At 70.8% G+C, this 48,021-nt stretch carries 49 protein-coding genes and 1 tRNA gene; 32 read left to right on the top strand and 18 right to left on the bottom strand.

Translation table 11 applies throughout. The annotated features are described in order from the left end of the window. Both ACTHNQ_RS14480 and ACTHNQ_RS14475 read right to left on the bottom strand, forming a co-directional pair. A partial coding sequence (locus ACTHNQ_RS14480) for a permease prefix domain 1-containing protein (protein ID WP_440334449.1) occupies nt 1-976 on the bottom strand: 976 nt, incomplete at its 3' end. Then, nucleotides 973-1,332: a PadR family transcriptional regulator gene (locus ACTHNQ_RS14475; RefSeq protein ID WP_440334447.1), complete on the bottom strand. Its 360-nt coding sequence runs from the start codon at nt 1,330-1,332 to the stop codon at nt 973-975. The genes ACTHNQ_RS14480 and ACTHNQ_RS14475, both read right to left, overlap by 4 nt. Nucleotides 1,333-1,474: 142 nt before the next feature. Between ACTHNQ_RS14475 and ACTHNQ_RS14470 the strand changes: the two genes are divergently transcribed. Together ACTHNQ_RS14470 and ACTHNQ_RS14465 are read left to right on the top strand one after the other, a co-directional pair. After that, entirely contained in the window at nt 1,475-2,254 is a 780-nt protein-coding gene (locus ACTHNQ_RS14470; protein ID WP_440334445.1) for a DUF1684 domain-containing protein, read from the top strand. An 84-nt stretch (nt 2,255-2,338) separates the two neighbouring features. After that, nucleotides 2,339-3,298 (top strand): ion transporter, encoded by a 960-nt coding sequence (locus ACTHNQ_RS14465; RefSeq protein WP_440334443.1) that lies wholly within the window; start codon nt 2,339-2,341, stop codon nt 3,296-3,298. Between the two features lie 223 nt (nt 3,299-3,521). Here ACTHNQ_RS14465 and ACTHNQ_RS14460 read toward each other — a convergent pair whose 3' ends face one another. Together ACTHNQ_RS14460 and ACTHNQ_RS14455 are read right to left on the bottom strand one after the other, a co-directional pair. Further along, the gene (locus ACTHNQ_RS14460; protein WP_440334441.1) at nt 3,522-4,796 is read right to left on the bottom strand and encodes an MFS transporter; all 1,275 of its coding nucleotides are present in this window, start codon (nt 4,794-4,796) and stop codon (nt 3,522-3,524) included. 178 nt (nt 4,797-4,974) lie between these two features. Next, nucleotides 4,975-5,964: a DUF5937 family protein gene (locus tag ACTHNQ_RS14455; protein ID WP_440334439.1), complete on the bottom strand. Its 990-nt coding sequence runs from the start codon at nt 5,962-5,964 to the stop codon at nt 4,975-4,977. Nucleotides 5,965-6,009: 45 nt separating this feature from the next. On the opposite strand from ACTHNQ_RS14455, the gene ACTHNQ_RS14450 reads away from it, so the two are divergent. Next, nucleotides 6,010-6,435 (top strand): cupin domain-containing protein, encoded by a 426-nt coding sequence (locus tag ACTHNQ_RS14450; RefSeq protein WP_440334437.1) that lies wholly within the window; start codon nt 6,010-6,012, stop codon nt 6,433-6,435. 19 nt (nt 6,436-6,454) lie between these two features. Beyond that, nucleotides 6,455-6,745, top strand: coding sequence for a DUF4287 domain-containing protein (locus ACTHNQ_RS14445; protein ID WP_440334436.1), 291 nt, complete (start codon nt 6,455-6,457; stop codon nt 6,743-6,745). A 19-nt stretch (nt 6,746-6,764) separates the two neighbouring features. Here the strand turns inward: ACTHNQ_RS14445 and ACTHNQ_RS14440 are convergent, their stop codons facing one another. Both ACTHNQ_RS14440 and ACTHNQ_RS14435 read right to left on the bottom strand, forming a co-directional pair. Further along, nucleotides 6,765-7,346: a DUF1992 domain-containing protein gene (locus ACTHNQ_RS14440; RefSeq protein ID WP_440334434.1), complete on the bottom strand. Its 582-nt coding sequence runs from the start codon at nt 7,344-7,346 to the stop codon at nt 6,765-6,767. Further along, nucleotides 7,343-8,197, bottom strand: a complete 855-nt coding sequence (locus ACTHNQ_RS14435; protein WP_440334432.1) for an NAD-dependent epimerase/dehydratase family protein — start codon at nt 8,195-8,197, stop codon at nt 7,343-7,345. The genes ACTHNQ_RS14440 and ACTHNQ_RS14435 overlap by 4 nt, the downstream gene beginning before the upstream one ends. 194 nt (nt 8,198-8,391) lie before the next feature. Here ACTHNQ_RS14435 and ACTHNQ_RS14430 point away from each other — a divergent pair, with 194 nt between their 5' ends. The 5 genes from ACTHNQ_RS14430 (at nt 8,392) to ACTHNQ_RS14410 (ending at nt 14,715) form a co-directional block, all read left to right on the top strand. Then, nucleotides 8,392-9,408, top strand: a complete 1,017-nt coding sequence (locus ACTHNQ_RS14430; RefSeq protein WP_440334430.1) for a LacI family DNA-binding transcriptional regulator — start codon at nt 8,392-8,394, stop codon at nt 9,406-9,408. A 353-nt stretch (nt 9,409-9,761) separates the two neighbouring features. Then, on the top strand, nt 9,762-10,475 hold the full coding sequence (locus ACTHNQ_RS14425) for an L-ribulose-5-phosphate 4-epimerase (RefSeq protein WP_018173044.1): 714 nt from the start codon (nt 9,762-9,764) through the stop codon (nt 10,473-10,475). Next, the gene (locus tag ACTHNQ_RS14420; protein WP_440334428.1) at nt 10,472-12,148 is read left to right on the top strand and encodes a xylulokinase; all 1,677 of its coding nucleotides are present in this window, start codon (nt 10,472-10,474) and stop codon (nt 12,146-12,148) included. Before ACTHNQ_RS14425 ends, ACTHNQ_RS14420 begins: the two co-directional genes overlap by 4 nt. Next, nucleotides 12,145-13,656, top strand: a complete 1,512-nt coding sequence (araA, locus tag ACTHNQ_RS14415; protein ID WP_440334427.1) for an L-arabinose isomerase — start codon at nt 12,145-12,147, stop codon at nt 13,654-13,656. The genes ACTHNQ_RS14420 and araA overlap by 4 nt, the downstream gene beginning before the upstream one ends. Nucleotides 13,657-13,770: 114 nt before the next feature. Next, complete coding sequence (locus ACTHNQ_RS14410) at nt 13,771-14,715, top strand: aldose 1-epimerase family protein (RefSeq protein WP_440334425.1); 945 nt, start codon at nt 13,771-13,773, stop codon at nt 14,713-14,715. A 78-nt stretch (nt 14,716-14,793) separates the two neighbouring features. Here ACTHNQ_RS14410 and ACTHNQ_RS14405 read toward each other — a convergent pair whose 3' ends face one another. Then, the gene (locus ACTHNQ_RS14405) at nt 14,794-14,994 is read right to left on the bottom strand and encodes a hypothetical protein (protein ID WP_440334423.1); all 201 of its coding nucleotides are present in this window, start codon (nt 14,992-14,994) and stop codon (nt 14,794-14,796) included. Between the two features lie 86 nt (nt 14,995-15,080). After that, nucleotides 15,081-15,929, bottom strand: coding sequence for an SDR family NAD(P)-dependent oxidoreductase (locus ACTHNQ_RS14400; protein ID WP_440334422.1), 849 nt, complete (start codon nt 15,927-15,929; stop codon nt 15,081-15,083). A 101-nt stretch (nt 15,930-16,030) separates the two neighbouring features. On the opposite strand from ACTHNQ_RS14400, the gene ACTHNQ_RS14395 reads away from it, so the two are divergent. Next, nucleotides 16,031-16,654, top strand: coding sequence for an asparagine synthase (locus ACTHNQ_RS14395; protein ID WP_440334420.1), 624 nt, complete (start codon nt 16,031-16,033; stop codon nt 16,652-16,654). Nucleotides 16,655-16,750: 96 nt separating this feature from the next. Continuing rightward, nucleotides 16,751-16,823: transfer RNA gene (locus ACTHNQ_RS14390), tRNA-Arg, on the top strand. 109 nt (nt 16,824-16,932) lie between these two features. On the opposite strand, the gene ACTHNQ_RS14385 is transcribed toward ACTHNQ_RS14390, so the two are convergent. Further along, nucleotides 16,933-17,907, bottom strand: coding sequence for a LysR family transcriptional regulator (locus ACTHNQ_RS14385; RefSeq protein WP_440334418.1), 975 nt, complete (start codon nt 17,905-17,907; stop codon nt 16,933-16,935). A 121-nt stretch (nt 17,908-18,028) separates the two neighbouring features. Between ACTHNQ_RS14385 and ACTHNQ_RS14380 the strand changes: the two genes are divergently transcribed. Genes ACTHNQ_RS14380 through lysA form a run of 4 tightly spaced genes read left to right on the top strand, consistent with a single transcriptional unit; the run spans nt 18,029 to nt 23,267 of the window. Beyond that, nucleotides 18,029-19,573, top strand: coding sequence for an aminotransferase class I/II-fold pyridoxal phosphate-dependent enzyme (locus ACTHNQ_RS14380; RefSeq protein WP_440334416.1), 1,545 nt, complete (start codon nt 18,029-18,031; stop codon nt 19,571-19,573). Between the two features lie 33 nt (nt 19,574-19,606). Further along, nucleotides 19,607-21,103 carry an amino acid permease gene (locus ACTHNQ_RS14375; RefSeq protein ID WP_440334414.1) on the top strand — a complete coding sequence of 499 codons (1,497 nt, stop codon included), beginning with the start codon at nt 19,607-19,609 and terminating at the stop codon, nt 21,101-21,103. Then, the gene (locus ACTHNQ_RS14370) at nt 21,100-22,005 is read left to right on the top strand and encodes a universal stress protein (protein ID WP_440334412.1); all 906 of its coding nucleotides are present in this window, start codon (nt 21,100-21,102) and stop codon (nt 22,003-22,005) included. The genes ACTHNQ_RS14375 and ACTHNQ_RS14370 overlap by 4 nt, the downstream gene beginning before the upstream one ends. Before the next feature lie 2 nt (nt 22,006-22,007). After that, complete coding sequence (gene lysA / locus ACTHNQ_RS14365; RefSeq protein WP_440334410.1) at nt 22,008-23,267, top strand: diaminopimelate decarboxylase; 1,260 nt, start codon at nt 22,008-22,010, stop codon at nt 23,265-23,267. 16 nt (nt 23,268-23,283) lie between these two features. Here lysA and ACTHNQ_RS14360 read toward each other — a convergent pair whose 3' ends face one another. After that, nucleotides 23,284-24,294, bottom strand: coding sequence for a LacI family DNA-binding transcriptional regulator (locus ACTHNQ_RS14360; protein WP_440334408.1), 1,011 nt, complete (start codon nt 24,292-24,294; stop codon nt 23,284-23,286). Between the two features lie 99 nt (nt 24,295-24,393). Here ACTHNQ_RS14360 and ACTHNQ_RS14355 point away from each other — a divergent pair, with 99 nt between their 5' ends. The 7 genes from ACTHNQ_RS14355 to ACTHNQ_RS14325 all read left to right on the top strand — a co-directional run bounded on the left by ACTHNQ_RS14355 (nt 24,394) and on the right by ACTHNQ_RS14325 (nt 31,803). After that, nucleotides 24,394-25,527: a Gfo/Idh/MocA family protein gene (locus ACTHNQ_RS14355; RefSeq protein WP_440334406.1), complete on the top strand. Its 1,134-nt coding sequence runs from the start codon at nt 24,394-24,396 to the stop codon at nt 25,525-25,527. Then, nucleotides 25,524-26,252, top strand: a complete 729-nt coding sequence (locus ACTHNQ_RS14350) for a cupin domain-containing protein (protein WP_440334404.1) — start codon at nt 25,524-25,526, stop codon at nt 26,250-26,252. Before ACTHNQ_RS14355 ends, ACTHNQ_RS14350 begins: the two co-directional genes overlap by 4 nt. Next, nucleotides 26,249-27,310, top strand: coding sequence for a Gfo/Idh/MocA family protein (locus ACTHNQ_RS14345; protein WP_440334402.1), 1,062 nt, complete (start codon nt 26,249-26,251; stop codon nt 27,308-27,310). Before ACTHNQ_RS14350 ends, ACTHNQ_RS14345 begins: the two co-directional genes overlap by 4 nt. A 36-nt stretch (nt 27,311-27,346) precedes the next feature. Then, nucleotides 27,347-28,375: an ABC transporter permease gene (locus ACTHNQ_RS14340; protein WP_440334400.1), complete on the top strand. Its 1,029-nt coding sequence runs from the start codon at nt 27,347-27,349 to the stop codon at nt 28,373-28,375. Then, nucleotides 28,369-29,298 carry a carbohydrate ABC transporter permease gene (locus ACTHNQ_RS14335; RefSeq protein ID WP_440334398.1) on the top strand — a complete coding sequence of 310 codons (930 nt, stop codon included), beginning with the start codon at nt 28,369-28,371 and terminating at the stop codon, nt 29,296-29,298. Before ACTHNQ_RS14340 ends, ACTHNQ_RS14335 begins: the two co-directional genes overlap by 7 nt. 58 nt (nt 29,299-29,356) lie before the next feature. Next, a complete protein-coding gene (locus ACTHNQ_RS14330; protein ID WP_440334396.1) occupies nt 29,357-31,033 on the top strand; it encodes an ABC transporter substrate-binding protein in 1,677 nt (558 codons plus the stop codon). Between the two features lie 62 nt (nt 31,034-31,095). Further along, the gene (locus tag ACTHNQ_RS14325) at nt 31,096-31,803 is read left to right on the top strand and encodes a hypothetical protein (protein WP_440334394.1); all 708 of its coding nucleotides are present in this window, start codon (nt 31,096-31,098) and stop codon (nt 31,801-31,803) included. A gap of 18 nt (nt 31,804-31,821) precedes the next feature. Here the strand turns inward: ACTHNQ_RS14325 and ACTHNQ_RS14320 are convergent, their stop codons facing one another. From ACTHNQ_RS14320 to dinB, 3 genes are all read right to left on the bottom strand, one after another. Beyond that, nucleotides 31,822-32,493 (bottom strand): VOC family protein, encoded by a 672-nt coding sequence (locus tag ACTHNQ_RS14320; RefSeq protein WP_440334393.1) that lies wholly within the window; start codon nt 32,491-32,493, stop codon nt 31,822-31,824. A gap of 106 nt (nt 32,494-32,599) precedes the next feature. Further along, on the bottom strand, nt 32,600-33,487 hold the full coding sequence (locus tag ACTHNQ_RS14315; RefSeq protein ID WP_440334391.1) for a zinc-ribbon domain-containing protein: 888 nt from the start codon (nt 33,485-33,487) through the stop codon (nt 32,600-32,602). 42 nt (nt 33,488-33,529) lie between these two features. Further along, on the bottom strand, nt 33,530-34,726 hold the full coding sequence (gene dinB, locus ACTHNQ_RS14310; protein ID WP_440334451.1) for a DNA polymerase IV: 1,197 nt from the start codon (nt 34,724-34,726) through the stop codon (nt 33,530-33,532). Nucleotides 34,727-34,888: 162 nt separating this feature from the next. Between dinB and ACTHNQ_RS14305 the strand changes: the two genes are divergently transcribed. Then, nucleotides 34,889-35,293 carry an ester cyclase gene (locus ACTHNQ_RS14305; RefSeq protein ID WP_440334389.1) on the top strand — a complete coding sequence of 135 codons (405 nt, stop codon included), beginning with the start codon at nt 34,889-34,891 and terminating at the stop codon, nt 35,291-35,293. Between the two features lie 24 nt (nt 35,294-35,317). Here the strand turns inward: ACTHNQ_RS14305 and ACTHNQ_RS14300 are convergent, their stop codons facing one another. Then, entirely contained in the window at nt 35,318-35,728 is a 411-nt protein-coding gene (locus tag ACTHNQ_RS14300) for a GreA/GreB family elongation factor (protein WP_440334387.1), read from the bottom strand. A gap of 71 nt (nt 35,729-35,799) precedes the next feature. Further along, nucleotides 35,800-35,964: a hypothetical protein gene (locus ACTHNQ_RS14295; RefSeq protein ID WP_018173019.1), complete on the bottom strand. Its 165-nt coding sequence runs from the start codon at nt 35,962-35,964 to the stop codon at nt 35,800-35,802. Between the two features lie 89 nt (nt 35,965-36,053). On the opposite strand from ACTHNQ_RS14295, the gene ACTHNQ_RS14290 reads away from it, so the two are divergent. Together ACTHNQ_RS14290 and ACTHNQ_RS14285 are read left to right on the top strand one after the other, a co-directional pair. After that, nucleotides 36,054-36,422, top strand: a complete 369-nt coding sequence (locus ACTHNQ_RS14290) for a VOC family protein (protein ID WP_440334385.1) — start codon at nt 36,054-36,056, stop codon at nt 36,420-36,422. A gap of 113 nt (nt 36,423-36,535) precedes the next feature. Beyond that, nucleotides 36,536-38,122, top strand: a complete 1,587-nt coding sequence (locus ACTHNQ_RS14285) for an L-serine ammonia-lyase, iron-sulfur-dependent, subunit alpha (protein WP_440334384.1) — start codon at nt 36,536-36,538, stop codon at nt 38,120-38,122. On the opposite strand, the gene ACTHNQ_RS14280 is transcribed toward ACTHNQ_RS14285, so the two are convergent. After that, a complete protein-coding gene (locus ACTHNQ_RS14280; protein ID WP_440334382.1) occupies nt 38,109-38,699 on the bottom strand; it encodes a thymidine kinase in 591 nt (196 codons plus the stop codon). The two genes, ACTHNQ_RS14285 and ACTHNQ_RS14280, sit on opposite strands and share 14 nt — an antisense overlap. Nucleotides 38,700-38,777: 78 nt before the next feature. On the opposite strand from ACTHNQ_RS14280, the gene ACTHNQ_RS14275 reads away from it, so the two are divergent. Genes ACTHNQ_RS14275 through ACTHNQ_RS14255 form a run of 5 tightly spaced genes read left to right on the top strand, consistent with a single transcriptional unit; the run spans nt 38,778 to nt 44,524 of the window. Beyond that, nucleotides 38,778-40,145 carry an MFS transporter gene (locus ACTHNQ_RS14275; protein WP_440334380.1) on the top strand — a complete coding sequence of 456 codons (1,368 nt, stop codon included), beginning with the start codon at nt 38,778-38,780 and terminating at the stop codon, nt 40,143-40,145. Then, nucleotides 40,142-41,965, top strand: a complete 1,824-nt coding sequence (locus ACTHNQ_RS14270; protein WP_440334378.1) for a glycoside hydrolase family 2 protein — start codon at nt 40,142-40,144, stop codon at nt 41,963-41,965. The genes ACTHNQ_RS14275 and ACTHNQ_RS14270 overlap by 4 nt, the downstream gene beginning before the upstream one ends. After that, complete coding sequence (locus tag ACTHNQ_RS14265) at nt 41,962-42,957, top strand: DUF2804 domain-containing protein (protein ID WP_440334377.1); 996 nt, start codon at nt 41,962-41,964, stop codon at nt 42,955-42,957. The genes ACTHNQ_RS14270 and ACTHNQ_RS14265 overlap by 4 nt, the downstream gene beginning before the upstream one ends. 20 nt (nt 42,958-42,977) lie before the next feature. Further along, nucleotides 42,978-43,793, top strand: a complete 816-nt coding sequence (locus tag ACTHNQ_RS14260; RefSeq protein WP_440334375.1) for an ABC transporter ATP-binding protein — start codon at nt 42,978-42,980, stop codon at nt 43,791-43,793. Next, nucleotides 43,790-44,524: an ABC transporter permease gene (locus ACTHNQ_RS14255; protein WP_440334373.1), complete on the top strand. Its 735-nt coding sequence runs from the start codon at nt 43,790-43,792 to the stop codon at nt 44,522-44,524. Before ACTHNQ_RS14260 ends, ACTHNQ_RS14255 begins: the two co-directional genes overlap by 4 nt. A 6-nt stretch (nt 44,525-44,530) precedes the next feature. Here ACTHNQ_RS14255 and ACTHNQ_RS14250 read toward each other — a convergent pair whose 3' ends face one another. Further along, nucleotides 44,531-44,971: a MarR family transcriptional regulator gene (locus ACTHNQ_RS14250; protein WP_018173010.1), complete on the bottom strand. Its 441-nt coding sequence runs from the start codon at nt 44,969-44,971 to the stop codon at nt 44,531-44,533. A gap of 42 nt (nt 44,972-45,013) precedes the next feature. Between ACTHNQ_RS14250 and ACTHNQ_RS14245 the strand changes: the two genes are divergently transcribed. Together ACTHNQ_RS14245 and ACTHNQ_RS14240 are read left to right on the top strand one after the other, a co-directional pair. Next, complete coding sequence (locus ACTHNQ_RS14245; protein ID WP_440334370.1) at nt 45,014-46,813, top strand: DUF2207 domain-containing protein; 1,800 nt, start codon at nt 45,014-45,016, stop codon at nt 46,811-46,813. Nucleotides 46,814-46,816: 3 nt separating this feature from the next. After that, nucleotides 46,817-47,206 carry a VOC family protein gene (locus ACTHNQ_RS14240; RefSeq protein ID WP_440334369.1) on the top strand — a complete coding sequence of 130 codons (390 nt, stop codon included), beginning with the start codon at nt 46,817-46,819 and terminating at the stop codon, nt 47,204-47,206. Between the two features lie 36 nt (nt 47,207-47,242). Here the strand turns inward: ACTHNQ_RS14240 and ACTHNQ_RS14235 are convergent, their stop codons facing one another. Beyond that, complete coding sequence (locus ACTHNQ_RS14235) at nt 47,243-47,878, bottom strand: GyrI-like domain-containing protein (protein WP_440334367.1); 636 nt, start codon at nt 47,876-47,878, stop codon at nt 47,243-47,245. Nucleotides 47,879-48,021 lie beyond the last annotated feature (143 nt).

Below are 48,021 nucleotides of genomic sequence, written 5' to 3'. Positions count from 1 at the left end.
GGTCGACGGCCGTGAGCGGGCCGCCCGCCAGGAGCGCGACGAACGCCGCGACCAGGAGCACCAGGGTCAGGGGCGTGAACACCCGCGTGAGCACGGGGGCCATGTTCTCGACGACGCTCTTCTTCGCCTCGACCAGCCACGCCGCCACGAGGAACGCGCCGGGCACCGCGAACGGCATCAGCCAGTCCTGCACGAACGGCTCGATCTCGATGTCGACGACGCCGAAGACTCCGAACAGCAGTCCCATCAGCAGCCCGCCGCCGAGCGCGATGAGGGCGAAGTAGATGACCAGCTCACCGGTGAACCGCACGAAGTCCATGCGACGGGCGTGGTCACGCCACGCTCCCCCGGTGTACGCGACGCCGAGCAGCAGCCACAGGAGCACCGGCAGGTGGGTGGCGGTGAGCGCGTACGTCATGCCGGGACTGCCGTCGGTGACGACGAACGGGTACAGGTTCACGGCGACCGCCACGGCCGCGGTCATGCCGACCAACGTGGCTCCGACGCGGCCCGGGAGGCGACGCGACCACGCGAAGTACGCGGCGAGGAACGGCAGGACGGCGAACGCCACGTTGAGCCCGAAGGCCTCGTCGTCGCCGAGTGCGAGCAGCGACTTCACCGCGATCCCGGCGCCGACGGCGAGCCCGATCAGCACGCCGAGGTCGCGCCACCGGCGGTCTGCCTCCGCAGGCGCCTCGGGGACGAGCACGAGCTGCTTCCAGAGCCGCTCGGAGTGCTCGCGGGCGAACTCGCGCGACACGTCGTCGAGGTTGCCCATGCGCCTGACCGCGACGAGGAACGCCTCGTCGTCGTCCAGGCCCCCGGCCCGCAGGTCGGCGACCTGGCCGCGCAGGTTGTCCTCAAGCTCCGCGGCGTCGTCGGGGGTGATCGCCCGGCGCCGCAGCACCCATGCGCGCCACTGGTCGATCTGGTTCTCGAGCCCGGCGCGCTCGTCGACGGAGAACTGCTCGCTCATGCCCACGCCCCCGCCGCCTCGGGCCCACGCAGTGTGTTCCACACCTGACGCAGCGCATCCCCGACGACGTCCCACTGCGCCTGCCGCTCCACGAGCGCTTCCCGGCCGGACCTCGTCAGCGCGTAGTGCTTGCGCTTGCGGCCCGCCTCGGACACGCCCCACTCGGCGGAGACGAGGCCGTTGCGCTCGAGGCGGTGCAGCAGCGGGTAGAGCATTCCGTCGCTCCACTCGAGCTCACCGCCCGAGAGCTCCCCGACGCGCTGCAGGATCGCGTAGCCGTACGACTCGCCCTCGGCGAGGATGCCGAGCACCATGGGCGTCGCCGCGGCGGCGACCAGGTCCTTGCCGATCTTCATCGCGTCCTCCTCGTTCACACCTAGAACAGCTAGGTACATAGAAGTACAAGTTACCTAGAAGTGCAAGGTAAGTGGATGACGTCGCATGACGGCACGGGCCGGACGCGGGAATTCCGACCTCGTCGACGTGTTGGGATGGAGTATGACTTCGCCCGTGAGCATCCCCGACACCGCTGCCGCGGTCGACGCCCCCTCCGCCGCAGACGAGCCCTCCGCCGCAGACGAACGCTGGGCGGCCGTCTCGGCTCCCCACGGCACCGCGGCCCTGCGCCACACCCACTGGCTCGACGCCGAGCCGCGCGCCTACGAGGGCGCGCCCGGGCTGTGGCACGGTGAGGGCGGCCGCGTCGTCGGCACCGGACTCCCGGGAGCGGTGCCCGACGTGACGCTCTCGGCCGGCGAGCACCTCGACGTGGGCGCGCTGCGGCTCAAGGCCATCAACCGCGGCGGCGCCCCCGCGCTGCGCGTGTTCGACCCCGAGACGCCCGGCCGCACCTCGCTGCGCGGCATCCTCTCGTTCCCCCACGACGACGCCTGGGCCGTCGACGGCGTCTTCCACCCGGCGGCCGAGGGACAGTCGATCGTCATCGAGAGCGTCGACGGCTACGAGCGCGAAGAGCCGGCGGTCGGCACCATCGCCCTGAACATCGCCGGTGAGGCCGTCGAGCTCACGGTCTGGGGCGATCTCGACGACGAGCTCGAGGCGGTGATCGCGGACGGCACCAGCAACGTCGACGCCTACCGCTTCCGGTTCCTGCCGATCGCGGTCCCCGCGGCCGATGGCAGCGTCACCGTCGACTTCAACCGCGCCTACCTGCCGCCGTGCGCGTTCAGCGACCACTACGTGTGCCCGCTGCCGCCGCTCAACAACCGCCTCGCCGTGCGCGTCGAGGCGGGGGAGCGCATCGCCGACCGCGCCTGACGTGGTGCCGCCCCGCGATGCGCCACAATGGTGCCGCGCGGGCGGTGCTGCGGCTCGTGATCCAGTGGCGGAGGAGCGGGCACGATGGCACGGAGCGCGAAGCCGAAGAAGGTCCGCTCAGAACTGAAGAACACCGCGTACGAGATCTTCATCGGGATCCTGTCGATCCTCTCGATCCTGAATCTCGTGCTGGTGTACGTGTTCCGCAACGATCCGTCGCTGCAGACGGTGCTGAGCGTCATGAACGGCCTGTTCAGCGTCATCTTCCTGATCGACTTCCTCTACCGGATCTTCACGGCGCCGTCGGCGTCCAGGTACTTCTTCCGCGACTTCGGCTGGGCCGACCTGCTGGCGAGCCTGCCGTTCGCCGAGTTCAAGATCCTGCGCATCTTCCGCCTGGTGCGGGTGTACCGGCTGCTGCGCACGCTCGGCGTGCGCAGCCTCGTGCGCACGCTCGTCAAGGACCGCGCCAACAGCGCCCTGATGACCTTGCTGCTCATGGGCATCCTGGTGCTGCAGTTCGGCAGCATCACGATGCTGGCGATCGAGGAGCACGCCGACGGCGCCAACATCACCACGGCCTCCGACGCGCTCTGGTACACGATCGTGACGATCTCGACCGTCGGCTACGGCGACACCTTCCCGGTGACGAACCTCGGCCGGCTGCTCGGCGCGATGATCATCATCGTCGGCGTCGGCATCTTCGGCACGTTCACCGGCTACCTCGCGAACCTGTTCCTCGGGCCCTCGAAGCCAGCTGAGCCCGCCGAGAGCGAAGCGGATGCCGCGACCGCCGTGGTCGACGACACCGCCGCCGCCACGGCCGGGGAAGCTGCTGCGCCCGGTGCCGCGCTCGCCGACGCCGCGTCACGCGGTGTCGCCGCCGGCGCCGTCGCGGGTGCCGTCAGCAAGGGGGCAGACGTGGCCGCCGACGGCACGGACACGGTGCCCGGAGTCGACGCGGCGCGTCTGCAGGCGCTGCTCGACCAGTCCGAGGCGATGAACGCCGAGATCCGCCGGCTCCTCGCCCAGCCGGGCGCCTGAGCCGCCGTCCTGCCAGCGCCGCGTCGGACCCCGCCGGCCCCCGCGGTTCGTCCGCCCTGTCGCGTGCGCGGAAGTGGCGCGTCCGGTCGCAACCGCCGGCGGGACGCAGCCACTGAGGTCACTTCGGCTCGGGGCACCGCGGCGAAGGTGGCACCGGTGGTCGCCTGCACGCTGTGCTGACTGCCAGAGGCGCCACTTTCTGCGGTGCCACTCGCTGGCGGGGTCAGCGGTGCGCGCGGGTGCGGCGCCGCGTCGCGAGCAGGTTCCACACACCAGCGGCCAGCACGACGCCGGCGGCAGCGACGGGCGCGACCAGAGCGGTACCGGCGCCGGCCCCGTCGGCGATGAGCCCGACGACGGCGGATGCCGCCGACTGGCCCACGACGACGCCCGAGCCGAGCATCGTCATGACGGTCGTCGACCGCCCCTGCGGGCTGTACGCGGCGGCGAGGCTGTACTGCGTGACGAGCGTCGGGCCGATGCCGACGCCGATGACGAGGAGGGCGACCGCGATCGCGCCGACGCTGTCGACGAACGGCAGCGCGACGGTGCCGGCGACGAGGATCGCGGCGAACGTCAGCCAGCGGGCGGGCAGCGTGAACCGGGCGGGGAAGAGCGCGACGCCGAGTGCGAGCGCGGCCGAGCCGATGCCCATCGCGCCGTAGACGAGCCCGGCCTGCTCGGGAACGCCGCGCTCGGCCATGAACGCCGTCAGCGACGTGAGCATCGAGCCGAAGAACAGGCCCATGCCCAGTGCGCCGACGGCCGGCGCGAGCACGCGGGCGCGGAACAGCTCGCGGACAGGAGCCTGGGCCGGGCGCACGTCGCCGTGCGCGGCGACCGTGCGCGCGGTGGGATGCAGCGCGAACGCGCTCACGAACACCAGCGCCAGCACCGCGGCGCCGATGACGGGCGCGGCGGGGTTCATCGTCGTCGCGAGCAGCCCCACGATCACCGGGCCGAACACGAAGACGATCTCGTCGGCCGCGGACTCGTACGCCATGGCGCCGTTCACGACCTTCGTGCGCCGGCCGGCCGGGTAGGCGCGGCCGATGATGCCGACGAGGCGGCTCCGTGACAGCGGCGACACCTGGGGCATCGTCGCGCCGATGAGGAAGGCGGCGCCGAGCAGGGCGGCATCCGCCACCGGGGCGAACGCGAGCCACGCCATGGCCACGAGCAGCAGGCTGTTCGCCGAGCCCGCGATGAGCAGTACGCGGCGCTGACCGAACCTGTCGGCGGCGGCGCCGAGCAGCGGCCCGACGAGGGCGGTGCCGAGGCCGGTCATGGCGCTCGTCGCGCCGCCGAGGGCCAGCGAGCCGCGTGCCGACACGACGAGGGTGAGGATGCCGACGACCATCATCGCGAACGGCAGCCGTGCGATGAGCGCGATCGGGAAGTACGCGTAGCCCGCCTCGCGGATGAGGCTCGGTCCGCGCGGGGGACTCGTCTGCGCGCGGGGCGCGCGGGTGTCGACGGGGGACGTGACGGTGTGCATCTTCTCCTGGCTCTCTGGCCGCCGAAGGCGGCTGATCGTGCCGCCTTGCCCCGCGCAGGACCGCGCGGGCAGGTAGATGCACATCATGGATGGCACGCCCATTCTACCGGGGCAGCCTGGGCAGGCGCCGGGTGTCTGCACGTGCGCCGAGCGAGGAACGAGACGAAGCGTCCCTCGGCTACAGGACCGCGCCGACCATCGCCTCGCCGAGCGGGCTGCGGCGGTGGAGCACGCGCGCCCCGTCGCGCGTGCTCGCGACGAGACCCGCATCGCGCAGCACGGTGAGGTGGTGGGACGCGGTCGAGATCGCCAGGCCCGTTTCGCGGGCCACCTGCGAGGTGGTGCGGGGCTCGTGCGCCTCGAGCAGGATGCGGGCACGCGCGGGGCCGAGCAGCGCCCCGAGCGCCGAGGCGACGTCGGCCGAGTCGCGTGCCCAGGTCGCGGTGACCCCCTGCGCGGGGTAGAAGAGCGTGGGCTGGGCCGGAGGCTCGGTGAGGACGAAGCAGCCGGTCGTGCCCATCACCGACGGCACCAGGACCAGCCCGCTGCCGTGGCAGTCCACCACTTCGCTCCAGATCCGCATCGTGACGCGCACGGCGCCGTCGGCCCACGTCACGCGGTCGTGCAGGGTCTGCACCATGTCACCGATGCCGCTCTCGGCGATGCGGCGCGAGCGCACCGCGATGTCGGCGCGCAGCAGGCGCTCCAGGGGGATCCACACCGGCGCGATCGCGGTGTTCCACACCGACAGCCACGCGTGGGCGATCATCGCGCGGGCGCGGTCGGGCTGGTCGAGCATGTGCTGCACCGCGGTGCGGCGTGCGCCCTCGGACCGCACCAGCACCTTCGTCATGTCGACGGCGAACCGGTCGTCGTCGATGTCGCGCAGCCGCTCGGCCTCCGCCTCGGGGGTGAGCTCCCAGGTCGGGGTGGTCGTCAGGAAGTCGGGGAAGTACCCCTCTTCGCGGATCAGCAGCGCGAGCACCTCGAAGTCCTCGCGCGGGATCGCGCCCCGGCTCGACCGCATCCATCCCCACTGCAGCGGGTACTCGTCGGGCCGCAGGATCGCGCGCACCGCGTGGCACAGCTCGTGCCCGGGGGAGATGCCGAACCGGATCCCCGTGAGGTCGTCCGGTGCGAGGAGGAAATCGACGTACTTTCGATCCACATCGAAACTATAGGGCGATGGATGCCGCCCGACGAGGCTGAGGGCATGAACAGTGCAACCCCCGCCATCGTCCCGGCCGCCGAGCTCCGCGTCGGCACCGGCCGCACCCGCCGCTTCATCGGGGCCGAGCACGCCGCCGCCGTGTCGTACTTCCTCGTCGACAACGAGCCCGGCCAGGGGCCCGACCTGCACCGCCACCCGTACGCCGAGACCTGGGTCGTCCTCGACGGCGAGGCGCGCATCACGATCGGCGACGACGTGCTGCACGCCGTCGCGGGCGACACCGTCACCGGTCCGGCGAACGTCTGGCACGGCTTCAAGAACAGCGGCGCCGGGCGCCTGCGGGTGCTCTGCATCCACGCCTCCGACCGCATCGTCCAGGAGTGGCAGGATGCTCCTGGAGTGCTCGACATCCCGGGCGATCCGTCCGCCGTGGAACCTTCCACCGACGACCCTTCCACCGACGACTGACACCCACCAGGAGAGAAACATGTCGTTTCAGGCATACCTCGACAACATCGAGACCAAGACCGGCCGGACGCCCCGCCAGCTCCTCGACGAGGCCCACGAGAAGGGGTTCGACGAGAAGACCAAGGCGACGCCCATCATCGAATGGCTTGCCGCGGACTACGGTCTCGGGCGCGGTCACGCGATGGCCATCGTCCACGTCATCACCAAGGGCCCGCAGATCAGCGAGAAGCACGTGGGCACCGATGGCACGCACTCCGACGCCACCGACGTCCTGTGGCTCGACGGCAAGGCGACCAACCCGAACCCCTGACCGATGCGGGATGCCGCCCCTACGCGTCGGGCCGGCGCCACCACCTGCGCCGGCGCTGCGCCGCGGCGTCCACAGCCTTCGCGGTCGCCTCGGCGGCGGCACGGCTCTCGCGGCGCTGCGCCCATGCCGCCACCTCGACCTCGATATCGCGGGTCGCTGTGACGACCGGCGGGCCGCCGAGCAGCTGACGGCGGGCTTCGACGACCCGGCGGTTGAAGTCCTCCAGTGCGTCCCGCACTTCGGACTCCCGTGTCAGCTGGTCGAGGCTCGCCTCCAGCGCGTCGCTCTCGACGCGGAGCATCAGCGCCGGCGGTCCGAGCCCGGTCAACTGCTCCGTCTCGATCTTGCGGCGGATCCACCAGTCGGGGTCGTGATGGTCGCCGAGATCGGGCAGGGGCTTGCCGGCACCCGGCAGATCGTCGAACTCTCCCCGGCGGATCGCCTGCTGGATCGCGGTCTCGACGACGGCCGCGCGGTCCGCGGCCGAGTACGCCTTCGCGGTCCGCGAGCCCGGGTCGGCGGCATCCGCCTCGCCGTCCGCATCCTCGCCGCCGTGGGCGGCGCGGTATCGGGCGGCGGCGAGGCGGGGGTCTTCGCTCATGACACCGAGACGTGGTCCCGCCACGAGTGCTGCGGGTCGTAGCCGAGCAGGCGACGCGCCTTGCCGATCGCGAGGAGCGTCTCGTGCTCGCCGAACTCACGGGCCAGCGGCACGTCGGGGAACACCTCCGCCACGAGTTCGGCGTTCGGGCGAGACATGACCGTGTCGGCGGCGGCGATGATGTACGTCTCGAACCCGGACGGGGCGACCTGCAGCGCCCGCTCCACGGCCTGGGCGCCGTCCCGCGCGTCGATGTAGCCCCACAGGTTCCACTTGCGTTTGGTCGCATCGTCGTCGTACGACGGGAACGCCGCGTAGTCCTCGGGCACCATCACGTTCGAGAAGCGCAGGCCGGTGATCGACAGGTCGGGGTGCCAGCGGACGAGCTCGACCGCCATGCGCTCCTCGAGCGTCTTGACGAGCGAGTACACCGACTCGGGGCGCGGTGCGTACTCCTCGTCGACCGGGATGTAGGGCGGCGGCACGTCGAACGGCAGACCGAGCACCGTCTCGCTCGACGCGTACACGATCCTGCGGATGCCGAGCCGCACGGCCGCCCAGAACACGTTGAAGGTGGCGGTCATGTTGTTGTGGAACGTCGCGACGTCGGAGCGGATGCCGGGGGCGGGGATCGCGCCGAGGTGCACGACCGCGTCGAACCCGTCGTGGCGGTCGTTGACGGCGGTCAGCGCGTCGACCACCTGCCCGTAGTCGGTGAGGTCGACCTGGACGAAGCCGGGGCCGCGCGCGCCCACCACGTCGAGGCCGATGACGTCATGACCGGCGGCGCGGAGTTCGCGCGCGACGACGGTGCCGAGCTTTCCGGACGAGCCGGTGAGAGCGATGCGCATGACACCAGCCTGCCACGACCGACCGGGCGAGGGGATGACGGCCCTTTCGAGGCGGCGGGCCACGCCTGCGGGGATCCGCCGCAGGGCAAGGTCTGCGCCTACGCTGGGTCCAGCGGCATAAGCGATCCCGCGTGGGCGCAGCCGTCGGCGTAGGAGCCGGCCGCGTGTCGCAGGATCGAGCGAGGTGGCGGAGCATGACCGAAGCGACCCGAGGCTGGCAACGGCCCAGCATCTACGACGTCGCGAAGCATGCCGGGGTCTCGCACATGACCGTCTCGCGTGTGTTGAACGATCACCCCAACATCCGCGAGTCCACGCGTGAGCGCGTGCTCAAGGCGATCGACGAGATGAACTACACGCGCAGCTCGATCGCCCGCGCGCTGGCCACACGCCGGGCCATGCGCATCGGCGTCCTCGTCGACAGTCCCGTGCAGTACGGTCCGAACAGCACCGTGCGCGCGCTGGAGAGCGCTGCGCGCCATGTGGGGTACGCGATCAGCGGGTTCTCGATCTCTGAGGATGACGACCTCCAGATCGACTCGGGGGTCGTCGAACTCGTCACTCAAGGCGTCGACGCTCTTTGCGTGATCGCGCCGCGCGCGTCGTCGCTCGATCTGCTGCGGCAGAAGAGCACGGGGCTGCCGACGATCGTGATCCGGGCGGAGCCGGATGCGGCATGGCACACCGCGGCAGTGGATCAGCGGCTGGGCGCGAAGCTCGCCGTGCAGCACCTCATCGGCCTCGGACACCGTTCCATCGCCCACCTCGCCGGTCCGCGGGACTGGTACGACGCGCGCGAGCGCGAGCAAGGCTGGGCCGACGCCCTCACCGCGGCGGGGCTTCCGGTGCTTCCCGCGATCAACGGCGACTGGACGTCCGATTACGGCTATGAGTTCGGACTCAGCTACGACTTCGACACGATCACGGCGGTGTTCGCCTCCAACGACCAGATGGCGCTGGGTCTCGTGCACGGCTTGACCGAGCGCGGGATCCGCGTGCCCGACGACGTCAGCGTGGTCGGGTTCGACGACCTGCCGGACTCTCGTCACTTCCTTCCGCCGCTCACGACGGTCAGGCAGGACTTCGCCGCGCTCGGCGCCCTCGCCCTCCGGCTCATCATCGACGCCATCGAGGGCGACGGCGGCGCGCAGCACGACATGATCGAGCCGACGCTGGTCGTCCGCTCGTCCACGAGCGCGCCCCGGGCCTGACTTCTCGCCGCTGCGATCCCGCGCGACGGTCCGGCCGCGCGTCGCTCCGGGCGACCCCGGACGCACCCGTCGCACCTGTAGGGCGCCGAGAAGGAGCCCCATGACGCAGGCGGATTGCTCGCGGCAATCGAAAAGTGGGCAAAGTCCTCTCTCCGAGTTGCGACGAGGCGATGTTAGCGCGCACAATGGGTGCACACCCGAGAATGCCCCGCTGTGGGCAAACGGACGCTTCTTCGAACGAAGCACGTCAGGGAGTCTCAAGGAGGAGGTCGCATGGCTGACAAGAAGCGCATGCTGAGCGTGCTCGTCTTCGTGCTCCTGCAGCGCGTGCTGGCCGGACGAGGGATGAGCTCATGACCGATGCGGAGCTGGATGCCGCCATCGCGGCGGTCCGGCAGGACGTGGCGAAGCTGCACGGCGAGCTGGTGCGGTACGGACTGGTGGTGTGGACCGGCGGCAACGTCTCGGGACGCGTACCGGGCGCCGACCTGTTCGTCATCAAGCCGTCGGGCGTGAGCTATGACGAGCTCGCCCCCGAGAACATGATCCTGTGCGACCTCGACGGCAACGTCGTCCCGGGCACGCCGGGCAGCGACCGCAGCCCGTCGAGCGACACCGCAGCGCACGCCTACGTGTACCGGAACATGCCCGAGGTCGGGGGAGTGGTCCACACCCATTCGACCTACGCCGTCGCGTGGGCAGCACGCGGCGAAGAGATCCCCTGCGTGATCACGGCGATGGCCGACGAGTTCGGCGGGCCGATCCCGGTCGGTCCGTTCGCGATCATCGGCGACGACTCGATCGGCCGCGGCATCGTGCAGACCCTGACGGGCCACCGCAGCCGGGCCGTGCTGATGCAGAACCATGGGCCGTTCACGATCGGCGTCTCGGCGAAGGACGCCGTCAAGGCCGCCGTGATGGTCGAGGACGTCGCCCGCACCGTGCATCACGCCCGTGAGGCGGGGCCGCTCATCCCGATCCCGCAGGAGGCGATCGACAGCCTCTACAACCGGTACCAGAACGTGTACGGGCAGTCGTCCGACGAGCGTCGCGAGGACGAGAGATGAGCCCCGACGCTTCGTCTCGTACCCCGCTCAGCGCGGACGCCGCCGCCCAGGCGATCCTCGACGGCCGCACCGCGCTCGGCGTCGAGTTCGGCTCCACGCGCATCAAGGCGTGCCTGATCGACCTCGACGACCCGTCGACGGTGCTCGCGGTCGGCGCGCACGAGTGGGAGAACCAGTACCGCGACAAGCTCTGGACCTACCCGCTCGACGACGTCTGGACGGGGCTGCAGGCCGCGGTCGCCGACCTCGTGGCCGACGCCGAGCGCCGCCACGGCGTGCGTCCCACGACGTTCGGGGCGATCGGCGTCTCCGCGATGATGCACGGCTATCTCGCGTTCGACGAGGCCGATGAGCTGCTCGTGCCCTTCCGCACCTGGCGCAACACGAACACCGGCCCCGCCGCGGCGGAGCTCACCGAGCTGTTCGGGGTCAACATCCCGCTGCGGTGGTCGATCGCCCACCTGCACCAGGCCGTCATCGACGCCGAGCCGCACGTGCCGCAGGTGCGCTTCGCCACGACGCTCGCCGGGTATGTGCACTGGCGGCTCACGGGCGAGAAGGTGCTTGGCGTCGGCGACGCGTCCGGCATGTTCCCCATCGACTCCGAGACCCGCGACTACGACGCCGAACTGATCTCGCGTTACGACGAGCACGCCGCGGGACGCGTCCCCGCGCTCACCGATCTGCTGCCGCGCGTGCTCCTGGCAGGCGAGACCGCAGGATCGCTGACGGCCGAGGGCGCCGCACTGCTCGACCCGACGGGGACCGTGGCCGCCGGCATCCCGTTCTGTCCGCCCGAAGGCGACGCCGGAACCGGCATGGTCGCCACGAACGCGGTCGCGCCGCGCACCGGCAACGTCAGCGCCGGCACGAGCATCTTCGCGATGGTCGTGCTCGAACGCGCCCTGTCGTCCGTGCACCACGAGCTCGACCTCGTCACGACGCCGTCCGGCGACGCGGTGGCGATGGTGCACTGCAACAACGGCGCGAGCGAGCTCGGCGCGTGGGCCGGGCTCTTCGGCCGGTTCGCCGCAGCCGCGGGGACCCCGGTCGACAACGACGCGGTGTTCGATGCGCTGTTCCGTGAGGCGCTCGACGGCGACGCCGACGCCGGCGGGCTGCTCGCCTACAACCACCTCGCCGGTGAGCCGATCGCGGGCCTGGACGAAGGGCGCCCGCTGTTCGTCCGCACGCCCGACAGCGCCTTCACGCTCGGCAACTTCGCACGCGCCCAGCTGTACGGCGTGTTCGGCACCCTGGCGCTGGGAATGCGCGTGCTCGACGCCGAGGGGGTGAACCTCGACCGTATGTTCGCGCACGGCGGCCTCTTCCGCACCGCGGGGGTGGCCCAGCGCTTCCTCGCGGCGGCCCTCGACGCTCCCGTCGCCGTCGGCGACACCGCGAGCGAAGGCGGCGCGTGGGGGATCGCGGTGCTGGCCGCGTACACGGGGGCGGTGCGGGATGCCTCGCTCAGCACGAGTGCCGGGGCCCCGGCATCCGATCTCCCCGCGTATCTCGATCAGACCGTCTTCGCCGATGCCGCCATCGACGTCGCCGACCCCGAGCCGGCGGACGTCGCCGGCTTCGCCGCCTACCTCGACCGCTACCGCGCAGGCCTCGCTGTCGAAGCGGCCGCCGTCACGTCACTCTGCCCTGAAGGAATACCCGCATGACCCGCACTTCCCTCTCCACCTCGCTCGACGCGTACGAGATCTGGTTCGTCACGGGCAGCCAGACCCTCTACGGCGACGAGACCCTGCGCCAGGTCGCCGAGCAGTCTCAGGCGGTCGCGGCCGGCCTGGACGGGCTGCCGGTGAAGGTGGTGTGGAAGCCGGTGCTCAAGGACTCGGATGCGATCCGCCGCCTCGCGCTCGACGTCAACGCGCGCGACGAGGTCATCGGCGTGATCGCGTGGATGCACACGTTCAGCCCCGCCAAGATGTGGATCGCCGGGCTCGACGCGCTGCGCAAGCCCCTGCTGCACCTGCACACGCAGGCCAACGTCGAGCTGCCGTGGGCCGACATCGACTTCGACTTCATGAACCTCAACCAGGCCGCGCACGGCGACCGCGAGTTCGGGTACATCCAGACCCGGCTCGGCGTGGCCCGCAAGACGGTCGTCGGTCACGTGTCGAACCCGGCGGTGCGGCAGCAGGTCGAGGACTGGCAGCGTGCGGCGGCCGGGTGGGCGGCATCCCGTTCCCTCAAGCTCGCCCGCTTCGGCGACACCATGCGCTACGTCGCGGTCACCGAGGGCGATAAGACCGAGGCCGAGCTGCGGTTCGGCGTGCAGGTGAACACGTGGGGGGTCAACGAGCTCGTCGAAGCGGTGGATGCCGCGACCGACGCCGACGTCGACGCCCTGGTCGAGGTGTACCTGGCCTCTTACGACGTGGCCGACGAACTCCTGCCCGGCGGTGAACGGCACCAGTCGCTGCGCGACGGCGCGGCCATCGAACTCGGTCTGCGCTCGTTCCTGGAGGAGGGCGGGTTCGGCGCCTTCACGACCTCGTTCGAGGACCTCGGTACGCTGAAGCAGCTGCCGGGGCTCGCCGTCCAGCGGCTCATGGCCGAGGGGTACGGCTTCGGCGCCGAGGGCGACTGGAAGACGGCGATCCTCGTGCGCATCGCGAACGTGATGGGCGAGGGCCTGCCTGGCGGCGCGAGCCTCATGGAGGACTACACGTACGACCTCGTCGCGGGCGACGAGAAGATCCTCGGCGCGCACATGCTCGAGGTCTCGCCCTCGCTGACCACGGCCAAGCCGCGCCTCGAGGTGCACGAACTGGGCATCGGCGGCAAAGACGACCCGGTGCGCCTCGTCTTCACCGCTGACCCGGGCCCGGCCCTCGTGGTCGCGATGAGCGACATGCGCGACCGGTTCCGCCTGGTCGCCAACGTCGTCGAGAACGTCGACGCCCCCGACCTGCCGAACCTGCCGGTGGGCCGCGCGGTGTGGAAGCCCGCACCCGACTTCGCGACCAGCGCCGCCTGCTGGCTCGCCGCCGGCGCCGCGCACCACACCGTCATGACGACGGCCGTGGGCATCGAGGTGTTCCGCGACTTCGCCGAGATCGCCGCCACCGAGCTCGTCGTGATCGACGAAGACACCACGGTGCGCGGGTTCCAGCGCGAGCTGCGCTGGAACCAGGCCTACTACCGCCTCGCACAGGGGCTCTGAAGACCAGCCGCGGGGCGACCGGGCGCTCCGCGGCGACCACGGCCGCACGTCGACGTCGTCCGCCGTCGCGCTACTGTGAAATGTTGACCCACGACCGACAAGGGATCAGATTCCATGGCACGTCCCCCCGCATCCGGAACCCAGCACGCGCTCCGCGCGGGCGACTACGAAGCAGTCGTGGCGAGCGTCGGCGCGACGCTCCGCTCGCTCACGTACCGCGGTCGCGATCTCGTGGTGCCGTTCGAGGCCGATGAGGTGCGTCCGGCGCACCGCGGCGCGACGCTTGCGCCGTGGCCGAACCGCGTCGTCGACGGGCGGTACTCGTTCGGCGGGCAGGACTTCCAGCTGCCGCTCACCGAACCGGCACGCTCTCACGCTCTCCACGGCCTCGCGACCTGGCTCGACTTCGATGCGATCGACAAGGGGCCCGACCACGTGACGCTGGCCGCGGTCATCCAGCCGGCGACGTTCTACCCGTGGCGCGTCGTCGTCACCACGACGTTCTCGCTCGGCCCCGACGGCCTCACGCAGTCGGTGACCGCCGTCAACGAGAGCGACGCCCCCGCGCCGTGGGGCGCCGGCCCGCACCCCTACCTGGTGGCGGGCGAGGGCCGCGTCGACGGCTGGACCCTCGAGCTCCCGGCGGCAGAGGTGCTCTCGGTCACCCCCGACCGGCTGAACCCCGTCGCCCTCGTCCCCGTGGACGCCGACGACCCGCAGCGCTTCGATTTCCGTGCCGCACGCCCGATCGGCTCGGCCGAGATCGATCACGCCTACACCGGCCTGCTCCGCGACGCCCACGGCTTCGCCACGGTGCGGCTCACGGATGCCGCCGGCGCCGGCGTCGAGATGACGTGGGATGCCGCGTGCCCGTGGGTCCAGGTCCACACCGCCGACAAGCCCGAGCCCGACCAGAGCCGGCTCGGCCTCGCCGTCGAGCCGATGACGTGCGCACCCGATGCGTACAACACCGGCTCGTACGACTACGACGCCGGTCTGATCGTGCTCGAGCCCGAGGCATCCGCCACCGCCTCGTGGCGCATCGCCGCGATCGGCTGATCGCGCCGCGCCCGCACAGACCCGCATGACGAAGGCGGGGCCGGCCCCCCGGTCGGCCCCGCCTCCGTCGTCAGCGGATCAGTGGTCTTCGCGCAACTGCTCCTTGATGTCGTTGCGGGCCCTGACCGAGTCCCGTTCGGCCTCCGCCTTCTTCACCGCCGCATCCGCCTTCATCTCATCGACCTTGTCGTCGATGCGAGCGGCGGTGTCCTCCCACGCGTCCTTCAGCTTCTCGCCGACGGCGTCCGCGGTCTCTTTCGCGTCGTCCATGATTCCCATCGGTCGCTCCTCTCGCGGGGTTGTGTGAACGACCCTACGTACCGGGCGCCGAACGTGCGGGGGGTTGCGCCGGGGGCGCGGTGTTGCTAGCGCACGGGCGTGCGGGTGTCGATCGCGTCGCGCAGCGGACGCCGCATCGGCACCCAGTAGTGCGTCGGCGTGACGCGCGTGAGCACGTCGACGAGCCGCGCCTCACGGCCGACCATGATGCGGGGGCGACGCCGGATCGTCGCGTCCACGATCCGTGCCGCGGCGTCCGCAGGCTCGGTGTGGTACATCGCCGCCTGCGCTTCGGCCGCCCGCTGCGCGACCTCGGGGTCGATCGCGGCGGCGTAGCGGCCGCGCAGGATGATGCCCGTCTTGACGCCCGCCGGGTACACGGCGCCGACGCTCACCGTCGTGCGCTCCAGCTCGTGGCGCAGGGACTCGGTGAAGCCGCGCACCGCGAACTTGCTCATGGCGTACGGGATGCGTCCGGCGGGGGCGGCGAGCCCGTAGATCGACACGAGGTGCGTGATGTGCGCCGCCGGCCCGCGGCGCAGCGCGGGCAGCAGCGCCTGGGTGATGTTCACCGTGCCCCAGAGGTTCACATCCATGAGCCAGCGCATCTCGGCCATCGTGAGCTGGCCGATGTCGCCGAGCATGGACGAGCCGGCACACGTGATCAGCGCCTGGACGTGGGGATGGGATGCCGCCACCTCGGCCGCGGCATCCTCCACCGCCCTGTCGTCGGTGAGATCGACCGCGTGCGTCGTATGGCCTTCGCCCTGCAGGGTCGCGGCGACGGCCGCAAGGCCCTCCGCATTCCGGTCGACGAGCGCGACGCGGGCGCCCTTCGCGGCGAGCTGCCGGGCGACGTCGGCGCCCATGCCCGCCGCGGCTCCGGTGATGACGGTCGCGCGTCCGCGAACATCCAGGGGTCGCCGTCTCGCCATCTGCAGCCTCTCGCTCCGGATCGTCGTCGTCGACGGTCGCTCCTCGATTCTCGCTGACTCGCGAGCGCTCCGCGGACGCTAGCCTCTTCATGGGAGGTGCGATGGGCAAGACCGCAGAGGCGATCGCCGAAGGGGTGTCCATCGCGTCCGCCGCCGCGCGGCTCTCGATCCGCAACCGCATCCTCGTCGACACGATCGCGAACGACGAGCCGTTCGAGGTGACGCGCTTCGCGCCGTTCGCGCACGAGACGCTCATCGCGCTCGCGGACGAGCAGGATGCCGCCGCCCAGCTCGTCAAACGTCAGCGCAAGAAGGCGTGGGGCAAGTTCACCGACCCCGACGGCACGCACGACTACCGCGACCGCGACACCCGCAACCTGCGCAAGCGCGGCCGGCAGTATGCGGGCGTCGCCCAGGCGCTGCGCCGCATGGCCGACGACCCGCACGTCGTCCGCACGCTCATCGAGCAGTCGCGCGACGCCGCATGGGGAGACGTCGAGGCCAACCTGCAGCGACGTCTGAAGGTAGAGGGGATGCGGCCGGAGCTCGACCCGGACTACGAGCGCATGCGCGCGGCACGCATGCAGTCGATCCGGCTGGTGGACCTGCCGCGGCTGGCGGCCCACAAGCGGCACGCGGGGGAGCCCCAGACCGACGCGCCCGAGCCCGACATCACGCCGTCGCCGCGCGTATCGGGCATCGACGTCAGCGAGATCGAAGCCTGATGGACACGCCCGGGATGCCGGCATCCGCCCTCGATTCGCGCCGAGCCGGGGCGTGAGGTATTCTTGACGACGTTGTGCCGCGAGAGCGAACAACATGCGCCCGTAGCTCAATGGATAGAGCATCTGACTACGGATCAGAAGGTTAGGGGTTCGAGTCCCTTCGGGCGCGCACTGTGTTGAGACAGTGATCGAGAACCCGCGGATCCCCGCGGGTTTTCGTGTTTCCCGCTGTTCGCGCCCCGAGGGCCGGAGTGCGCGTTGCGACCAGCACTCACGCGCTACTCCTTCAGGCTTCGGTAGCTGGGCGAACGGTCGTGGATGTCCGCGCCCATCCGCACGGCGGCGAATCCGTCCCGGACCGCGGTGACCAGATGCCGGATGGCGGCCGACGGGCGGCGGCTCCCATCCTCGGGGGACGGCGTCACCACGAGGATCGAGCGCACGAACGACGGGTCGTCGATCGGTCGCAGCACGATGCCGGGATGCTCGGCCGTTGTCGCGAGACGCGGGATGACCCCGATCGCCATGCGGGCGGCCGTCATACCGAGGAGCACCTGGAAATCGTCGGTCCTGATCGCGATGTCGAGCACCTTCCCGTCCGCCGCGAACGCGTCGGCGAGAACCCGGTCGATCGCGTCGTCGGCGGACGTGGCGAACACCCAGCGCTCCCCGGGCAGCGAAAGCAGGGTGGCGAGATCGATCGCCGGGCGCGCAGCGAGCGGATGGCCGGCGGGCAGCGCCAGCATCAGCGGATCGCGGTACACCTCCATCGCCTCCACGCCGGGGCGGATCGGCAGCTCGTATCCGGGCACCGTGTAGACGAGCGCGGCGTCGAGTGCGCCGCGATTGATCCGGTCGACGAGCGCGGGGACTTCCTCGACCGACGCGTCGATCTCCATCCCGAGGTCGTCCGCAGAGGCCGCGACGAACGGCAGGATGCTCGCCGCCGCCGTCGCGAACGTGCCCAACCGCAGCCGCACCCGCCCGAGCTCGCCGAACTCGCGGGCGTCCGCGATCGCCCGTTCGCTGAGGGTGAGGATCCGGTGCGCGCGCTCGAGCAGGAGCATGCCGACAGGTGTGAGCCGGCTGCCGCGCGGCGAGCGCAGGAGCACGGGCGAGCCGACCAGCCGCTCGAGGTTCTTCAGGTGGTAATCGACGGTCGGCTGGCCCCATCCCAGTCGCCGGGCGGCCGCGGTCACTGATCCTTCGGCGTGCACCGCCTTGAGCGCTTCGAACTGCCGCAGATCCGCCATCAGCTGTCTCTTCCTGCTGGTGGCTCCCCGGCCGGATCGGGTAGCCAGTCACATACACTCTATGTGGGCCGGACAGACATTGGGGGTTCTCGTCCGCGCGGGGAGCCCTGAACATTGAGGAATGTCCCTCACGCATCCGTCGGCACCTGACCGGTCCCTCTCGCTCACCGAGGCCGATCTGCGGCACTGGGAGACGCCATACGCGGATGCGCTGGAGCGGCACGCGGGACGCTCTCCGCTCTCACTGATGGTGCCCGGGCACGGGATGGACGACCTCGGCCTCAGCGCGCGCCTCGCCGCCTTCCTCGGCCCGCGGCCGCTGAAGCTCGACGCTCCCATGCTGATCGACGACATCGACCTGGGCGACGACTCGCCGCTGAGCCGGGCGCTCGAGCTCGCGGCGGACGCGTGGGGCGCGCGCCGCACCTGGTTCCTGACCGCCGGCGCCTCGCAGGCCAACCGGATCGCCGCGCTGGCCGTGCGCGGGCTCGGGGTGGACATCCTTTCGCAGCGCAGCGCGCACTCGAGCTTCAGCGACGGCGTCCTCTCCGCCGGTCTGATCCCCTCGTTCGTCATGCCGTCCGTCGACACCATCCACGGCGTCGCGCACGGCGTCTCACCGGCAGCGCTCGATGAAGCGCTGACCGCGGCGGCCAGCGCCGGCCACGCCGCCGATGCGGTGTACATCGTCTCGCCGAGCTACTTCGGCGCGGTGGCCGACGTCGCCGGCCTGGCCCGCGTGGCGCACGCGCACGGGGCGCCGCTGGTCGTGGACGGCGCGTGGGGTCCGCACTTCGGCTTCCACCCCGAGCTCCCCGAGTCGCCTACGCGGCTGGGCGCGGACCTGGTCGTGTCGAGCACCCACAAGCTGGGCGGCTCGCTCACCCAGTCGGCCATGCTCCACCTGGGCCACGGTCCGTTCGCGGATGCGCTCGAACCCCTGGTCGAGCGAGCCGTCGCGATCACGGCCTCCACCTCCAACTCTGCGCTGCTTCAGGCATCCCTCGATATCGCGCGGCACTCCCTCGCCACCGGTGCGGAGCTGATCGGCCGGTCGACTGCGGCGGCCGAGGCGTTCCGCGACGCCCTGCGAGCCGATCCGCGATTCGCTGTTCTGAGCGACGGGTTCGGGGCGTTCGACGACATCGTCGCCGTGGACCCGCTGCGCGTGCCGATCGACGTGTCGCGCACGGGCGTCAGCGGCCATTGGCTGCGGCAGCGCCTCATCGAGGCGGACGGCATCTTCTTCGAGATGTCGACCGCGACCACCCTGGTCGCCTTGATCGGCCCCGGGAAGACGCCCGATCTCGCCCGCGCGCACCGCGCGCTCGTCGCCGCGGTCGACTCGGCGGACGCGTCCGCGGAGCGATCGGGCGGCGGCGCGAACGACTTCCCCGCCCTGCCCGAGTCCGGGCCCCTGCGCATCCTGCCGCGGGACGCGTTCTTCGCCGACACCGAGCTCGTGCCCGCGGCCGACGCGGTCGGGCGCATCTCGGCCGACACCCTCGCCGCCTACCCGCCGGGGATCCCCAACCTCATCCCCGGCGAGGAGATCACGGCAGAGACCGTGGCCTTCCTCCAGGCGGTGGCCGCCTCCCCGTCCGGTCATGTGCGCGGCGCCGTCGACCCCACAGTCCAGCGGCTCCGGGTGACCCGATCCCGCTGAGCCTCAGACCCCCACCAATCAAAGGAGACTGGTATGCCCACCATCGCCCAGCAGCTGCTGCGCAGAAAACCGACGACCCCGCCCGCGGCAGGTGAGGCCCAGCTGAAGCGCAGCATCGGCCTCTTCTCGCTGACCATGATCGGCGTCGGCGGGACGCTCGGCACCGGAATCTTCTTCATCCTGTCCCAGGCGGTCCCCGTCGCCGGCCCCGCGGTGATCTGGTCGTTCGTCATCGGCGGCGTCGTCGCCGGCCTCACCGCGCTGTGCTACGCGGAGATGGCGGGCGCCGTCCCGGTCTCGGGTTCCACCTACTCCTATGCGTACGCGACGCTCGGCGAGGGCACGGCCATGGCGGTCGGTGCCTGTCTGCTGCTGGAGTACGGCGTCTCGACCGCTGCCGTCGCCGTCGGCTGGTCCCAGTACGTGAACCAGCTGCTCCAGAACCTGTTCGGCTGGCAGCTGCCCGTGCAGCTCTCGCAGGCGCCGGAACAAGGCGGCATCATCAACGTCCCCGCGGTGGTCGTCATCGTGCTCTGCTCGCTCCTGCTGCTGCGCGGAGCGCGCGAGTCGACGACCGTCAACAGCATCATGGTGGTCATCAAGATCGCCGTGATCGTGTTCTTCTGCGCCGTCGCGTTCACCGGCTGGAACACCGACCATTTCCACAATTTCGCGCCCGCCGGATTCGCGGGCATCGTCGGCGGCGCCGGGATCATTTTCTTCTCGTTCGTCGGCCTCGACGCGGTGTCGACGGCCGGTGAGGAGGCGAAGAACCCCAAGCGCAACCTCCCGCTCGCGATCATCTTCGCGCTGGTGATCATCATCCTGCTGTACGTCGCCACCAGCCTCGCCGCCCTGGGTGCGCAGGCTCCGGAGAAGTTCGAGAACCAGGATGCGGGTCTCGCAGCGATCCTTCAGGACATCATCGGCTCCAGCTGGCCGGGGACCATCGTCGCCATCGGCGCGATCATCTCCATCTTCTCGGTGACGCTGGTCGTGCTGTACGGGCAGACGCGCATCCTCTTCGCGATGTCGCGCGATGGGATGATCCCGCCCGTCTTCGCGAAGGTGAACCCGCGGACGATGACCCCGGTCCGCAACACCGTCATCGTCATGGTCGCCACGAGCGTCCTCGCAGCCGTCATCCCGATCGACTTCCTCGCCGAGATGACGAGCATCGGCACGCTCGTCGCCTTCCTCGTCGTGTCGCTGGGCGTCATCATCCTGCGTGTGCGCGAGCCGGAGCTGGAGCGGGGCTTCCGCCTCCCGCTCGGCTGGACGATCCCCATCCTCTCGATCGTCGGCTGCATCGCGATCATCACGCAGCTGCGTGTGATCACGATCGTCGTCTTCGTGATCTGGACCGCTGTGTTCCTGGTCTTCTACTGGTTCTACGGCCGCAAGCACTCGGCGCTGCAGGCGGGGCGCCCTGTCGCGGCTGCGGAGCCCGCCTACACGAGCAACGTCGCTCAGCCCAGCAGGAGCGAGATCCGCGAGGCGGCCGCACGGCGGAAGGCGGACCGGAGATGAGCATGGTCGTCGGGGTGGACCCGGCGCACCGCTCCGCGTCCGCACTGCACCTTGCCGCGCTGCTCGCGCGTTCCTCCGGCACCAGCCTGATCGTTGCGGCTGTCGTCCCACCCGCGTGGCCTTCGACGGCGGGCAGAGCCGACGCCGAGTGGCGTGGCTACACGCGGGAGAACGCCGACGGCGCCCTCGACCACGCGGCCGCCGTGCTCGGCGGCTCGACCACGGCCGAGTACCTGCTGCACGAGGCCCCGTCGGCCCGGCGCGGCCTGACTGAACTCGCCGAGCAGCGCGGGGCATCCCTGATCGTCGTCGGGTCCGGCGCGGGCGCCGAGCCGGGGCGCATCGCGCTCGGTGCCGAGAGCGACACCCTCCTGCACGCGTCGCCGGTTCCGGTCGCGATCGCACCACGCGGATATCGCGCGGAGAAGGATGCACGCGTCACGCGGGTGACCGCCGCCTACCGCGGCACGGACGCATCGGCCGGCCTGGTGCTCGGCGCCGCGGGCGTGGCTGCCGCAGTCGGCGCGGAACTGCGAGTCGCCTCCTTCGCCGTCGTTCCTCGTGATTCGGGGACGTCCGGCGCAGGACTCGACGCCGAGCTGCCGATCGCGAGCGCCTGGGCGGCGGACATCGAGCGTCACGCAGCGACACTCGTGCGCCAGGTGGGCGAGTTGGACGAGGTTCCCACCATCGCCGGCGTCGACATCGGCGTCGGCGAGACGTGGGAGTCGGCGATCGCCGACATCGGCTGGAAGCCCGGGGAGGTGCTCGTGGTCGGCTCGAGCACGCTCGGCCCGATCGCCCGCGTCTTCCTCGGGTCCCACGCCACCAAGATCGTCCGACACTCGCCCGTGCCGGTCGTCGTCGTGCCTCACAGCGTGGCACCCCAGGGAAGGACATGACCATGCCGCATCCCCTCCTCGACCTCTTCCCGGCGGGTGCACGCGTCGATTCTGACGGCACGCTCGTCATTGGGGGATGCCGCGTCGACGACCTCGCCACGGAGTTCGGCACTCCTGCGATCGTCGTCGACGAGGAGAGCCTGCGCGCCCGAGCGCGCGAGTACCGCACGGCGCTCACGTCGCGCTGGCCGAATGCGCGCGTCGTCTTCGCGTCGAAGGCCTTCCCGGCGACCGCCGTGCAGCGGGTCATGGTGGAGGAAGGGCTCGGGCTGGATGTCGCGGGCGGCGGCGAGATCCTCAGCGCGCTGCGGGCGGGCGTCGACCCCGCGCTCATCGTCGTGCACGGCAACGCCAAGACCACGGAGGAGCTGAAGATCGCGGTCGACGCCGGAGCCGGGCTCGTCGTCGTGGACAACGAGGACGACGTTGATCGGCTCGAGCAGCTCGTCACGCCGGGGCGCTCGCAGGGCGTGCTCGTGCGGGTCATCCCCGGCGTCGTCTCGTCTACGCACCCGCACGTGCAGACGGGCCAGGTGGGCACCAAGTTCGGCCTCACCCCTCCGGCCGCGCGCCGACTCATCGCCCGAATCGAGGCCAGTCCGCTGCTCGACCTGCGAGGTGTGCACGCGCACGTCGGTTCGCAGATCATGGACCCGGCGGAACTCGCCGCTGCCGTCGCCCCCCTCGCCGCGCTGGGCACCTTCCCGGTCTACGACCTCGGCGGCGGCCTCGGCGCCCGCTACACGACCGAGGACCGGCCGGCCCCCGTCGACGAATACGTCGACGCGCTCTTGGCGGCGGCACGCGCGCACCTGCCGGCCGAGGCGGAGATCATCATCGAACCCGGCCGCAGCATGGTGAACGGGTCGGCCTTCACCCTCTACACGGTTACCACTGTGAAGCGCGACGCCCGCACCTTCGTCGCCGTCGACGGGGGGATGGGCGACAACATGGAGGCCGCCCTCTTCGGCCAGCGCTATGAAGCAGTCCTGGCCTGTCGCATGCACGACGAGGATGCGGAAGAGGTCGCGGTGGTCGGCCGGCATTGCGAGTCCGGGGACGTGCTCATCGACCCGCTCCGCCTTCCCGCCGCCCGGGTCGGGGACCTGCTCGCCGTTCCTGCCACGGGCGCGTACACCCACACCATGGCGAACAATTACAACGGGTACCGTCGACCACCCGTGGTCTTCGCGCGGGAGGGCGAGGCCCGTGCAGTCATCCGGCGCGAGACATGGGCCGACCTCTTCGATCGCGACGTGTGAGAGGCCGCCGACCCTCTCATCGCGAGCGGGGCGGCGCCACGGACTCGCGCCAGACGACCTTCTGCAGCGGTTCCTCCTGCGCGGGCGGCTCGGTTCCACGGATGGCGGCGAGCAGTCGCTGCATCGAGGACGCTCCGAGGCGCTGGCGGTCCTGGAACACGGTGGTGAGGGACGGGATGAAATGGGCGCTCATGGTGAGGTCGTCCCACCCCGTCACGCTCACGTCGTCGGGCACCTTCCACCCGCGTGAGACGGCGCCGCGGATGGCGCCGGCCGCGAGGACGTCATTGGCGGCGATGATCGCCAGAGGAGGGGTGTCGTCGGGCAGATCCTGCACGCTCCGGTTGGCGGTGAGGGGGTTCCAGTCGCCTCCCACCACGCCGAGCGATTCGAGACCCAGCCGGTCGATCGTCGCAAGGTAGGCATCCCGACGGGCGACCGCCGCCGGATAGTCGGGTGGCCCGGCGATGTGCAGGAAGGTCCGGTGGCCCATCTCGGCCAGCCGTTCGATCATCTCTGCCACGGGGCGGGCGTCGCTGAAGGCGCCCGTCGCGTGCATGTTCTCGTCGAACTCCGAGAGCGACAGCAGCACCGGGCCGGAGTCCACCGACGTCGGCTGCGGCCCGCGGACGGGGGAGAACGACAGGATGCCCTCGTAGTCGCCGGATTCGACGACGGCGGCGAGGCCCTCCGCGCGCTCGTCGGGCGAGGACGAGAGGCTGATCACCTCGACCACGTAGCCGGCGTCGCGTGCGGTGCTCGCCGCGCCCTCCAGCACGGGGAAGAGGTTCAGGCCCGAGACAGGGATGACGACGGCCAGGCGTCCGGTGCGCTGCGTGCGCATGGACCGGGCGGCGAGGTTCGGGCGGTAGTTCAGCTCCGCCGCGGCGGCCAGCACCCGGTCGCGCGTCGCGGCCGAGATGCCGTCGCGACCCGTGAAGACGAACGAGACCGTCGTCTGCGAGACGCCGGCGCGACGCGCGACATCGTGACTGGTCGGGCGCTTGCCCATGTGCTGATCCCCCATGTCCAACATCCTGCCCGGGAAAGTGCTTGACCGTGCAGCGTGTTCTCCATAGTATCTACTACGTCTTAGTAATACGTAGTAACGACTTGCGAGGAAGCAATGCTCAGAATCGGGATCATCGGCACCGGCAGCATCGCGCGTGCCCACATCAGTGGGTACCTGGCCTTTCCCGAGCAGTGCGAGATCGTCGCGCTCGCCGATGTCATGCCGGGCAGGGCGGCCGAGGCGGCCGAGTCGTTCGGGCTCACAGAGGCGATCGGCTACGACGACCCGCTCCGGATGCTCGCCGAGGCGCGCCTCGACGTCGTGAGCATCGCGACCCCGCCCTCGTCGCACGCCGCGCTCTCGATCGCCGCACTGGACGCCGGCGTCAACGTGCTCGTGGAGAAGCCGATGGCCCCGTCGCTGGAGGAGTGCGACGCGATGCTCGCCGCGCAGGAGCGTTCCGGAAAGCTGCTGTCGGTCGTCGCGCAGAACCGCTTCCGCGACGACCTCGCGACGCTGAAGAGCGTCGTGGACTCGGGGCTCCTCGGCTCCATCTCGCACGTGCGCGTGGACTCCGCCTGGTGGCGCGGGCTGCCGTACTACGACCTGTGGTGGCGCGGCACGTGGGAGAAGGAGGGCGGCGGCAGCACGCTCAACCACGCCATCCACCACATCGACCTGCTCCTGTGGCTCTTGGGCCGGCCGACCGAGATCACGGCGATGCTCGCGAACGCGCAGCACGACAACAGCGAGGTCGAGGATCTCTCGGTCGCCGTCTTCCGCTACGGGCGCGGCCTGGCACAGCTGACCAGCTCCGTCGTGCATCACGGCGAGGAGCAGGAGATCGTGATCCAGGGCGAGAACGCCCGGGTCTCGCAGCCGTGGAAGATCGTCGCAGACCGCGCCGACGGCGGCGGATTCCCTGCGAACGGCGGCGACTTCGCGATCGTCGAGGCGATCGAGGCCGTCGCATCGCAGCGGGAGCCTCTGCGTCACCGCGGTCACGAGGGGCAGATCGGCGATCTGCTGCTCGCCATCCGCGACGGCCGGGCGCCCCTGGCCGACGGCACGGACGGCCGCAACGCGATCGAGGTCGTCACGGCCATCTACAAGGCGGGGATCGAGCGGACGTTCGTCGCTCTGCCGCTGAGGGCCGACGACCCCTACTACAGCGCCGGCCACCTCGTCGCGCATGCGCCGCGCTTCTTTGAGAAGCGGACGTCGCTGGTCGAGGCGGCCGTCTCGTGAGCGCGTCGTCCTTCCCCGGCGGCACGTCGCTGTCGCATCTCGACATCTACCCGGATGCTGCTCCCGACGGCGTGTGCGGCGGAAGCCCGCACGTGCACCTCGTCTCCACCGAGGCGTACATCGTCGTGGCGGGGCACGGCGCCCTGCAGGCGATCGACGGCGACGGCTTCCACGAGACGGAGCTTCAGCCGGGATCGGTCGTCTGGTTCACCCCGGGCACGATCCACCGGGCGGTGAATCACGGCGGCCTCCGAGTGATCGTCCTGATGAGTAATGCGGGGCTGCCCGAGGCGGGCGATGCCGTGATGACGTTCCCCGCCGAGGTCGTTGCCGACCCGGACGCGTATGCGGCGGCGGCCGACCTGGGCGACCCGGACGGCCGTGCGGAGCGGGCCTCGCGGCGTCGCGATCTCGCGGTCACCGGGTTCGAGGTGCTTCGCCGCGCCGTCAGCGCCGGCGACCGCACCCTCCTCGAGAGCTTCTACGAGGCCGCCGGTGCGCTCGTCCTGCCCCGCGCCGAGGGGTGGGCGCAGCTCGTGCAGGAGCGCCCGCTCGCGCAGGCGGAGCAGTCGCTGGCGCTGGCACAAGCGGTGGCGGCCGGCGATGTGGCGCACCTGGGCGACGCCCGCGTGCATCCCGCATCGGCCGTTCCAGAGCTGCGATTCGGCATGTGCGGACGCATCCGCGCCTACGACCTGACCGACCTCGAGGAGGATCCCCGATGAACCACCCGTACACCTTCGACCCCCTGCCGCAGCCGGTCGTCGCACCGGGCGAGTTCGCCTTCGCCGCCGTGGGCCTGCACCACGCCCACATCTACGGCATGACCGACGGCCTCATCGGGGCCGGAGCGACCGTGACGTGGGTGTTCGACGAGGACCCCGCCCGGGTGGCGTCGTTCACGGAGCGGTACCCCACCGCGCGCGTGGCTTCGTCGGAGCAGCAGGTGCTCGACGATCCCGAGGTGCGCCTCGTCGCGACGGCCGCCATCCCCTCCGAGCGCGCGTCGATCGGCCTGCGCGCGATCGAGGCGGGCAAGGACGCGTTCGTCGACAAGGCCCCCCTGACCACCTCGGCACAGCTGGAGGCGGTCCGCGAGGCGACGGCGCGCACCGGCCGCAAGTACGCGGTCTACTACGGGGAGCGCGTGCACTCCGAGGCCGCGATCCTCGCCGGTCAGCTCATCGACCGCGGCGCGATCGGCACCGTCATGCAGGTGGTCTGCTTCGGACCGCACCGCATCGGCGGCGGCCGGCCCGACTGGTTCTACGATCCCGAGCGATACGGCGGCATCCTCTGCGACATCGGCAGCCACAACTTCGAGCAGATGCTGTTCTACACCGGTGCCACCGACGGACGCGTGTCGACATCGACCGTCGCGAACTACGCGCACTCCGAGACGCCGGGGCTGCAGGACTTCGGCGACGCCCACGTCGTGCTCGACAACGGCACGACCGGCTACGTCCGTGTCGACTGGTTCACCCCGGACGGCCTCGGTGTGTTCGGCGACGGGCGCACGCTGCTCCTCGGAACCGACGGCTACATCGAGCTGCGCAAGTACATCGACATCAGCACCGACAACGGGGGCGGCCAGGTCCTTCTCGTCAACCACGACGGCCAGTACCGCTTCGATGCCAACGGCATGACCGGGTTCCCCTTCTTCGGACAGCTCATCCGGGACTGCATCGACCGGACCGAGACGGCGATGACCCAGGCACATGCGCTGAAGGCTGCAGAACTCAGCCTCCAGGCTCAGGGCGAAGCGCTCGTGCTCGCCCCGTAGACAGCCCTCTCTGAACCACGACGATGTGGAGCTCTCATGACACAGTCACTTGACAGTCCGCTGGCCCTCGTCGGCGAACCGCCGCCGGTCAACGAGACGCGGGCGATCACGACCGCGCCCCGCAAGCGGCGCCTGTTCCGGGGCGAGCGGGCACCTCGCGCGAAGCAGTCGTGGCGTCGAGCCCTGGCGCGGGATTGGCGGCTGTACACGTTCCTTATCGCACCGCTGCTCTTCCTGCTGGTGTTCAAGTACATCCCGATGCTGGGCAACATCATCGCCTTCCGCCGGTTCCGTCCCGGCGGCTCGATCTTCGGCGACGAATGGGTGGGGTTCTACTACTTCGAGGCGTTCATCTCGAACCAGCAGTTCTGGACCGTGTTCTGGAACACCGTCGTGCTCGGAGCGCTCACGCTGCTGATCACCTTTCCGCTGCCGATCATCCTCGCGCTGATGCTCAACGAGCTCCGCTCGCGGCGGTTCAAGCGGCTGGTGCAGACGATCTCGTATCTCCCGCATTTCATGTCGGTCGTCATCGTCGCGGGACTGGTACTGCAGCTGACCGCACTCAACGGGACCGTCAACCAGGTGGTCGAGGCCATGGGCGCAGACCCTGTGCCGTTCATGCAGCGTCCGGAGTGGTTCCGCGCGATCTACGTGTCGTCCGAGGTGTGGCAGACCGTCGGCTGGGGAACCATCCTCTACCTCGCGGCGCTGACGACCATCGACGACCAGCTGTACGAGGCTGCGCGGATCGACGGCGCGAACAGGTGGCAGCAGACGTGGCACATCACGCTGCCCGGCATCCGTCCGACCATGATGGTCCTCCTCATCCTGAACATCGGCTCGTTCATGTCGGTCGGGTTCGAGAAGGTGCTGCTCCTGCAGAACCCGCTGATCTACTCGACGGCCGACGTCATCGCCACCTATCTGTACCGCGTGGGCATCCAGTCGGCCCAGTTCTCCTACGGCACGGCCATCGGGCTGTTCGAGGCCCTCATCGGCCTCGTCCTGGTGCTCGGCGCGAACGCGCTCTCCCGTCGAATGGTTGGAACCTCGCTATGGTGACCGAAACGCTGCCCCCGAAGCCCGACATCGCCCGCGTCCGCAGGGAAGGCGGCGTCATCCGGGAGTCCTACGGGACGCGGGCGTTCCGCGCCGCCAACGTGATCTGCCTCCTGCTGGTCTGCGCGGTGACGCTCTACCCGTTCATCAATCTGATCGCGAAGGCGTTCTCGTCCGAGGGGTACATCGCCGCGGGCGAGGTCAACCTCCTCCCGCGCGGGTTCAACCTCGACACCTTCCGTGTGGTGCTGAGCGACCAGCTGTTCTGGACGAACTACGCGAACACGTTCCTCTACACGGCGGTCGGAACGGTCATCGCCATGGCGATCACCACGACGTACGCGTACGCGCTCAGCAAGCCGTACCTCAAAGGACGCACGTTCTTCGTCGGCGTCGCGGTCTTCACGATGTTCTTCGGCGGCGGACTGATCCCGAACTACATCCTCATCGCCGGCTTTCTGGGGTGGCGCAACAGTATCTGGGCGATCGTCGTGCCCGGTGCCCTGAGCGTCTTCAACCTTCTCGTCATGAAGTCCTTCTTCGAGAACTTCCCGCCGGACCTGGAGGAGGCCGCGGCGATCGACGGGCTGTCGACGTACGGCATCTTCTTCCGCATCGTCCTGCCGCTGTCCAAGGCGGTCATCGCGACGATGACCCTCTTCTATGCCGTGAGCCTCTGGAACTCGTGGTTCAGCGCGTTCCTGTTCATGGACGACAAGGCGCGGTTCCCCGTGACGGTGTACCTGCGCAACCTGATCGCCGCGGCGACGGGCACCCAGGAGGCCACGGGCGGCGAGGCCGTCCAGATCGCCTCCAACATCCAGGCGGTGACGATGCTGCTCACCGTGCTCCCGATCGTCTGCCTCTACCCCTTCATCCAGCGCTACTTCGTCTCGGGCGTGATGCTCGGGTCGGTCAAGGGCTGACGAAGGGCCCTCTCCCATCCCATCCCCCGAACGACGACGTTCACGAACAGGAGAAATCATGACCATCACTCGCAAGACCCTCGCGGGCATCGCGGGGCTCGCCCTCTGCGCGGTCGCCCTCGCCGCGTGCTCGAACGGCCCCGCCGACCCGCCGGCTGCGAAGGACGAGGGGGCGACCATCGGCGAGGCGCAGTCCGTCGGCGCCATGGACGACTTCGGTGTCGGCGTCACGTTCAAGGCGACCGAGCCGGTGGACTTCTCGCTCATGTACCGCGACCACCCCAACTACCCGGTGAAGGACGACTGGTCGATCTTCCAGCACCTCGCGGACGACCACAACGTCACCTTCACGCGCACCGACATCCCGATGGCCGACTACGACCAGAAGAAGTCCCTGCTGATCGGCAGCGGCGAGGCGACCGACATCATCTCGTCCACCTACGCGGGCAGCGAGACCCAGTTCGTGTCGGGCGGCGCGCTGCTGCCGGTGTCGGATTACTTCGACTACATGCCGAACTTCATGCAGAAGGTAGAGGACTGGGGCCTGGAGGACGACCTCGACAACCGCCGCCAGGCCGACGGCAAGATCTATCACCTCCCCGGCCTGCGCGAGGCGCCCGACGTCCAGTACTCGGTCGTCATCCGCGAGGACCTCTGGGAGAAGGCCGGGATCACGGAGGATCCCGCGACGTGGGACGAGTATCTCGACCAGCTCGAGAAGGTGAAGAAGGCCAACCCCGAGATCGACTACGCGATGTCGGACCGCTGGACGGACTCGACGCCGCTCGGATCGCTGCTCAGCGTCATGGGTCCGAATTACGGCACGGCTGCCGGATGGGGCTACTCCAACACCTGGTACGACGAGGACGCCGAGAAGTACGTCTTCACGGGGACGACGGACGAGTACAAGGATGTCGTCGCCTACGCCGCGAATCTGGTGGCCGCCGGCGTCCTCGACCCTGAGATCACTCAGAGCGACGACCAGGCGGTCCAGAAGTTCGTCTCCGGCCGGTCGGCCGCCATCTCGGGGAACACCCAGGCCCTCGCCGAGTACCGCGCGAAGCTCGCGGATGCCGGACGCGGAGACGTCCCCATCCGTCTGATCTCCGTGCCCGGCGGTCCGGCGGGTTCGAACATGGCGAGCGGCCGCTTCACCTCGGGGCTGCTGATCGGCAGCGAGGCCGCCGACAAGCCGTACTTCAAGGCGCTCCTGCAGTTCATCGACTGGCTCTACTACTCCGACGAGGGGCTCGAGTTCGCTCAGTGGGGCGTCGAGGGCGAGACCTTCACCCGAGCGGCCGACGGCACGCGCCGGCTCAACGACGACATCGCGTGGAGCTCGATCAACGCCGGGGCGCCCCAGCTGCTGAACGCCGACTTCGGCTACAGCAACGGTGTGTTCCTGCTCGCCAACGGCTCGTCGCGCGACCTGGTGCTCTCGATGATGACCGATGAGATCGCGGCGTGGACCGAGGCGCAGCTCGACGCGAAGGAGCAGCTGCCGACGGCACCCGCTCCTCTCCTGGACGAGATGGAGCTGGAGCAGACGTCGCTCCTCCAGACGCAGCTCACCGACGCCGTGCAGTCGGCGACCGCCTCGTTCATCACGGGCCAGCGGTCGATCGACGAGGACTGGGACGCCTACGTCGGCGAGATGCAGGGCCTCGGGGCCGACCAGCTCGTCGAGACCTTCAACACCGCGCTCGAGCGCGGACGCGATTCGAACGAGGACTGAGGTGCGGCGGGTCGGTCGCCGTCACAGGGCCGACCCGCCGCCATCCCGAAGGAGGAACCATCATGAGCGTTCAGCAGCACTCGCGCGAAGCTGCCGCCGCCGGAGAGGTCGGGCGGGGTCTGCTCTCCCGAGTCGCCGCCGTGGCTTACCGGATGCTGGTCCTCGAGGTCCAGCTCCTGCTCGCGGTGCTTCCCGCGGTCGGGGTCGTGCTGCTGCTCGACCGCGACCCGTCCAACCTGCCGCTGTTCGTCCTCGCCCTGCTCCCGGTCGCCCCGGCGCTCGTCGCAGGCGTCTCGGCGGTCCGCGCTGCGGCGCTCGCCGACGACCTGTCTCCCGGGCGGCACTTCTTCCGCGCGTACCGGCGCGACCTCGGGGCGACCCTCTCGTGGGCTGTCCCCACCAGCCTCGTGCTCGCGATGCTCACGTTCAATCTCATCCATCTCGATGACGTCGACGGCGGAGCCGCGATGCGTCCCGCGGTGCTGCTGCTGGCCGCGCTCGTGATCGTGTGGGCCGGGCACGTGATCGTCCTCACCGCGGGCTTCCGCTTCCGGACCCGGGATGCCGCCCGCATAGCGCTCGCCGGGATCATCCCGGGCTGGGGCTACTCGCTGGGCGTGCTGTCACTCGTCGTGGTCGCTGCGTTCGTCGTGCTCGTGGCGTCGGAGGTGGTTCTGCTGCTCCTCCTCTGGGCCTTCGTCGGCCTGCTCGCGCTGATGGGGCGGCCGGTCTTCGTGCGCGTCACCGAGAGGCACACGGCGCCGGACTGATCGGCGCGTGCCGCCGTCTCACGAATCGAAGGTGTCCGTCCACGACGCGATATCGACGCCGTGGTTGTCGGGCGAGGCCAGCGACCACCAGGCCGGCGCGTGCGCATCGTCGGCGAGCCGCCCGCCCGCCGCAAGTGCGGCATCCACTCGCGCCTGCGCCTGGTCGGCGGGCACGAAGACGTCCAGGTGCGTGCGCCCGCGCGCGGGGGAGTCGCCGCTGATCGGGTTGAACGCGAGCTGCGGGCCGCTGCGCAGCGGGTCCACGGCGTCGGTGTCGCCGAAGTCCTCGTACCCGAGCGCCGCCGCGAAGAACGGCCGGACGTCGGCCTGCGAATGCTGGGCGACGTAGATGCCGATCGAGTGGATGCGCGACGGATCGGCGGTCAGCTGCAGCTCGGCGGCGGCACGCGAGACGTCGGCGGCGAACTCGGCGGCCCTCGGCGGGATCCCGTCCTCGTCACGATACGAGATCCGGACGATCACGCCTTCGGGGCGCACATCGATGTCGGGAAGGATGCCGCACCGCGCGGCCGCGGCCACCGTCGGGGAGACGAGTGCCGCCGCCTCGGCGAGAGAGCCCGCGGTGAAGACCGCCTGCGGTCCGGTCGCGGTGACCCGCCAGTCCGCGACGCCCGGGGCCCGATGGAAGGCCGCCGGGGTGATGCCCGCCCGTCCGCTGTCGTCGTCCATGAGCGGCCTCCTCGGTCTGTGCTCCGCGGGCCCCACGGTACTCGTCGGGCCCGACGCCGTGGGCTGCAGCTCAGGAACCTCGCCCATGGCGGCCGCCCCGTGCCCGTCAGGACAGATAGGGATCGACGAGCAGTGGCCCGCGGATGGCTCGCAGTGCGTCGACGAGACGCGCGAGGGTCTTCGCGTTCCAGCCCGGCGCCTGCAGGTCGTGCGGGCCGAGCGGCTCGAGCCCGCCCGTGCGGATCCGGACGACCTCCCACTTCGCGGCCCGCAGGGCGCGGTCCTTGCGGCGGTCGGCGTCTTCGCGATCGCCGACGTGCTCCAGCCCGTGCCGGCCCGTGCTGTCGTACTCGATCGCCACACGCAGCTCGGGGAGCAGGATGTCGGGCCACACCTCGACGTGGTCGAAGAACGGCCGTGCCACCCGGACGGCGTTGAGCCCGGGCGTCACCCCCACGCGCCCGAACAGGTCGGCGCGCAGCTGTGCCTCCACCGCGGACGCGGGCTTCGGAGCGCACTCGGACAGGAACGCCTCGCCGACCGCGACATCCGGGGTCTTCGGGCAGAGCTGCCGGCGGCGTGCCGGACGGCGCGGCTTGAGCACCGCGCGCCCGACCGGGGCGGCGATCGCCGCGGGGACGGGCGAACCGAGCGGGGTCACCACGTCGCGCATGGGCAGCGCACGGGGTGGACGCGCGACGCTGGAGCACTCGGGACACCACGCGGAGCGCCGGCGCTCCCGCCCGGGCCGGTGCCGCTGCTCGTCGGGAGTGGCGGCGAACTTGTGGCCCGCCTCGCACTGCCACAGCAGCAGGACGTCCGCCGCCGGCGGGATCTGGGTGAGCGCGATCCCCGCATTGAGCTCGGGGTGGTACTGGCGGATGAGCGCCGGAAATGACGCCCACGCCTCCCGGTAGGCTCCCACCGGGTAGGGCACCTCGGCGCCCTTGGAGAACTGGCGCCGGGCCCACCACAGTTCGACGCGCTCCGCCATGAGAGCAGGGTAGGCGGGGCCCACGACATCGCCGCGACTGATTCACTCGTGCTCGGGAAGCAGCGGCGTCGACCAGGCGGGGTCGCGCCCGAGCTGCGCGGCGCGCGACACGGACGCCGAGCCGAAGCGGTCGCGCACCGCGTCGAGCACGGTGTCGAGGCGGACGCCGTCGTCCCAGTCGATCGGCAGCTCGGGAGGCACGCTGTCGGCCTTGCCGAGCTGCGACAGCGAGACGCCGATCAGCGTGATGCCGCGCTCGCCGATCTCGGGCTGCGAGGCCGCGAGCAGCCCCTGTGCGACCGTGAGGATGAGCGCGGTGCGGTCGGTCGGCGACCGGAACGAGCGAGAGCGCGTGACCTTGGCGTAGTCGCCGAAGCGCAGGCGCAGCACCACCGTCCGGCACACGCGGTCCCCGTCACGGAGCCGCCGCGCGAGACGGTCGACGATCTGGGTGAGGATGACCTCCAGCTCGTCGGGCGTGCGCGGGCGATTTCCGAGCGCCCGCTGCGACCCGATCGACCCGCGGCGGCGCGTGGTGTCGACGGGCCGCGGATCGCGCAGCCGCGCGAGGGCGTGCAGGTGGGCGCCGGCAGCCCGGCCCAGCAGTCGCTCGGCGGTGGCGGCTTCCAGCTCGGCGAGCTGGCCGACGGTGTGGATGCCGAGCCGGTGGAGCTTCTCGGCGGTCACGGCGCCCACGCCCCACAGTCGCTCCACGGGGAGGGGCAGCAGGAACTGCTGCTCGCGCTCGGGTTCGACCACGAGCAGTCCGTCCGGTTTGCTGACGGCGCTGGCGACCTTCGCGAGGAACTTGGTGCGCGCGACGCCCACCGAGATGGCGAGCCCGACCTCGGCCTTCACCCGCTGGCGCAGCCGCACCGCGATCTGCTCGGGTGTGCCGGCGATGCGCCGCAGTCCGCCGACCTCCAGGAACGCCTCGTCGATCGAGAGCCCTTCGACCAGCGGAGTGGTGTCGCGGAAGATCGCGAAGACGTCGCGGCTCGCGGCCGAGTACGCCTCCATGCGCGGCGGCACGACGACGGCATCCGGGCACAGCTCTCGTGCCATGCGGCCGCCCATCGCCGTGCGCACTCCTCGCGCCTTCGCCTCGTAGCTCGCCGCGAGCACCACTCCGCCGCCGACGATCACCGGCCGCCCGCGCAGCGCGGGTGCATCCCGCTGCTCGACCGACGCGTAGAACGCGTCGAGATCGGCGTGCAGCACGGTCGCCTCGCCCCGCATCCCGCCCTCCCGCCGCCGTCCGTCGGGCAGGATCATCGCACGAAGCTGCGACACTCATGCCCTATCGCATGCCAGCAATTCGGCGATCGGTTCGTGTCGGGTGCGCCGAGGGCTGCGCCCCACACCGCCCGCGCGCGGCGACTGGGCCCAGATAATGAGGGGGTGGAGCCGTGGGAGATGCACGCGTGGTACGCCGACTACCTCGACGCGTGCAACCGGCACGATCTCGCTGCGATCCGGTCGTTCGTCGATCCGGCGGTGCGTCGCTCGCACCTGCCGGGAGGCGCGGATGCCTGGGTCGACGACCTCGACGCCCTGTTCCGCGGGTTCCCCGATTGGCGGTGGCGGCGCATCCAGCTGATCGTCGAGGACGACCGCATCGCCGCCCATCTGCGGGGGAGCGGCACACATCTCGGCGAGTTCCGCGGTGTCGCGCCGACGAGGCGCCACGCAAACGTCGCCGAGTTCTCGATGTACCGCGTATCCCGGGGACGGTTCGTGGAGTTCGCGGCCGCCGACACCGGCTTCGAGCTGATGAACCAGCTCGGGGCGACGGCAGCGCCGTAGCGCCGTCGTGCGCGCCGAGAGGCGTCAGGCGTGCGGGACCGCGCTCACGATCGCGCCGGCGACGGTGGCGCCGTTCGGGGTGCGGTACTCGAACCGGTCGCCGGGGAGGAGACCTGCGATCGCCTGGCCGAGGGGCGACTCGGGCGAGTAGACCGCGACGTCCGCGTCGGGCCCCAGCAGCGCCCGGGAGCCGAGCAGGAACGTGTCCTGCGAGCCGTCGGACGCGAACTCCACCGTGACGCGCATCCCGGGTTCGACGATGCCGTCGTCGGGCCGGGCTCCGACCTGTGCGCGGCGGATGATGCCGCGCAGCTCGATGGCGCGCGCCTGCGCCTGATCGTCGTCGGCGCCCTCGCGCACGATCGCGTCCAGCTCCTGCTCCAGGTGACGCAGGGCGTCCTGCGTGAGCCAGATCGGCTCCTCCACAACAGACACAGCAGACCTCCTCGGCCGGGACAGATGAAGTTCCCGAGCCTAGCCGGTCCGGCGCTCCGGTGGGAGCCGCCTTATTTGCGCTGCTCGAACGTCCCCGCCGAGATCGGCAGTGCGACGGCGAGCACGATGCACAGCAGGCCCACGACGAACAGCAGCGCGGGCACGGGCGACGCGAAAGAGATCCCCAGCAGCACCATTCCGCCCACCAGCAGGATCAGATAGAGGATGAACAGCACGATGGCCCCCTGACTCGCGAACGTCTCCCCTCCTGCCTACCGCACCCTCGACGCGTGCGCCAGGGGGACGCGCCGACCACAATGTCAGCATGAGACTCCTGCAGGTCGCGCAGCGCGCAGACGACCTCGACCGCGCGTCGGCGTTCTACGAGACGCTTCTGGGCGCGCCGCCGACGGCACGATTCGATCCGCCCGGACTGCTCTTCTTCGACCTCGACGGGGTGCGGCTGCTGTTGGATCGCAACGCGCCGTCCGCGCTGCTGTATCTGCGCGTCGACGATGTCGTGGCCACCCTCGAACGACTCGGCGCCGACGTCGAGGTCGTGTCGCCGCCGCACGTCATCTTCACGCACGAAGATGACACCCTCGGTCCGGCAGGTCACGAGGAGTGGCAGGCGTTCGTGAAGGACTCCGAGGGCAACACCGTCGGGCTGATCTCGTTCGCCCAGAGTCGCTGACGCCGCAGCTGCACCACACTGCTCTGCCTGGGCCGCCGGGCCCAGGCATCCTGCATCTCTCGAATCCATAACAGCGGGCAGAGTGCGCGTCCGGGGCGACTAGCCTGGTGGCGATGAGCGCCTATGTCTCGGCGTTCGAGCTGTTCTCCATCGGCGTAGGACCCTCGAGCTCCCACACGGTCGGTCCCATGCGGGCCGCCCACGACTTCGCCGTCCGCCTGCGCGAGTCCGGTGCGCTGCCGCAGGTGGGGCGCGTGACCTGCACGCTCTACGGTTCGCTCGGCGCCACCGGCATCGGCCACGGCACCCCCGACGCGGTCGTGGCGGGGCTGCAGGGGCTCGAGCCCGAGACGGTGGATCCGGATGCCGTCCGCGCGGCGTGGAGCGGCTGGCCCGACGGCCGCCACCTGGATCTGGCGGGCAGCCACCCGGTGCTGTTCGACCGCGCGGACGTCGTGTTCGCCCCGCGCACGCGCCTGCCTGCCCACCCCAACGCCATGACGCTCGAGGCCTGGGCCGGCCCCGAGGACGGACCCCAGCGGGCACTCCCCGCGGCCGGCGGCATCCGGGAGACCGGGGCCGCGGTCGTCGCCGACGCGCAGCCGACGCCGGAGGCAGGGCTGATCGCCCGCGAGACCTACTACTCCGTGGGCGGCGGCTTCATCCGCCGCGACGGCGAGGCACCCCAGGTGCGGGCGCATGCGTACCCGCTCGACTTCGCCTCCGCCGAGCAGCTGCTGCACCTGTGCGACGAGCAGGGGCTGACGATCGCCGAGGCCGCCCGCCTCAACGAGTCCGCGATGCGCGGCGAAGAGGAGGTCGCGGCGGGCCTCGACGCGATCTGGGACGCGATGGCGGCGTGCGTCGAAGCGGGCTTGCACGCCGACGGGGTGCTTCCCGGGATGCTCGGGGTCAAGCGGCGTGCGGCGTCCATCCGCGCTCAGCTCGAGGCGGCCGAGGCCGACGGCCGGCGCGAACTGCCGGGGGAGTGGCTGGGGGCGTTCGCGCTCGCCGTCAACGAAGAGAACGCGGCCGGCGGCCGGGTCGTCACGGCGCCCACCAACGGTGCCGCGGGCATCGTGCCGGCGGTGGCGATGTACTGGTGGCGGTTCCTCGCGGACTCCGGTCTGGGGGCGGGCAACGCGGTGACGCCCTACGGCGAGCTCGTCGGCAGCGCCCTGCTCGGCTACGACGGGCACGTCGTCGAACCGGACGAGTCCGGCGCCTGGGACGACGAACAGGTGGCGGACGCGAACCGGCGGCGCGGCATCCGTCGCTACCTGCTCACCGCGGCCGCGCTGGGTTCGCTGTTCAAGGCCAACGCGTCCATCTCGGGTGCCGAGGGCGGCTGCCAGGCCGAGGTGGGTTCCGCCTGCGCGATGGCCGCCGGCGGCCTGACCGCGGTCATGGGCGGCACCAATCGCCAGATCGAGAACGCCGCCGAGATCGCGATGGAGCACCACCTCGGGCTGACCTGCGACCCCGTGGGCGGGCTGGTGCAGATCCCGTGCATCGAGCGCAACGCCATCGCCGCGTCGACCGCCGTCACCGCCGCACGCCTGGCGCTGCGCGGCGACGGCTCGCACTACGTGTCGCTCGACACGGTCGTCGAGACGATGCGCCAGACGGGCATCGACATGTCGACGAAGTACAAGGAGACCAGCGAGGGCGGCCTCGCGGTCAACGTCATCGAGTGCTGAGCGCCCCGCCGGTGAAGTGGCGGCGGCAGCGCGCCTGATACGACTCGACGCCGCCGACCTGCTCGGGTGACGGCAGACGGGCGTCGGCGACCTCGCCGGGTGCCAGGCGCTGGTGGAACGCGGCGTCGGCACCGCACACCGCGCAGACGGCGGTGAGCTTGAGCACGTCCTCGGCGGTGGCCATGAGTGCCGGCAGCGGCTCGAACGGGCGGCCGTCGAACGTCACGCAGAGCCCCGCGACGATGACGGTGATCCCGTCGGCGACGAGCGTCTCGACCGCCTCGACCAGCGGTGGGCCGAAGAACTGCGCCTCGTCGATCGCCACGACGTCGAGCTCGCGGCCGAGCATCGCCTCCGTGAGCGTCGGGGCGTCCCCGACGGTGCGCGAAGGGACGCTCAGCCCCGAGTGCGAGCTCACCTGCCCCGGTCCGCGCCGATCGTCCAGGGCGTGGTTGACGAGCTCGACGGAGAGTCCGGCGATGCGCGCCCGCCGCACCCGGCGCAGCAGCTCCTCCGACTTGCCGGCGAACATGGGGCCGGTCACGACCTGCAGGCGTGCCCGCTCTCGCGTGTGCATGGCGCCAGGATAAGCGGCCTAGGATCGAAGCGCCCGTCACCCCGGAACGTGGCACCCGGAACGTCAGCAAGGATGCCGATGCCCGCACGATCCCCTGCGCCCGCACCGCCGCGAGCCTCGACGCCCCGCGCCCTCTCGGGCCGCACGTGGGTGACCGTCGTGGTGCTGGGCCTCGTGGGCCAGCTCGCCTGGACCGTCGAGAACATGTACCTCAACGTGTTCGTGTACGACACCATCACCGCCGACCCGACGGTGATCGCGACGCTGGTGGCGGCATCCGCCGTCGCCGCGACCCTCGCGACGATGCTGGTCGGCGCGTGGTCGGACCGCGCCCGCACCCGCCGGCCGTTCATCGCGGTCGGGTATGTGCTGTGGGGGCTGACGACCGCGACCTTCGGCTTCGTGCAGCCGGCGGCGGGAGCGGATGCCGCACTCGCGGTGGGTGCGGCGGTGGTCGCGATCGTGGCCCTGGACTGCGTCATGTCGTTCTTCGGCTCGGGCGCCAACGACGCGGCGTTCAACGCGTGGGTGACAGAGTCGACCGATCCGTCCAACCGCGGACGCGTCGACGGCGTGCTCGCGATCATGCCGCTCATCGGCATGCTGATCGTCTTCGGGGCGCTCGACGGGCTCACCCAGGTGGGGCAGTGGACGCTGTTCTTCGGCATCGTGGGGCTCGTGACCGCCGCCGTGGGCGCGGTGGCGTGGTTCCTGGTGCGCGACCCCGACCGCATCGAGTCGGCGCAGGGCGCTTATCTCGCCACGGTCGTGCACGGCCTGCGTCCGAGCACCGTCCGCGCGAACCCGCGCCTGTACCTGCTGCTGCTGGCGTACGCCGTCGTCGGCACGAGCACCCAGGTGTTCATCCCGTACCTGATCATCTACATCCAGCGGTACCTGCGCATCGACGGCTACGCGATCGTGCTGGGCAGCGTCCTGATCCTCGCCTCGATCGCGAGCGTGCTCGGCGGCCGGGTCATCGACCGCATCGGTCAGCGGCACGCGGAAGGCAAGGTGAGGGCGATCATCCCGGCCGTCGGGATCCTCGTGGCCGGTCTCGTCGCGATGTTCGTCGTGCGCGACATGATCGCGGTCATCGTCGCGGGGACCGTCATGATGGCCGGCTTCATGCTGTCGATCGCCGCGATCTCGGCGAGCGTGCGCGACGCGACGCCCACCGATCGCGTCGGCATGGTGCAGGGTCTCCGGATGATCGCGGCGGTGCTGATCCCGATGGTCGCCGGACCGTTCGTCGGGGCGGCGGTGATCGTCGGCGCCGCCGAGACCTACGTCGACCTCGGCGTGGTCAAGCAGGTGCCGACGCCCTGGATCTTCCCCGCCGCGGCCGTCGTCGCCGTGCTCGTCGTGGTGCCCGTGCTGCTGCTGCGCCGTCATGACCGAAGAGCAGCGGATGCCGCCACGCCGGTCAGCGAGGCCCAGGCATGACGCTGCTGACCCCGTGGGCCGCGACCCTCGACGCGGACGCCCCGCTGCCCGAGTACCCTCGCCCTCAGCTCGTGCGCGGGGACTGGACGAACCTCAACGGGCGATGGAGCTACGCCATCACGCCGCTGAGCGCGCGCGCCGCCGATCCGCTCGCCGTGGACGACCCCACGGCGCAGCCCGAGGGATGGGACGGCCGCATTGTCGTGCCGTTCTCGCCCGAGACGGCGCTGTCGGGCGTCGGCCGCATCCTTCGGGCCGACCAGACGCTCTGGTACCGACGCTCGTTCTCGCTGCCGCGCCCGCTGCGCGGCGGTGAGCGTGCGATCCTCCACTTCGGAGCGGTCGACCAGTCCTCCCGGGTCGCCGTGGACGGCGTCGAGGTGGGCCGTCACACCGGCGGCTACCTGCCCTTCGCCCTGGACATCACCGCAGCGCTCTCCGCCACCCCCGAGTCGGCCCACGAGCTCGTCGTCGCCGTGAGGGATGTGACGGATGCCGCATGGCTCTCGCGCGGCAAGCAGACGAGCCGTCCGGGCGGCATCTGGTACACCCCGCAGTCGGGCATCTGGCAGACGGTGTGGCTCGAGATCGTGCCGCGTCTCACCGTCGACCGGCTCGTGCTCACTCCCGACCTCGACGCGGGAGTCGTCGTGGTGACGGTGCACAGCGAGCACGCGACCGGCGCCGAGAAGGCACGGGTCGAGGTGCTCGACGGCGGGCGGGTGGCGGCATCCGCTGATCTTCCCGTCGGGGTGCCGACCGGTGTCGTCCTCGACGGACCCGTGCGGGTGTGGAGTCCGGAAGACCCGTTCCTGTACGACGTGCGGGTGACGCTCGGCGACGACCGCGTCGAGTCGTACGTGGGGATGCGGTCGTTCGGCGTCGGCGTGGACGACCGCGGGTTCGCACGGCTGCTGCTCAACGGCGCGCCGCACCTGCCGGTCGGGCTGCTCGATCAGGGCTACTGGCCCGACGGCGGGTACACGGCGCCGTCGGATGCGGCGCTGGAGTACGACGTCCGGCTGGCGAAGCGCCTCGGCTTCACGATGCTCCGCAAGCACATCAAGGTCGAGCCGCTGCGCTGGTATTACCACTGCGACCGCCTCGGGATGCTCGTGTGGCAGGACGCGGTCAGCGGGGGCACGGCGTACAACCCGCTGGTGGTGAGCGCCCCGGCGATCGCGTCGCCCACCCTCGACGACCGTCGTCACGCGCGCTTCGGCCGTGCCGACGAGGCGGGGCGCGACGCGTTCGAGCGCGAACTGCGCGACATGATCGAGCACCTGCGGAGCGTCACCTCGCTGTCGCTGTGGGTGCCGTTCAATGAGGGCTGGGGACAGTTCGACGCGGCGCGCATCGCCGGCGTCGTGCGCGAACTCGACCCCACGCGCCCCGTCGACCACGCGAGCGGCTGGCACGACCAGGGCGCCGGCGACCTGCACAGTCTGCACATCTACTTCCGGCCGGTGCGCGCACCCCGCGGCGACGGGCGCGTGCTCGCGCTGACCGAGTACGGCGGCTACAGCCTGGCGGTGCCGGAGCACACCTGGAGCGCGACGACGTTCGGCTACAAGAAGTACCGGTCGCGCGACCAGCTCGTCGCGGCCCTCCAGCGCCTGCACGAGCGCGAGATCGCCCCCGCGATCGCACGCGGGCTCGCTGCCACGGTGTACACGCAGCTCGCCGACGTCGAAGAGGAGGTCAACGGGCTCGTGACCTACGACCGGCGCTTCGTGAAGGTTCCCGAAGACGCGATGCGCGCGATCAACGACGGGCTGAGGGATGCCGCATCCCCGCGCCTCAGGAAGGACCCCGCATGACCGAGCGCGAGCTCACCGCCCCCGTGTCGCTCACGCTCCCGAACGGGCGCGTGAACCCCGACGCGATCGGCTGGGCGCGGCAGCCGATCGTCGACACGTCCGGCATCGGCCGCGGGCTCGGCCGCAACAAGCGGTGGGAGTACTGGAACGTCGCGACGCCGACGCACATCCTGGCGCTCACGGTGTCGTCGATCGACTACGCCGCCGTGCACGAGGTGTGGGTCTTCGACCGCGCCACCGAGCAGACCTGGGGCAAGGGCGCGACCGTGCTCCCGTCCCGCGGCGTCACGCTGCCGGCCGGCGTCGAGAGCGGCCCCGCGCACGCACGTGCGAAGGACCTCGAGGTCGATGTGCTCCCCGAGCCCGGCGGCACGCGGCTGCGCGCCCGCATCCCCGGCGCCTCGTTCGACGTGTTCGCCGAGCTGCCGGAGGGGCACGAGCGCCTCGCCGTCGTCGTGCCGTGGAGCCGCAGGCGGTTCCAGTACACGGTGAAGGACGTCGCGCGTCCGGCTTCCGGCACGGTCACCGTGGACGGTGTCACCCACGAGGTCCCTGCGGGGGAGTCGTGGGCGGTGCTCGACCACGGCCGCGGCCGGTGGCCCTACGACATCGTGTGGAACTGGGGTGCGGGATCCGGCGTGTCGCATGGCCGCACCATCGGCATCCAGGTCGGCGGCCGGTGGACCGAGGGCACCGGGTCCACCGAGAACGCCTTCTTCGTCGACGGCCGGCTGCACAAGATCCACGACGAGCTCAGTTGGGAGTACGACCTCGCGGACTGGCGCAGGCCCTGGCGGATCGTGGGCGCTGGGCTGGAGGCATCCTTCACCCCGTTCTTCGACAAGACCGCCCGCACACAGCTCGGAGTGATCTCGTCGCGCACCGATCAGTGCTTCGGGCACTGGGAAGGAACCTTCGCGATCCCCGGTGGCAGGAGCGTCGCGTTCGACGGCATCCTCGGCTGGGCGGAAGAGGTCCACAACCGCTGGTGACGCGGGTCTAGTCTGAGCCCATGGATGCCGTCCAGGTGCGCGGACTGCAGGTCCGGCGCGGCAAGACCGAGGTGTTCAGCGGTCTCGATCTCGCCATTCCCCGCGGGCAGATCACGGGGCTGCTCGGCCCCTCCGGTTGCGGCAAGACCACCCTCATGCGCTCCATCGTGGGGGTGCAGAAGGTCGCCGGCGGCACGGTGGAGGTGCTCGGCGAACCCGCAGGGTCGCGGGCTTTGCGCCACCGCGTCTCGTACGACACGCAGGCCGCATCGGTGTACGGCGACCTCACGATCCGCCAGAACCTGCGCTACTTCGCCCGGCTGCTCGGCGCGCCCCGCGGCGACATCGATCGTGTCATCGCCGAGGTGGGCCTGGCCGATCAGCGCGACCAGACCATCGACTCGCTGAGCGGCGGTCAGGAGTCGCGGGTGTCGCTCGCGGTCGCCATGCTCGGCACGCCCGAGCTCCTCGTGCTCGACGAGCCCACGGTCGGCCTCGACCCGCTGCTGCGGTCGGAGCTGTGGGACGTGTTCCGCGGACTCTCGGATGCCGGCACGACGCTGATCGTCTCGAGCCATGTGATGGACGAGGCGCTGCGGTGCGACCGGCTCCTCCTCATGCGCGCCGGCCGGATCATCGCCGACACCACCCCCGACGGGCTGCTCGCCGACACCGGGACGACGGATCCGGATGCCGCCTTCCTGGCGCTCATCGCGCGCGACGCGCACAGCGGCGACCGGGCTGCGGCATCCGATCATCCTCTCACCCGCCGCGAGGCGCGCGAGCAGGCGCAGCATCCCCAGCCGACACCCCCGTCGCAGGACGGTGCGTCATGAACGGCGTCCGCACGTTCGCCACGGCGGGCAGGGTGCTGCGGCAGCTGAGCCACGACCCGCGCTCGATCGCGCTGATGCTCATCGCCCCGAGCCTGCTCGTCGGCCTGTTCGCCTGGCTCTTCAGCGATCAGGAGGGCGTCTTCGACCAGTTCGGCGGCCCGATCCTCGCGCTGTTCCCGTTCATCGTGATGTTCCTCATCACCTCGATCACGACCCTCCGCGAGCGGCGGTCGGGCACGCTCGAACGGCTCATGACGACGCCGATCGAGAAGGCGGACTTCATCCTCGGCTACGGGCTCGCGTTCGGGCTCATGGCGACGCTGCAGGCCGTGATCACCGTCACGTTCGCGGTGTGGGTGTGCGACCTGCAGGTCGACGGCGAGCTGTGGCAGCTCGGGCTCGTAGCCGTCGTCGACGCCATCCTCGGCACGGCGCTCGGGCTGCTCGCGAGCGCCTTCGCCCGCACCGAGTTCCAGGCCGTGCAGTTCATGCCGCTGATCGTGTTCCCGCAGATCATCCTCGGCGGCCTGTTCATGCCGCGCGAAGACATGCCCGACGCGCTCTACCAGATCTCGAAGGTGCTCCCGCTGAGCTACGCGATCGACACCATCAACGCGGTGACGGCGGGCGACGACGGGTGGGACGTGTTCGGGCCGCTGCTGGTCGTGGTCGCCTTCGCAATCGGCGCGCTGATCCTCGCCTCGCTCACGCTGCGACGCCGGACGCCGTAGCGGTCGTCAGCAGCTGGTCTGCTTCTTGCGCAGCTTCGACGTCAGCTCGCGCAGCTGCTGCAGCTCGTCGTCGGTGAGCAGCGACATGCGCTCGGCGATGGCCTTGCCGTGCGCGCTCGCGATGCGGCGGAACAGCGAGGCCCCGGCGTCCGTCGCGTGGACGAGCGAGCCGCGGCCGTCGTCGGGATCGGCGCACTTGGTGAGCAGCCCGCGCGCGACCATGCGGTCGACCAGGCGCGAGACGCTCGGCTGGCTGATGAGCATGTTCGCCGTGACGTCGCGCAGCCGGGCGGTCAGGTCGTCGGCGCGCGTGACGGTCAGCAGCACGTCGTACTCGGCCTGGCTGAGGGTCTGATCGTCGAAGTCGTCGTTGATGTCGCCGAACACCTCGTGCTGGGCGCGGAACAGGCTCTCCCAGGCATCGATGGCGAGGCGGCGGTCGGTCATACCGACAAGAGTAGGGCAGGGTGCGGACCCTAGGCTTGCGGCATGGCCTCTCTCCCCGCGCGCGCGTCGCGCCCGCGCCGTCTCGGTGTCGTCGGCCTGCTCGTCGCGCTGTTCACGGGCATGCTGCTCGCGACCGCGGGCGCCGTGCCGGCGCGCGCCGATGTCGAGGGCTTCTCGTTCGAGAGCCTGGACGTCGAGTACCAGCTCGGCCGTGACGCCGACGGGGCGAGCACCGTGACGGTCGTCGAGACCTTCATCGCGCTGTTCCCCGACATCGACCAGAACCACGGCATACGACGGGCCGTCCCGGACTCGTACCAGGGAGCGCCGACCGACCCGCAGCTGGTGTCGATCACCGACGAGAACGGCACACCCCGTGCCGCCGAGACCGAGAGCGACGACGGCTTCTACTACATGACCTCGCGGGCCGACGGGTTCGTGCACGGGCGCCAGACGTACGTCTTCACCTACACGATGCACAACGTCACGCGGTACTTCCCCGACACCGGCGTGGACGAGTTCTACTGGGACGTCAACGGCACCGCGTGGCCGCAGTCGTTCGGCCGCATCACGGCGCGCGTCACGATGAGCGACGAGGTGGATGCCGCCCGCACGGGTGCGATGGCCTGCTACGTCGGCGCCCAAGGCTCGACCGCCACGTGCCCGATCACCGACACGGGCGACGGGGTCGAGGCATCCGCCACCGACGTCGGGCCGTACCAGACCGTCACCTTCGCCATCGCGTTCACCGCGGGGACGTTCACCCCCTTTGACGCGTCGTATCTCGCCTCGCCGTGGGGATGGCTGCAGGGCATCGTCGCGCTCCTGGGTCTCGGCGGATCGTTCGTGGCCGCGATCGTCGCGCGCCGCCGGTTCCTGCGCGACGCCCCCGGTCGGCCCGTGATCATCGCCGAGTACACGCCGCCGCCCGGACTGGACGCCCTGCAGAGCGCCGTCCTGCTCGGCCGGACCACGAAGGCCGTGCCGGCCGAAGTGCTCGAACAGGCCATCGTGGGCAGCATCCGCATCGAAGAAGGCTCTCGCAAGCTCTTCGGCGGCGTCCGGCTCAAGGCCGTGCTGCAGGACCCGCGGCTCGCCGACGCCGACGGACAGATGCTGCTGCCGGGCCTGTTCCCGTCGGGCGTACCGGGCGAGGAGTTCGAGTTCGGCGGCACCGACACGCGGTTCTCGAAGACCGCCCAGGCGCTGCTCAAGGCGGCAGCCGACGACCTGAAGGCGCGGGGCTTCCGTCGTGTCGTGCCCGCAGGCGCGAAGGCGTGGCCGCTCGTCATCGCGTGGCTCTCTGCGGCGCTCGTGATCGTGTTCGGCGTCATCGCCCTGATCTCGTACGTGGACCCGCTGGTGCCGATCCTGCTGTTCATCGGCGGCCTCGGGGTGGCGTTCACCGTGACGTTCCTGGTGGCGCGTGATCCGCTCACGTCCGCCGGCGCCGAGGCCCGCGATCATCTGCGGGGGCTCAAGGAGTTCATCGAGTGGGCCGAGGCCGACCGCATCCGCATGCTCCAGTCGCCGCAGGGCGCCGAACGCGTGCGCGTCGACCTGACCGACCCCGCGCAGAAGCTCAAGCTGTACGAGACCCTGCTGCCGTACGCGGTCGTCTTCGGCCAGGAGAAGCAGTGGGCCGAGGAGCTCGCCGTCCTCTACGGCGACCGTGGCAACCCCGGGTGGTACGTCGGTTCGACGGCGTTCAACGCCGCCGCGTTCTCCTCCGGCATCTCGAGCCTCTCGGCGTCGGCCGCATCGTCGTCGTCGTCGGGCGGGTCGTCCGGCGGCGGCTCGGCGGGCGGCGGCGGTGGCGGCGGTGGCGGCGGCGGGGTCTGACGCATGGGACTTCATCACGTGGAGCTCTGGGTCGCCGACCTCGACCTCGTGCGCGACGACTGGGCGTGGCTGCTCGAACAGGTCGGGCTCACCCGCCTGAGCGCCTGGCCCGGCGGTGAGACGTGGGGCGACGGCGGTGCCTACCTGACGTTGACGGGCTCCCCGAACCTGTCGCCGGAAGGACACGACCGGCGCCGCCCGGGCGTCAATCACCTCGCCTTCTGGGCGGGCGATCGCGGGGCGGTGGATGCCGTCATGGCCGACGCCCCCGTGCACGGCTGGCGTCCGCTGTATCACGACCGGTATCCGCACGCCGGTGGCCCCGACCACTACGCCGGATGGCTGGAGAACGCCGCCGGGTTCAAGGTGGAGGTCGTGGCGGGGCATCCCTGATTCCGGCGCCGCGACCCAGCGCCGCGGGGCGCCGGGTCAGAGCGGCGCCACGGGCTGGCGCAGGATCGTGCGCAGCTTCTCGGGTGCAGTCCGGCGGAAGTCGCCGAAGTAGATCTCGTGATGCGTGCCCGACAGGCGGAGCCCCTGCGAGGGGATGACGTCGTGATGCATCCGGTCGAGGACGGGCGTCTCATCGTCGAACGGGCCCACGTGGAGCGTCTGCACGCACAGTCCCTCGACCAGGGACTGCAGGCGCACGTCGCCGAGCCGGGCCGGAGAGTTCTTGGCGCCCGCCTGCGCGACGGCGGCCTCGACCAGCTCGGCGTCGATCCAGTCGGGGACGAGGATCATCATCGTCCAGTCCCACTGCGACTTGTCGCGTGCGGTCGTGAACGCGTCGAGGTCGTCGGCCGTCCAGAGACCTTCCAGGGGCGGCACCACGTAGTCGCGGCCGAGCTCACGTCTGCTGGCGAACTTCAGCTTGTACGCGACCGGGTAGAGGGCCGCGAGCGCCTCCGTGTACACCGGCGAGGTGTTGGGATCGCCGTGGCCGTCGATCATCAGGTACTGCCGCTCGGGGACCTCGAGGATGCGGAACTCGCCCCGCTTCGCGCGGTAGCTGTCGAGCGTCTTCGTGAGGTCGATCTTGCCGGCCGCTCCTGTGTCTGCCACACGGCAAGAGTAAGGGCCGGTCGGAGAGGCTACCGACCGGCCCTTGTCCCTTGCACCAAGAGTGTCCTGCAATCACATGTCGGTAGCTGCCACAGCAAAACAACTACCGTGCAAGCACTCTATAACGGCGAGATAACGGCGAC

This window comes from Microbacterium sp., from assembly GCF_051953575.1.
In the GTDB taxonomy this organism is placed as follows: domain Bacteria; phylum Actinomycetota; class Actinomycetes; order Actinomycetales; family Microbacteriaceae; genus Microbacterium.
This window is presented reverse-complemented; position numbering and strand designations above follow the sequence as displayed.

Coding starts and splice junctions, on each gene's coding strand:
- ACTHNQ_RS14475 (WP_440334447.1), bottom strand. CDS start 1,332: ATGAAGATCGGCAAGGACCTGGTCGCCGCCGCGGCGACGCCCATGGTG.
- ACTHNQ_RS14470 (WP_440334445.1), top strand. CDS start 1,475: ATGACTTCGCCCGTGAGCATCCCCGACACCGCTGCCGCGGTCGACGCC.
- ACTHNQ_RS14465 (WP_440334443.1), top strand. CDS start 2,339: ATGGCACGGAGCGCGAAGCCGAAGAAGGTCCGCTCAGAACTGAAGAAC.
- ACTHNQ_RS14460 (WP_440334441.1), bottom strand. CDS start 4,796: ATGCACACCGTCACGTCCCCCGTCGACACCCGCGCGCCCCGCGCGCAG.
- ACTHNQ_RS14450 (WP_440334437.1), top strand. CDS start 6,010: ATGAACAGTGCAACCCCCGCCATCGTCCCGGCCGCCGAGCTCCGCGTC.
- ACTHNQ_RS14445 (WP_440334436.1), top strand. CDS start 6,455: ATGTCGTTTCAGGCATACCTCGACAACATCGAGACCAAGACCGGCCGG.
- ACTHNQ_RS14440 (WP_440334434.1), bottom strand. CDS start 7,346: ATGAGCGAAGACCCCCGCCTCGCCGCCGCCCGATACCGCGCCGCCCAC.
- ACTHNQ_RS14435 (WP_440334432.1), bottom strand. CDS start 8,197: ATGCGCATCGCTCTCACCGGCTCGTCCGGAAAGCTCGGCACCGTCGTC.
- ACTHNQ_RS14430 (WP_440334430.1), top strand. CDS start 8,392: ATGACCGAAGCGACCCGAGGCTGGCAACGGCCCAGCATCTACGACGTC.
- ACTHNQ_RS14425 (WP_018173044.1), top strand. CDS start 9,762: ATGACCGATGCGGAGCTGGATGCCGCCATCGCGGCGGTCCGGCAGGAC.
- ACTHNQ_RS14420 (WP_440334428.1), top strand. CDS start 10,472: ATGAGCCCCGACGCTTCGTCTCGTACCCCGCTCAGCGCGGACGCCGCC.
- araA (WP_440334427.1), top strand. CDS start 12,145: ATGACCCGCACTTCCCTCTCCACCTCGCTCGACGCGTACGAGATCTGG.
- ACTHNQ_RS14410 (WP_440334425.1), top strand. CDS start 13,771: ATGGCACGTCCCCCCGCATCCGGAACCCAGCACGCGCTCCGCGCGGGC.
- ACTHNQ_RS14405 (WP_440334423.1), bottom strand. CDS start 14,994: ATGGGAATCATGGACGACGCGAAAGAGACCGCGGACGCCGTCGGCGAG.
- ACTHNQ_RS14400 (WP_440334422.1), bottom strand. CDS start 15,929: ATGGCGAGACGGCGACCCCTGGATGTTCGCGGACGCGCGACCGTCATC.
- ACTHNQ_RS14395 (WP_440334420.1), top strand. CDS start 16,031: ATGGGCAAGACCGCAGAGGCGATCGCCGAAGGGGTGTCCATCGCGTCC.
- ACTHNQ_RS14385 (WP_440334418.1), bottom strand. CDS start 17,907: ATGGCGGATCTGCGGCAGTTCGAAGCGCTCAAGGCGGTGCACGCCGAA.
- ACTHNQ_RS14380 (WP_440334416.1), top strand. CDS start 18,029: ATGTCCCTCACGCATCCGTCGGCACCTGACCGGTCCCTCTCGCTCACC.
- ACTHNQ_RS14375 (WP_440334414.1), top strand. CDS start 19,607: ATGCCCACCATCGCCCAGCAGCTGCTGCGCAGAAAACCGACGACCCCG.
- ACTHNQ_RS14370 (WP_440334412.1), top strand. CDS start 21,100: ATGAGCATGGTCGTCGGGGTGGACCCGGCGCACCGCTCCGCGTCCGCA.
- lysA (WP_440334410.1), top strand. CDS start 22,008: ATGCCGCATCCCCTCCTCGACCTCTTCCCGGCGGGTGCACGCGTCGAT.
- ACTHNQ_RS14360 (WP_440334408.1), bottom strand. CDS start 24,294: ATGGGGGATCAGCACATGGGCAAGCGCCCGACCAGTCACGATGTCGCG.
- ACTHNQ_RS14355 (WP_440334406.1), top strand. CDS start 24,394: ATGCTCAGAATCGGGATCATCGGCACCGGCAGCATCGCGCGTGCCCAC.
- ACTHNQ_RS14345 (WP_440334402.1), top strand. CDS start 26,249: ATGAACCACCCGTACACCTTCGACCCCCTGCCGCAGCCGGTCGTCGCA.
- ACTHNQ_RS14340 (WP_440334400.1), top strand. CDS start 27,347: ATGACACAGTCACTTGACAGTCCGCTGGCCCTCGTCGGCGAACCGCCG.
- ACTHNQ_RS14335 (WP_440334398.1), top strand. CDS start 28,369: ATGGTGACCGAAACGCTGCCCCCGAAGCCCGACATCGCCCGCGTCCGC.
- ACTHNQ_RS14330 (WP_440334396.1), top strand. CDS start 29,357: ATGACCATCACTCGCAAGACCCTCGCGGGCATCGCGGGGCTCGCCCTC.
- ACTHNQ_RS14325 (WP_440334394.1), top strand. CDS start 31,096: ATGAGCGTTCAGCAGCACTCGCGCGAAGCTGCCGCCGCCGGAGAGGTC.
- ACTHNQ_RS14320 (WP_440334393.1), bottom strand. CDS start 32,493: ATGGACGACGACAGCGGACGGGCGGGCATCACCCCGGCGGCCTTCCAT.
- ACTHNQ_RS14315 (WP_440334391.1), bottom strand. CDS start 33,487: ATGGCGGAGCGCGTCGAACTGTGGTGGGCCCGGCGCCAGTTCTCCAAG.
- dinB (WP_440334451.1), bottom strand. CDS start 34,726: ATGCGGGGCGAGGCGACCGTGCTGCACGCCGATCTCGACGCGTTCTAC.
- ACTHNQ_RS14290 (WP_440334385.1), top strand. CDS start 36,054: ATGAGACTCCTGCAGGTCGCGCAGCGCGCAGACGACCTCGACCGCGCG.
- ACTHNQ_RS14285 (WP_440334384.1), top strand. CDS start 36,536: ATGAGCGCCTATGTCTCGGCGTTCGAGCTGTTCTCCATCGGCGTAGGA.
- ACTHNQ_RS14280 (WP_440334382.1), bottom strand. CDS start 38,699: ATGCACACGCGAGAGCGGGCACGCCTGCAGGTCGTGACCGGCCCCATG.
- ACTHNQ_RS14275 (WP_440334380.1), top strand. CDS start 38,778: ATGCCCGCACGATCCCCTGCGCCCGCACCGCCGCGAGCCTCGACGCCC.
- ACTHNQ_RS14270 (WP_440334378.1), top strand. CDS start 40,142: ATGACGCTGCTGACCCCGTGGGCCGCGACCCTCGACGCGGACGCCCCG.
- ACTHNQ_RS14265 (WP_440334377.1), top strand. CDS start 41,962: ATGACCGAGCGCGAGCTCACCGCCCCCGTGTCGCTCACGCTCCCGAAC.
- ACTHNQ_RS14260 (WP_440334375.1), top strand. CDS start 42,978: ATGGATGCCGTCCAGGTGCGCGGACTGCAGGTCCGGCGCGGCAAGACC.
- ACTHNQ_RS14255 (WP_440334373.1), top strand. CDS start 43,790: ATGAACGGCGTCCGCACGTTCGCCACGGCGGGCAGGGTGCTGCGGCAG.
- ACTHNQ_RS14250 (WP_018173010.1), bottom strand. CDS start 44,971: ATGACCGACCGCCGCCTCGCCATCGATGCCTGGGAGAGCCTGTTCCGC.
- ACTHNQ_RS14245 (WP_440334370.1), top strand. CDS start 45,014: ATGGCCTCTCTCCCCGCGCGCGCGTCGCGCCCGCGCCGTCTCGGTGTC.
- ACTHNQ_RS14240 (WP_440334369.1), top strand. CDS start 46,817: ATGGGACTTCATCACGTGGAGCTCTGGGTCGCCGACCTCGACCTCGTG.